This window comes from Rhodobacter sp. TJ_12 (assembly GCF_020023995.1).
Classification (GTDB): Bacteria; Pseudomonadota; Alphaproteobacteria; order Rhodobacterales; family Rhodobacteraceae; genus Rhodobacter.
The window spans coordinates 1-52,041 of record NZ_NRRD01000023.1 but is presented as its reverse complement, the minus strand read 5'-3'; the positions used below and the strand labels follow the sequence as shown (position 1 = coordinate 52,041).

Sequence of the window (52,041 nt, the reverse complement as noted above, 5' to 3'; positions counted from 1 at the left end):
TTCTGGCCCCGCCTCCGCCCGCGCCCCCCGTCCAAGCGCCTGTCGGCGGGTTTGCCGCCCGGATCGAGGCCAAAGGCGCGGTGGTGTTGGATGATCTGGTGTTCGACAGTGGCGCCGCCACACTGGGCACGGCGGAATCCGCCTCGCTGGAAGCGCTGGCCGATTACCTGTCGACCCGGCCCGAGACCCGGATCGCACTGGTCGGGCATACCGATAATGACGGATCGCTGGCGGGCAATATCGCCTTGTCGCAGCGGCGGGCTGCGGCGGTGCGGCAACGTCTGATCGCAGAATATGGTGTCGCCCCCGCGCAGCTAAGCGCCGAGGGCGCGGGCTGGCTCGCCCCGCGCACCGCCAACCTTACGCCCGAAGGCCGCGAACAAAATAGAAGGGTCGAAGCGGTGCTCGCTTCGACCCCAAGGTAACGGCATCCGACGGAAAAGACGCCGCACCAGAAAATCGCCCCCGGGCCCGATTACCAGTTGTCGGGCCCCTTGTCGTTGAAGGTCTGGGCCAGAAAATCGATGAAGGCACGCACCTTGGGCTGGGTGAACCGGCCCGGCGGATAAACCGCGTAAATCCCCAGCGTTTCCATCGGCAGATCGGGCATCGCTTCTTCCACCAGCCCCTGCGCCATCGCCTCGGCGTAAAGGAACGAGGGCAGATAGGCGATCCCCAACCCGGCAATTGCCGCATGCAAAAGCGACTGGCCATCGTTCACCGTCAGCCAGCCCGCCGAACGCACCTGCCGCCGCTCGCCCGAAGGCGCGGTCAGTTTCCAAACATTACCATTCGACTGGTTCGAATAATGCAAAAGCTTGTGTTCGTTCAGGTCGTCGATCTTGGTGGGGCGGCCGTATTTCTCAAAGTAACTCGGCGCGGCGATCATCCGCTTGGCGGTTTCGGTCAGCTTGCGGGCGCGCAGCGTGCTGTCTTCCAACTCGCCCACCCGGATCGCCATATCGAAGCCCTCGGAGATTAGCTCCACATAGCGGTTGTTCAGCACCATATTCACGGTGATCTCGGGAAATTCCTGCAAGAAATCCCCCAAAACGGGCGACAACAAATTCACCCCGAAATCAGTTGCCACCGAAATTCGCAACAGCCCAGAAGGCGCCACCTGCATCGAGGTCACCAGCGCATCCGCCTCCCCCGCATCGTTCAGCACGCGCCGCGCCCGGTCATAGTAAGCCAGCCCGATTTCCGTGGGCGAAACGCGCCGCGTGGTGCGGTTCAAAAGCCGGGCCCCCAGCCGTGCCTCCAGCGCCGAGACATGTTTGGAAACGGCGGATTTGGAAATGCCCATCTTCTTGGCGGCATCGGTGAAGCCACCTTGATCCACGACGGTGGCAAAGGCTTCCATTTCGGTCAGGCGGTCCATCGGATATCCATCGTCAATGTTTCGTGTTCTCAAAAGCTTTCGTCTCCAAATCGGGCGCAAATGGGACGGAGCAAGGACAATACCGGGGAAATTGCGCGGTTCGGTTAAGACGTGGAAACGATTGTTGCACGGGTGACTGCAGCATTAACCCCGCCCATGGCACGCGGGTTTTCGCCCCACCTGCCGCGATGACGCCGCGTTGGGCGTGACAGCGGCTGACCTGCGGGTAAGGTAGCCGGAAACGGGAGGACATCATGGGCCAGTATCCGCATCTGCTGACACCGCTTGATCTGGGGCATGTCACTTTGCCCAACCGTGTGCTGATGGGCTCGATGCACACCAACCTAGAGGAAACCGGCGATTGGAACCGGGTGGCAGAGTTCTACGCCGCCCGCGCGCGGGGCGGGGTTGGTTTGATGGTGACAGGGGGCATGGCACCGAACCGCGAAGGCGGGGTGTTTCCCGGTGCGGCGGGGCTGTTCACCCCCGAAGATCTCGCCAATCATCGGATGGTCACCGACCGGGTGCATGACGCAGGCGGGCGGATCGCCATGCAAATCCTGCATGCGGGGCGCTATGCCTATGGGCCGGAATGCGTTTCCGCCTCGGCCATCAAATCGCCCATCTCGCCCTTCCCGCCAAAAGAGTTGGATGCAGCCGGGATCGAAAAGCAGATCGCCGACATTGCCACTGCCGCCGCGCGCGCGCGTGAAGCGGGCTATGACGGGGTCGAGGTGATGGGGTCAGAGGGCTATTTCCTCAACCAGTTCCTTGTGCGCCATGTGAACCGCCGCAGCGATGACTGGGGTGGCTCTTATGAAAACAGGATGCGCCTGCCGGTCGAGGTGATGCGGCGCGTCCGCGCGGCGGTGGGCGATGATTTCATTGTCATCTTCCGTATCTCGCTGATCGATTTGATCCCCGATGGGTCCACTTGGGACGAGGTGGTGACGCTGGCCAAGGCGATCGAGGACGCAGGGGCAAGCCTTTTGAACACGGGCATCGGCTGGCATGAGGCACGCGTGCCCACCATCGCCACCTCGGTGCCGCGCGCCGCCTTTGCTTGGCTGACCGGTCGCTTGCGGCCCGAGGTGGGCATTCCGGTCATCACCTCCAACCGGATCAATACGCCCGAGGTGGCCGAGGGGATCTTGGCCCAAGGTCAGGCCGATATGGTCAGCCTTGCGCGGCCTTTCTTGGCCGATCCCGAGTTCGTCGCCAAAGCCGCCAGCGGGCGCGCAGCGGAAATCGCGCCCTGCATCGGCTGCAACCAAGCCTGTCTGGATCACACGTTCTCGGGCAAAATCTCCACCTGCCTTGTAAACCCGCGCGCCGCACATGAAACCGAACTGGTGCTGGCGCCAGCGCAAGAGCCTAAGCGCATCGCCGTGGTGGGCGCGGGCCCCGCGGGCATGGCCTGCGCAATCACCTTGGCCGAACGCGGCCATGCGGTGAAGCTTTTTGAAAAAGGGCGCGAGATCGGCGGGCAATTGTGCTTGGCGCGGGCCATTCCGGGCAAAGAAGAGTTTCACGGCCTGACCGACTGGTTCGCGACCATGCTGAAAAAGACCGGCGTCAGCCTAAGGCTGAACACCGAGGCCACCGTGCGCAACCTTGGCGAATTTGACGAGGTGGTGATTGCGACCGGCGTCAGCCCGCGCAGCCCCGGCATCACGGGCGAGGAATTGGCCGTCAGCTATGCCGATCTCTTGGCGGGCGCGGTCACGGCGGGGCCGCGCGTGGCTGTGGTTGGCGCGGGCGGCATTGGTTTTGATGTGGCCGAATATCTAACCGTGACCGAAAGCCCAACCCTGCATCCCGAAGACTGGGCCCGCGAATGGGGGGTGGGCGATCCGGCACACACCCCGGGCGGTTTGGCCAAACCCGCACCAAGCGCGCCCGCGCGGCAAGTGACGCTTTTGCAGCGCAAGCCTGAAAAGCCCGGTCGTCGCTTGGGCAAGACCACGGGGTGGATTCACCGTGCCGCGCTGCATGCCAAGGGCGTGAAGATGCTTAGCGGGGTGAATTACGAACGCATCACGCCCGAAGGTTTGCACATCACCTTTGGGGAAGCGCGCGAAAACCCGACCCTGATCGAAGCCGATACCGTGGTGCTGTGCGCCGGGCAGGAAAGCCGCCGCAGCCTTGCCGAGGCGCTTAAGGCGCAGGGGATCACCGCGCATGTGATCGGCGGCGCCGATGTGGCGGGCGAGCTGGATGCCAAACGGGCCATCGATCAAGGCACCCGGCTGGGCGCCACGCTCTAAGATCACAGCAGGTTTCGTGCCGAAAGCCCTTTCGTTTTCCGCATGGCTCGTTACCTTCGCGCCATGCTTTGGATCAATGACACTTTGGCGATTGCCGATTGGGAGCTTTCGGAAAGCTTCACCCGCGCCCAAGGGCCGGGGGGGCAGAATGTCAACAAGGTCTCCACGGCGGTCGAGTTGCGGTTCGAGGCCGCGCGCAGCCCGCATCTGAGCCCGGCGGTCAAGACCCGGCTCAAGCGCATCGCGGGCCGTAAATGGACAGCCGAGGGCGCAATTGTGATCCGGGCTGAAGAAACCCGCTCGCAGACCCGCAACCGCGAATTGGCGCGCGAGCGGCTGGTCGAAATGATCCGCGCCGCGCTGGTCGCGCCCAAGCGCCGGATCGCCACCAAGCCGACCAAGGGCAGCCAGCGCCGCCGCCTGGCCGCGAAATCGATCCGCGGCGAGGTCAAGGCCCTGCGCGGGAAAGTGGGCGACGATGACTGATTTGATGGCGCGGCGTGCAGCGCTTTTGGGCCCGAACGTGCCCACTTTTTATGACGACCCAGTGCATATCGTGCGCGGCGAAGGCGTCTGGCTTTATGATGCCGAAGGCCGCCGCTATCTCGATTGTTACAACAACGTCGCACATCTGGGGCATTGTCACCCCCGCGTGGTCGAGGCCATCGCGCGCCAATCGGCGCAGCTGAACACCCACAGCCGTTACCTGCATGAAGGCATCCTTGACTATGGGGAGCGGCTGATGGCCAAATTCGGCCACGGGCTGAGCCAGATGCTGATGACCTGCACCGGGTCAGAGGCGAATGACGTGGCCCTGCGCATGGCGCAGGCGGTGACGGGGAAAACCGGTTTGATCGCCACCGACAACACCTATCACGGTAACACCACGGCGGTGGCACATCTGTCCACCCGCCGCCCACCGATTGGCGGCTATCCTCCCCATATCCGCCGCGTGCCGGCACCCGACAGCCTAGCCCCCTTGGGGGGCAGTCCGGAAACGCAGGCCGCGGCCTTTGCGCAAAACGTGGCGCAGGCGATTGCAGAGCTTGACCAAGCGGGCCACGGCTTCGCCGGTCTGATGCTGTGCCCGATTTTTGCCAATGAAGGGATGCCGGGGCTGGAGCCGGGCTTTTTAGCCCCGACGGTGGAGGTTGTGCGCCGCGCGGGCGGCCTAATCTTGTGCGACGAGGTGCAACCCGGTTTTGGTCGATTGGGCAGCCATTGGTGGGGGCATGAACGGCTGGGCTTCGCGCCCGATCTGGTGACCTTGGGCAAGCCGATGGGCAATGGCCATCCGGTCGCCGCGGTGGTGGCCCGGCCCGATGTGATGGCCGCCTTCCGCAATGCCTTTGGCTATTTCAACACCTTCGCGGGCAATCCGGTCTCTTGTGCCGCGGCGCTGGCCGTGCTGGAGGTGATCGAAGAAGAGGGTCTGGTCACCAACGCCGAAGCGGTCGGGGCCTATGCGCTTGACCTGCTGCGCAGCTTGCACCACCCGCTGATTGCAGATGTGCGGGGCTTGGGGCTGTTCTTTGCCATAGAGTTTGCCCGCGACGGGGTGCCCGATGGCGCCTTTTGCGGCCGTGTGGTGGAAGCGGCCAAGGATCGCGGTATCTTGCTGGGCCGGGTCGGACGCGCCCAACACATCTTGAAGATGCGCCCGCCGCTGCCGTTTTCACGCGCCAATGCAGAGATGCTGGCCGAAACCCTGACACAGATCTTGCAGGAGATGCCCGCATGATGGACGACGCCCAAGCCTATGAACTGGCCAGCGCCGCGCAACGCGCATGGCTGTGTCAGGGCGCGCCGTTGCAACTTGTCTGGCGCTCCGAAAACATCGTCTTTGCCACGCTGCACGGGTCGGGCGCGAAGCTTGCCTTGCGCCTGCACCGGCCCGGCTATCAGGACCCGGCGGCGATTGCCTGCGAATTGGCATGGTGTGCACAACTGGCCGATGCCGGGGTGGCCGTGGTCGAACCTTTGCCTGCCGCTTCTGGTGCATGGATCGCGCAGGTGCAGGGCATGACGGCCTCGTGCCTGCGCTGGATCTCGGGCAAACCCTTTGGCGAGGCGGGCGTGCCGCTGGCGGATTCTGCCGTGCTTAAGCGCGCCGGGGAACTGGGCGCGCTTTTGGCCGATTTGCACAATGCATCCGATGCCGGGGCCTGCCCCGCGCCCTTTGCCCGCGCGTCTTGGGATCGCGAGGCGCTGATTGGCCCCGCACCGCGTCTGGGCCCGTTTTGGGAAAACCCCACACTTGCGCCCGAGGAATCTTTGCTGCTGCAGCAGGCCCGCGAAAAGGCGGCGTTGCTGTTGCCGCAGGCGACGGATTACGGGCCGATCCATGGCGATGTGCTACGCTCCAATGTGATGGTCGAAGCGGGCGCCCTGCGGCTGATCGACTTTGACGATTGCGGCCCGGGCTGGCGGCTTTACGACCTTGCCACCGCCTTGATCCAAAGCTGGGGCGATCCGGACCTGCCCGAACAGGCGCGGCGGCTGGTGCAAGGCTATCGGACCCGCCGTGCCCTGCCCGACGATCAACTGGCGCTGTTGCCGCTCTTTTTGGCCCTTCGCGGCTTCGCCTCGGCAGGCTGGGTGGTTTCACGCGCACCCCAAGACCTGCCACGCCAACGCGCCTATGCCCAACGCGCGCTGGATCTTGCCCAGCTTTTGCTGGCAGACACCCCCCCATGGGAGGACATCGGATGATGGACATGCCCCATTTCCTTGGCACGCTGATCGGCAAAAAACCCGACGCGCTACAGGTCGCGGCCTTGTGCCGCCGCACCAACCCCAAGGACGAAAAGACCGAGGTCTTGCTTGTTTCCTCGCTCGATACCGGGCGCTGGATCGTGCCGAAGGGCTGGCCGATGCGCGGCAAAACGCTGGCCGAGGCGGCCCTGCGCGAAGCTTGGGAAGAGGCGGGCGTGAAAGGCACCGTCAAGCCCGACCCGGTCGGCAGTTATGTCTACACCAAGCGCCGCAAGACCGGGCTTGATCAGCGCTGCAAGGTGCTGTGCTTTCTGGTCGAGGTCGAAACGCTGGAAGATAAATTCCCCGAAGCCGGGCGACGCAAGCGCCATTGGGTCACCCCGAAAGCCGCCGCCAAACGGGTGCAGGAAAAAGACCTGAAACTGCTTTTACGCACGCTTTCGTGAATGCATCGTTGAACCTTTGGTCCAAACAGGTTAGGGCCCCGGCCCGAATGTAACAGAATCCCAACGCCCCTGTGACGCAGGCGAATCGGGATCGTTCGGGGAACGCAGCCGTGACCAAACCTCCCGTCAATCAGTGGAAAACCCTCGACAAAGACCTCAAGCGGATTGGTCGGATCGAGGAAGCCGGGCAATTCGTGGCCAAGCCGCTTATCGCGCCGGGGCTGTCGATGGCGTTCATCGTGCTGACCGCGCTGGCCGCAGGCGTTTTGATGGGGGCACAGCCGGGCGCTTGGATCGTGATCGGGGCCGCCGCGATCGGCGCCTATATGGCGCTTAACATCGGCGCGAATGATGTGGCCAACAACATGGGCCCGGCGGTGGGGGCCAATGCGCTGACGCTGGGCGGCGCGCTTCTGATCGCCGCCATCTTTGAGACGTCGGGCGCGCTTTTGGCCGGGGGGGATGTGGTGAAAACCGTCTCGACCGGGATTTTGGCCCCCGATGCCGTGCCCGATGCGGCGCATTTCGTCTGGGCGATGATGTCGGCGCTTTTGGCCTCGGCCTTGTGGCTGCATCTGGCCACGTGGATGGGCGCGCCGGTCTCGACCACCCATTCCATCGTGGGCGGTGTCGTCGGCGCAGGCATTGCCGCTGCGGGCTGGAGCGCCGTGAACTGGGGCGCGATCAGCAAGATCGCAGCAAGCTGGGTCATTTCGCCGGTCTTGGGCGGGCTGATCGCCGCGGCCTTCTTGGCGCTGATCAAGGCCAAGGTGATCTATGTCGAAGACAAGATCGCCGCTGCCCGGCGCTGGGTGCCGATCCTGATTGGCGTGATGACGGGGGCTTTTGCCACCTATCTTGCGATCAAGGGGCTGAAACGTGTCATGCATGTCGAGCCAATGACAGCGCTGCTGATCGGCCTGTCGCTTGGGCTGGCGGCTTGGGCGGTCGCACGTCCGCTTGTGCGGCGCCAATCGCGCGACATGGAGAACCGCAAGAAATCGCTCAAGAAGCTGTTCACCCTGCCGCTTGTGGTTTCGGCGGCGCTTTTGTCCTTTGCCCATGGTGCGAATGACGTGGCCAATGCCGTCGGCCCGCTGGCCGCAATCGTGCATGCCGTCGAGGCGGGCGAACTGGCGGACAATGTCACCGTGCCGCTGTGGGTGATGGTGGTGGGCGCGCTTGGTATCTCGGTCGGGTTGATGCTGTTCGGACCGCGCCTGATCCAGCTTGTCGGATCTGAAATCACCAAGCTCAATGCGATGCGCGCCTTTTGCGTGGCGCTTTCCGCCGCGATTACGGTGATTGTCGCCTCGTGGCTGGGCCTACCGGTGTCGTCCACCCATATCGCCGTGGGCGGTGTCTTTGGCGTTGGGTTCTACCGCGAATGGCATTCCGAGCGCCGTATGCGGATGCTGGGGCTACAAAAAGGCAAACCGGTCCCGCCCGAGGAACGGTCGCGCCGCTTGTTGGTGCGCCGCGCGCATATGGCCACCGTCGCCGCCGCATGGGTGATTACGGTGCCCGCTTCCGCCCTTTTGTCTGGCCTGTTGTTCCTGATGCTGAACGCGCTGGCGGGTTAAACCAGCACCTCGCTGCGCTCCTGCGCACCCACCTCGAAAACCCGGCGGTAGCGTGAAATTTCGCCCGCCGGACCGGTGGCCTTTTCGGGGTTGTCTGACAGTTTCACCGTGGGCCGCCCATTGGCCGCCACCGCCTTGCACACAAGGCTAAACGGCGCGAGTGCATCTTGGGGCACCAGATCGCGGAAGTCATTGGTCAACAGCGTGCCCCAGCCAAAGCTGACCTTGACCCGCCCCTTGAAACGCGCCTGCAAATCCTCGATCTGTGCAACGTCCAACCCGTCGGAGAAGATCACCAGCTTCTGCGTCGGGTCTTCGCCGCGCGCCTTCCACCAGTTGATCGCGGTTTCCGCGCTTTCGAACGGGTTGCCGGAGTCGATGCGAATGCCGGTCCACGCCGCCAGCCAATCGGGGGCGCGATCAAGGAACCCTTTGGTGCCATAGGTGTCGGGCAAAATGATGCGCAGATTACCGTCATGCTCTTCATGCCAGTTTTCGAGCACCTTATAGGGCGCCTCGCGCAATTCGGCATCGCTATCGGCAAGCGCCGCCATCACCATTGGCAATTCATGAGCATTCGTGCCCACGGCCTCCAGATCGCGGCGCATCGCGATCAGGCAATTCGAGGTGCCGGTGAAGGCGCCCCCTTGCGAGGCTTCGCCCAAGCCCTCCACCATCGCTTGCACGCACCAATCTTGCCACAAGAACCCATGCCGCCGCCGGGTGCCAAAATCGGCGATCTTCAGGCCCTCGATCTGCTTGAGCCGTTCGATCTTTTCCCAAACCCGGGTCATGGCACGGGCGTAAAGCACCTGAAGTTCGAACCGCTTCATCGCACGCAGCACCGCGCGCGAGCGCAATTCCATCAAGATTGCCAATGCGGGAATTTCCCACATCATCACCTCGGGCCAATTGCCCTCAAAGGTCAGCTCATATTGGCCGTCGCGCTTTTCGAGATGGTAGGGCGGCAGTTGAAAGCCCTCGAACCACTCCATGAAATCAGGCCGGAACATCTGCCGCTTGCCATAGAAGGTATTGCCGCGCAGCCATGTGCTTTCGCCCCGTGTCAGGCGCAGCCCGCGCGCGTAATCAAGCTGTTCGCGCAGTTCGTCCTCGTCGATCAACTCGGCCAGCCGGATCGATTTGGTGCGGTTGATCAAGCTGAATGTCACCTGCGTATCGCGATTGTTGCGATAGACCGACTGGCACATCAGCAGCTTGTAGAAATCCGTATCCAGCAAAGACCGCACAATCGGGTCAATTTGCCAGCGGTGATTGTAAACGCGGGTGGCGATATCGACCATGACTTAGGCTTCCAAGGTGACGCCAGCGGCCCGCATCGCAACGCGCGCCGCATCCAGCGAACCGTTCAGATCAATCGCGCGGCAGGCACTTTCCAGCACCCGCACCTCAAAGCCAAGCTTCGCGGCATCCAGCGCCGACCACGCGACGCAATAATCCAGTGCCAAGCCCACAAAGCTTAGTCGTTCCACGCCCCGGTCACGCAAATAGCCTGCAAGCCCGGTTTGCGTTTCGTGATCGTTTTCGAAAAAGGCGGAATAGCTGTCAATTTGCGCGCGGAAACCTTTGCGCAAGATCAGATCGGCGCGTTCCACATCCAGACCGGGGTGGAAATCGGCCCCCTCAGACCCTTGCACGCAATGCACCGGCCATAGCGTCTGCTTGCCATAAGGCAGATCGATCTCTGAGAACGGCTCGGCCCCCTGATGATTGGCGGCAAAGGATGAGTGATTTTCCGGGTGCCAATCTTGCGTCAGCACCCGGACCGGGAATTGCCCCATCATCGCATTGACCTGCGGCAAGATTTCATCGCCGCCCGCCACCGCCAGCGCACCGCCGGGGCAAAAGTCGTTCTGGATGTCGATGACGATCAATGCGTCGCGCGGCTCGGCCATGCTGTCCCCCGTCCGGTTTCCAAGTGTCATGGGTAGGCCGCGGGGGCAGCAGGGTCAATCTTTGCGCAGCGGGCGCGGCGCCTTGGCGGGCAAAGCGCTGCGCAATTGGGCAGTTAGTGCGTGCAGCGCTGCGTCAGATGGTTGCACCCTTGGGTCACTTGGCTGGCCGACCCCGGAAAATCGAGCCGCGGCATATCAAAGCTCCAGCCCCCTGCAACGGCGGCAGAAGCGGTCATCGTGGCAGCCACAAGGCCAAGAATCAGGCGTTTCATGGCGAATCTCCTTTTCTGAACCACTTGGTTCACATCCCCTATATGAACAGGTCGGTTCACTTTTTCAAGAGAAAACGAACTGGATGGTTTAGATTATTCGGTTGTATCGTGAGGCAACCCCTGTATTTTTAGAACCGTTCTAAAAAGGATACTGCCATGCTGCCTGGATTGGCCCCTCGCCGCCGCTTCAAAGATCTGTCGGAACAAGAGATTCTTGCGCTCGCCATTTCGTCCGAGGAAGACGATGCGAGGATCTACCGCAGCTTCGCCGAGCGCCTGCGCGAAGACTATCCGGGCACCGCTGCGGTCTTTGACGGCATGGCCGAAGAAGAAGACGGGCACCGCCGCATGTTGATCGACCGGCACACAGCCCGCTTTGGCGAGGTGATTCCCCTGATCCGCCGCGAACATGTGGCAGGCTTTTACAATCGCAAACCCGTGTGGCTGTCGGCGAACCTGTCGCTTGCCGCGATCCGTGCAGAAGCCGAGGAAATGGAGCGCACGGCGGGCGCGTTCTACACCCGCGCCGCGCAGCAAACCACCGATGCCGATACCCGCAAGCTTCTGGGCGATCTGGCGGCAGCCGAAGTGGGCCATGAAAAGCACGCCGCCGCGCTGGTCGAAGAGAACCTCGACGACGACACCAAATCCGAAGAAGACAACGCCGCGCATCGCCAATTTGTGCTGACCTGGGTGCAACCTGGGCTTGCGGGGCTGATGGACGGGTCGGTCTCGACCCTTGCGCCGATCTTCGCCACCGCCTTTGCCACGCAAGACACCAAGACCACGCTTTTGGTCGGTTTGGCGGCGGCCGTGGGCGCGGGCATTTCCATGGGCTTTACCGAAGCCGCGCATGATGATGGCGTCATTTCGGGGCGCGGCAGCCCGCTTAAACGCGGCCTGGCCTCTGGCGTCATGACGACGGTTGGCGGTCTGGGCCACGCCCTGCCCTATCTTATCCCCGACTTCTGGACCGCCACGGTGATCGCCATGATCATCGTCTTCGTCGAACTGTGGGCGATCGCCTGGATCCAGAACAAATATATGGAAACGCCGATCTTGCGTGCCATTACGCAGGTGGTGATCGGCGGGGCCTTGGTCTTTGCCGCGGGCGCTTTGATCGGCGCAGGCTAGGGATGGTGCGCGCGCCCGGCGCATGCTAGCGCTGGCGCATGTGGGACATCTTTCTTAAGACGCTGCCCTTTTTTGGGCTGATCGGGCTTGGTTGGGCCGCCGGGCGGTTGCGCATGTTCCCACCCGAAGCCACAGCTTGGCTGACGAAATTCGTCTTTTACTTCGCGCTTTCCGCGATGCTGTTTCGCTTCACGGCGACCTTGCCGCTGGAGGAATTGTTCGATCCCGCTTTCTTTGCCGCCTATCTGACGGGGTCGTTCCTTGTCTGGCTGATCGGTTTTGCTGTGGCCAGGGCCCGTGCGCGCCCGCTGGCCGAAGCCGCGATGGAAGCCCACACCACCATGACCGGCAACACCGGCTTTCTGGGCGTACCGATGCTGGTGGTGCTTTTGGGGCCCAAGGCCGCCGGGCCGGTGCTGATGGTGCTGGCCGCCGATATGATCGTGTTTTCCACGCTTATCACCTTGATCGTCACTTATGCGCGCCATGGGCGCGTGGCCTTTGCCCCGCTGGCCCTGGGGCTGGCCAAGAACCCGATGATCGTTTCCATGGTGGCAGGGCTGGCTTGGGCGCTTTTGCACCTGCCAATGCCCGGCCCACTTGCTGAGTTCATGACGCTGTTGGGCGCGGCCGCCACGCCGGGGGCGCTTTTTGCCATTGGCGCCTCTTTGGCGGGGCGCAGGGCAGAAAAAGCTGGTCCCGCAGCTTGGCTTTCGGCAGCGAAACTCTTCCTGCACCCCGCCGCCGTCGCGGTTGCGGCGCTGCTGATCTTCCCGGTTGAACCGTTCGCGGCGGGCGTGATGATTGCGGCGGCCGCGCTGCCGGTCGCGGGCAATGTCTACATTTTGGCCGCGCATTTCGGCGTTGCCCCACAGCGCGTTTCCTCGGCGATTTTGTTTTCCACCGCCGTCAGCATTCTGACCATTCCCGCCGTCATCGCATGGGTGCACCAATGACCAAAGCTGTTGTGTTCGACATCGGCAAAGTGCTGATCGAATGGAACCCCGAACCCTTTTACGAAGCCCGCCTTGGGCCGCACCGTGCCGCAGCCTTTTTCGCCGAAAGCGGCATCCATGCGCAAAATGAGCAGATCGACCTTGGCGCGCCGTTTCGTGAAACCGTCGAAGCGCTGGCCAAGGCGCGCCCGGACTGGGCCGAGGCGATCATGCTGTGGCACGATGAATGGCTGACCATGGCCAGTCCCGGCATCCCCCACTCGGCCCGGCTTTTGGCCGCGCTGAAGGCCAAGGGTGTGCCGGTTTTCGCGCTTTCAAACTTTGGGCGCGAAACGTTTGAGATTGCCTGCGCCGCCTATCCCTATCTGCGCAGCTTTGATCGGTTGTTCGTGTCCGCTCATCATGGGCTAATCAAACCCGATCCGCGGTTTTATGAACTCTTGGAACGGGACACGGGCCTGTCAGGCGCCGATCTGCTGTTTGCCGATGACCGGCCCGAGAATATCGACGCCGCCGCCGCGCGCGGCTGGAAAACCCATCTTTTCGAACATCCCCAAGGCTGGGCCGACAGGCTGGTGGCCGAGGGGCTTTTGACGCAAGAGGATGCCCAATGACCCCCGCCATGATCGGCCCCGAGGCCGAAGCAAAACTGGACTGGATCGCACTGACCGATGCTTTGGCCACAGGCCATGCCCTGCCCCGCGCCGAGGTCGCCGACAGCTTTCTTTATCGCAATAAAGACACGCTGTTGACGCGCTCTGCCCTGATTGACGGGCTGGGCATGCTGGTCAAGGCGGCGACCATCGTGCCGGGCAATGCGCCTGATTTGGCCACGGTGAATGGTGGCGTGATGCTGATGAACGATGAAACCGGCCTGATGGATGCGGTGCTGGATTTCGGCCTTGTCACCAAATGGAAAACGGCGGGCGACAGCCTGTTGGCCGCGCGCAAACTGGCCCGACCCGAGGCGCGCAATATCCTGATTTGCGGGGCGGGCAATGTCGCGGCCTCGATGATCGCCGCCTATCGTTCGGCCTTTCCGCAGGCGAATTTCACGATCTGGAACCGCTCGCAGGCCAGCGCCGAGCGGTTGGCCGCGCGCATGGAAGCGGCAGTCGAAATGGACCTTGAAACCGCGCTTGGTCAGGCCGAGATCGTGGCGGGCACGACCATGGCCACCGAACCATGGCTGCGCGGCGACTGGTTGCAACCGGGCACGCATATCGATCTGATCGGTGCCTTCCGCCCCGATATGCGCGAGGCCGATGACGTGACGCTGCAGCGCGCGCGGATCTTTTGCGATGCGCGAGCGACGACGGTGCATCATATCGGCGAGTTCCGCGACCCCATCGCGCGCGGTGTGATGGCGGAAGGGGATATCGTCGCCGATTATTACGACCTTGGCACTGGCACCTTTGCCCGCCAAAGCGCCGAAGAGATTACCCTATGCAAAAATGGCGGCGGCGCCCATTTGGACCTGATGATCGCGCGCTACATTCTCGACGCGGTGCAGGGCTAAAAGAAAACGCCCGGGCTAATAGCCCGGGCGCTCCACAATGGGTTTGATGAAGGACGCAGCTCAGGCACGTTTCGCGACGGCAACGCCCAGTAGATCCAGCACCTTCGCCTCGATATCTTCGGCATTCATCTTGGCGGCGGCATACATATCCGCCGGGTTGGCATGGTCGATGAAGGTATCGGGCAGCACCATCGAGCGGAACTTGTAGCCCTTGTCGAACACCCCCTGCTCGCTCAGGAACTGCGCCACATGGGAGCCAAAGCCGCCCACCGCGCCTTCCTCGATGCAGATGATCGCCTCGTGCTCGGCCACAAGCTGCAAAATCAGATCGGTATCAAGGGGCTTGGCAAAGCGGGCGTCGGCCACGGTCGGCGCCATGCCGCGTGCCGCCAAAGCCTCGCGCGCCTTAAGCACTTCGGCCAACCGGGTGCCAAAAGACAAGATCGCCACCCGCGCCCCTTCGGCCACGATCCGGCCCTTGCCAATTTCCAGCGGCACACCTTGGGCGGGCATATCCACCCCCATCCCGTCACCGCGCGGATAACGGAAGGCAATCGGCCCTTCGTCATGCGCCGCCGCCGTGGCGACCATATGCACAAGCTCCGCCTCATCCGCCGCCGCCATCACCACCATGCCCGGCAGGTTCGCCATAAACGCAATGTCATAGCTGCCCGCATGGGTCGCGCCATCCGCGCCCACCAAGCCCGCCCGATCGATGGCGAAACGCACCGGAAGCCGCTGGATCGCCACATCATGCACAATCTGATCATAGCCGCGCTGCAAGAAGGTGGAATAAATCGCGCAAAACGGCTTCATGCCCCCCGCAGCCAAGCCCGCCGAAAAGGTCACGCCGTGCTGTTCGGCAATGCCAACATCAAAGCAGCGGCGCGGGAAGCGTTCGGCAAAAAGGTTCAGGCCCGTCCCCTCGGGCATCGCGGCGGTGACGGCCACGATCTTTTCATCTCGCGTCGCCTGATCGATCAGGCTTTCGGCAAAAACCTTGGTGTAATTGGGCGCATTAGAGGGCGCTTTATGCTGCGTGCCGGTTTGCACATCAAACCGCGCCGTCGCATGGCCGCGGTCCGCGCGGTTTTCGGCGGGCGCATAGCCCTTGCCCTTTTTCGTCACCGCATGGATCAGCACCGGCCCCTGTGCGCGGGTCTTCAGCGTGCGGAACAGATGCAACAGCGTATCCAGATCATGCCCATCGACCGGGCCAACATAGGAAAAGTTCAGCTCTTCGAAAAGCGTGCCGCCCACGGCCATGCCCTTGAGCATTTCCTTGGCGCGACGCGCGCCTTCTTGGAAGGGTTCGGGCAACAGGCTGACCGCGCCCTTGGCCACGGCCTTAAGATCCTGCATCGGCGCTTCGGAATAAAGCCGGGTCAGGTAAGACGACAGCGCCCCCACCGGCGGTGCGATCGACATTTCATTGTCATTCAGCACCACGAACATCCGCTTGCCCAGATGGCCCGCATGGTTGAGCGCCTCAAACGCCATGCCCCCGGTCAGCGCGCCATCCCCAATGATCGCAATCGCATCGCCGCATTCCGACCCCAGCTCACGCGCCATGGTGAAGCCCGTTGCCGCCGAAATCGAGGTGGAGCTATGCCCCGCCCCAAAGGCGTCATAGGGGCTCTCAGAGCGCTTGGTGAAACCCGACAGCCCGCCCTTGGTGCGCAGCGTGCGGATACGGTCGCGCCGCCCGGTCAGGATTTTATGCGGGTAGCATTGGTGGCCCACATCCCAGATGATCTTGTCGCGCGGGCAGTCAAAAACCGCATGCAGGGCCACGGTCAGTTCTACCACCCCAAGCCCAGCGCCCAGATGGCCCCCGGTTTCCGATACCGCCGAAATCGTCTCGGCGCGCAATTCCTCGGCCAGACGTTGCAGGTCACGATCAGAGAGAGCTTTCAGGTCAGAGGGCAGATGGACCTTATCGAGAACGGGGGTGATTGGCTTGTGGCTCATCGGGATATCACTTGTCGCGGGCGATCACGAAACGGGCGGCATCGCGCATGGGTTCTGCGGCGGGGCCATAAGGCTCCAGTGCCGCAACGGCTTCGGCAACCAATTCGGCCGCGCGGGCTTTTGCGCCCGCCAGACCGAGGTGGGACACGAAGGTGGCCTTGCCCGCATCGGCATCCTTGCCAAGGCGTTTGCCCGCCGCTTCCTCGCTGCCTTCCACGTCCAAGATGTCGTCGGCGATCTGAAAGGCAAGGCCCAGCGCCTTGGCATAGGCCGCAAACGGCGCCCGATCGGCCCCCGCCAAAATGGCCCCGGCTTGCGCGGCAAAGGAAATCAGCGCCCCGGTTTTGCCCGCTTGAAGCTTGATAATATCATCCAGCGAAAGCGGCGTCGCGGCGGTTTCGGCGGCGATATCGAGCGCTTGGCCATAGACCATACCCGCCGCGCCCGACCCCTCGGCCAAGGCCTTTACCAGCGCGATGCGATGTTCGGCATCGCCCAAGACAGGATCGGCGCAAAGCTCAAACGCCATGGTTTGCAGCGCATCCCCCACCAAAACGGCGGTGGCCTCATCCCATTTGCGGTGCACAGTAGGCTGACCGCGGCGCAGATCATCATCATCCATGCAGGGCATATCGTCATGGACAAGCGAATAGGCATGCAATGCCTCGATCGCAAGCGCGGCGGGCATCGCCTGTTCATCGCTCAGCCCATGAATACGGGCCGATTCCAGAACCAAGAACGCGCGCAGTCGCTTGCCGCCTTGCGCGGCATAGGCCATGGCATCACGCAATTCGCTTTGCGGAAAAGCGGCAATCGTCGCCTGCATCGCGGTTTCCACCGCGTCTTGCACTTCCTTCAGACGTTGATCGAACATCACAGACCTTCCACCGGTTGCGTGCCTTTGGGCACCCCGCCTTCGCCAAGGGTGATCTTTTCGACCCGTTCCTCGGCTTCTTTAAGCAGCTTTGCGCAGCGCTCTTTGAGCAATGCACCGCGTTCGGACAGTTGGATTGACTGATCCAAAGCCACTTCCCCGCGTTCTAGCTGATTGACCACCTGTTCAAGCGCGGCCATCGCCTGCTCGAACGTCATGTCTGCAATTTCGATTTCCGCCATCGGCCCCTCCAAGACCCCCACGAAGTGCCACGGCGCGGCGGCCAAATCCAGCCCCCGGACAGCAAAAAGGGGGCCGGAAACGCCCCCTTGGTCGATAAGTCGCAAAGAGAAAGGGCCGCGGGTTTTTCCCTGCGGCCCCCGAGATCTACGGAGATGGTCCGGTTAGGGTCTGGATCAGATCCTCCGTCCCAGCGATGGATGAAACCTTTGGGTCTGCCCTCAGGCCTCGGCCCCCATCACTGTCCCGACACCTCTCTCCACTATCACTCTAGACAATGGACCACCTCCTTTCAATGCGTTGCCGATATGCAAAGGGTGGCACAGATTTGGTGTATGACAAGTGAAATTACGCAACCTTTGGCGAGAGCCGCCAAATAATTGCGCGAAACGGCACCAGCGCAACGACTGCAAGCGTAATTTTTACGCACCAATCCGCCAGCGCAAGCGAGACCCAAAGCGGCACCGCCGGTCCCATCCCCAACAGCGGCAAAACCTCATTGGCCCAGCTCACATCATTGGCCGGCTCAAGGAACGCCAACTGCGCAGCAAAGGCCACGGTAAAGAAGACCACGGTATCCAAGCTGGAGCCGATCAGGGTCGAGACCAGCGGCGCTTTCCACCAGCCGCCGCGCGCGCGAAGCCGGTTAAAGATCGAAACATCGGTCAGCTGCGCGGTCAGGAAGGCCAGACCAGAGGCCAGCGCGACGCGGAAACTGACAAGCGGGCCGAATTCGCCCATGATCTGCGAGCCGATCAGCGAACAAATCACGCCCACGACGAAGCCGGACACCACGACCAGCCGCGCGGCGCGCGCGCCTTGCAGCCGGTTGGTCAGATCGGTGACCAGAAAGGCCAGCGGATAGGTAAAGGCCCCGAGCGTCAGCCATTGGCCGTAAAGATATTGCACGAGGATGTTAGAGGCCACGACAATGGCGGCCATGGCAAGAATGCCGGGCAGGTAGCGCATGTTGGATCACCGTTTTTACATGGTAGCGGGGACATGGTCCGCACCATGCGGACGGGGCGTCGCATACGCCCGCGCCCGGGTTCGGTCAAGCAAAACCTCAGGGATTAATGCTGTATTCCACAATCTCGCTGCGCATGAAGGCGCTGAAATTGTCATCCGCAACCATTGTCAGCCGGATCGCGCCGCTTCGGTCGCGCCAAACTGCAAGCCCTTCCAGATTGCCATGCCGCCCGGGCGGCGTTTGCAGCACCACCTGCCCCCCGGCAATCGTTTCTCCGGAAATTTCGAACACCCGCACCCGGGCGGCAAATCCCAAAAGCCCGCGCAGATCACGCTCCAGCAGATAAAAGCGCCCGTCAGGACCGAAATCGGCGCCAACGGGTTTCCACCCCCCCGCGCGCGAGATGGAAAACGGCTCCGTCCACTGGCCATTCCGCAAGCGCCAAACGGGAAGCGACGTCCCGGCCTTAGGAAGGTCTTCTGGCAAGGTGTAAAGCGCGCCATCAGGCGCAAGCGCAAGCGCCTCAAGCTCCTTGTTTTTTGTCAGCGTTGAAAAGGCCGGGCCACGCGGCAAGGTCAGCTCCGCCGCCATATCGCGCACAAAAGCCCCGATCCGTACATCGCGCTCAAACGAGACCAGAACGGTCCCGTCATCTCCCACCGCCAAGCCTTCGGAATCAGCAGCCTCCCCTCGCAAGGGGCGCCCGCGCGGGCCGTGCAAACGCGTCATGCCCGCGAACCGAATATCGGTGATCTGCTCGTTCGCATCGCGGATAAGTGTCCCGCGCCAAAGCGTTCCACGATCGGACAGCGCGACGAACTCTCGCCCCGACGCATCAAGCTCAAGCGCCGAAAACCCACCGAAATCGGGGGCGTCTTCCCTTAAAGGAAGGCCCTGGCTGAAACGGGCGGGGCTGCGATCCGCGCGCCCCATCGCCACTCCCAGCACCAAAAGCAGGGCAAGGCCTGCGATCAGGGCGCTGCGAGAACGGTGCGGCATTGGGCGGGCAGGTCCGACATGACATAGGTTTTGGCGCTTTTCTTCACCGGCTTGGGTTTGGCTGGTTTCTTCGGCTTGCCGGTCGGCTTTGGCGGGTTGAGCATATCGGTCACCCACCAGTTCAAGGTTTCATCGCAACCATCCCCGCCGTTGGACAACCGTGCCACCGTGGGCTTTTGCGTCTGGCACAGGCGCGACCCGGGCGGGCATTTGAGCCGGACATGAAAATGGTAGTTATGGCCATAAAACGGGCGGATCTTTTGCAGCCAGCGCTTATCCGCCCGAGTAGCTTGGTTGCACATGGCAATCTTGGCGGCTGCGGCGACAAAGATCCGATCCACCCGCGGGTCCAGGGCCGCCGCTTTCAACAGCGCGGCATGGGCGGGGGTCCAATTGCCATTGATGCGGGTCTGATCCGCCGTGCGGATCGAAATCGACGACAGGCTTTCGCGCTGCCCCCGGCTCAGCCGCAGCGATTGCGGCGGCAGCATCCAGATATCGACATCCAGCCCGATCTGATGGCTGGCATGCCCGCCGGTCATCGGCCCGCCACGCGGCTGGCTGATATCGCCGATATAAAGCCCTTTCCACCCGGGCAGCGTGGCCGCATAGGCCGAGAGATCTTGAATGAAAGATAGCGTTTCTGGCTGGCCCCAATGGCGGTTCCGGCTCAACCGCATCGCCTGCCACGTCGGCCCGGTTTCGGGCAATTGCATCAACCCCGACGCACAGCCCCGCGCGTAAGAGCCAATCGGCTCAGACGCGCCAAGTGCCGGCATGGATTTGGACCCGAAAAGCGTGCGCGCCAGCGGCTCGGCTTCAACAGAGGTCACAGCCAGCGCCAAGGCAGTCACGGCGGCAAACAGGCGGAAGGGTCTCATCGGGGCTCCTCTCAGCCAGTGCGGGCATCCCCCGCGCTTTTGACGAAGCCTAGCAGGATCACCCCCAATACGAAAAGCACGATGATCGGGGTGATCCCGGCCGATTGGCTGCCGGTGATGCCGGTGACCACGCCAATGGAAATCGGCGCGATGAACGCCGTGGCCTTGCCCGAAAAGGCGTAAAGGCCAAAACATTCGGTAATCTTTTCTGGATCGGACTGGCGCACCATCATCGTGCGACTGGCCGATTGCAGCGCGCCGCCGCCCGCGCCAATAAGCCCGCCCAGAACATAAAACGCGATATCGGGCAGGGTGCTATCGGCCGGGACGGGCACACCGAACACACTTTGGCGCGAGATGAACACGACACCAATCGTGACCAAGGTCAGCAAGATCAGATTGGCAAAAATCACCGCCTTCGGGCCAAAGCGATCATCAGCCTTGCCGCCGAGCCAGGCAAAGGTCGCGCCGGTGATCGTGCCCAAAATGCCAAAAAGCCCGATCTGCGTGATCGACCACTCCAACACCCCCGCCGCATAGATCCCGCCAAACGTATAAATACCGTTGAGCGCATCACGGTAAAACATCGACGAGGCCAGATAGGCGAACAGGCTGGGTGTTTTCGGCAGTTGCGCCAGCGTGGCGCGCAATTCGGGCCAAGCCTCCCGGGTGGCCTGTGCAATCGGCACGGCATCGGCGCGGCGCGTCTCGCGCACCCATAGAAAGAATGGGATCATGAAGACCGCATACCACGCTGCGGTTAGCGGGCCGACGATGCGCGTGTCTTCACGCGTTGCAACATCCAGCCCGAAAAGCGGCGTCAGCCCGACCATGGTTTTGCCGGTCTCTGGACTGGCTTGCATGAATACCAGCATCACGATCAGCGCCAGCATCCCGCCAATGTAGCCAAAGGCCCAGCCAGAGCCCGAGACCTTGCCGATGTTTTCGCGCCCGGCAAGGTCAGGCAGCATCGCATTGGTGAAGGCGGTGGCGAATTCCATGCCAATCATGCCGATCGCGAAAGACAGCATGATCAAGATAAGGCTGAAATCTCCGGGCATCGCGAACCACAGGCCCGCTGCCCCCAGCACATACATCAGCGAAAACAACCAAACGAACGGCAAGCGCCGCCCGGCCCTATCGGCTATCGCCCCCAAGAAGGGAGAGGCCAGCGCAATCACCAAGCCCGCGGCCCCCACGCCATAGCCCCAGACCGTTTGCGCGGTCGTGCCATCGCCCAACAACACCTTCATGAAAGGGGCAAAAATGAAGGTGATCAACAGCGTGTTATAAGGCTGGCTCGCCCAGTCGAAAAACCACCATCCCCAGATGCGCTTGCGGTCCGCGATCATTGTGCCCCCCTGACCCGATTGGCCAAGATCAAAGCCCGAAAGCGGCCAAAGGCGCAAGATTTACCTAATCCATGGAATTTAGCGCGGCATTTCGGGGGGCCAGGGGCGGTGCTGATCGGCCTCGACCCAAGCTTGCACCCAAGCGGGCAATTCTGGGCTTTCGCCCTTGTGTCCCATGTCTTCGACCACCTGCTGCGGCGGCACGATCCCGGCCTTGGAGGTAATGGCCCCGCGGATCAGAATGTGGTTGCAGCACTCTTCCCCGCGCCACATCGCCTGTTCCATGTAGAAAAACCGCGCATCCCAGCCAAGGCACCGGGTGCGCATCTCGAACCGCTGCATCATGGTGATACGCTTGCGGTAGCGCGTGGTATTTCCCGCCACCACGATCCCCCAGCGGTTGCGGATCATCGCCTTGGTCAGCCCGGTCTGCTCTGACAAAGCGATCCGGCCCAGATCAAACAACGTGATGATGCGCCCGTTATTGAGGTCTTTCCACGGGTCGATATCCCATGGCCAAGCCCGGTGCGTGGTGGTGATCTGGTCCAGAATGTCCATCCGCTTGCCGCGCGAACCGATGATGGCTTTCGCCATCCGAATGATCGGATACATGAACCCCTCCGTTCAGCTTACCCCCCCCTTGCCGCAGCGCAGCAGCCCGGTCAACAATCCCGTTACGGAAAATGCCGGCTTCACGGCGGTTGCAAGCCGGCCCCGGCTCGCTTACCTGTCAGCTAGTCTCGCGGAGGGTTCCGATGCTCACTTCTTTCTTGCCCTATGGCGTTCTGGTGGCGCTGTCTTTGGTGTTCCAGATCCTGTGGTTCATCATTCTGGCCCATGTCATCATGAGCTGGCTCATTGGCTTTAACGTGCTGAACATGCGCCAGCCGCTGGTGTACAAGGTCTGGGATCTGCTGTCGCGCGCGCTGGAGCCGTTTTACGGCCCGATCCGGCGCATCTTGCCGCCGATGCAGGGCATCGACCTGACACCGATGATCGTGATCATCGCCCTGATCTTCATCCAGCGGCTTTTGGGCATCTAAATGCCCGCCCAGCCGGAGACTGCGCCCGAGGCATTGCTTGCCTCGGTTTTCGGATTCCATGCCTTTCGTCCGGGGCAGGAGGAAATCGTGCGCGCAGTTCTGGCGGGGCGAAACACTTTGGCGATCATGCCCACGGGCGGCGGGAAGTCGCTTTGTTTTCAGCTTCCTGCGCTGTGCCTTGAGGGGCTGACAGTGGTGATTTCGCCGTTGATTGCGCTGATGCGCGATCAGGTTCGGTCCTTGCGCGAAGCCGGCGTGGCCGCTGGCGCGCTGACCTCGGGCAATACCGAAGCGGAAACCGAAGAGGTTTTTCAGGCCATCGATGACGGGCGGCTGAAGCTGCTTTATATCGCGCCCGAACGGCTCGCGGGCCTCGGCACGCAAAACTTGCTGCGCCGCGCCAACACCCAGTTGATTGCGGTGGACGAGGCGCATTGCGTGTCCCAATGGGGCCATGATTTCCGCCCTGATTATTTGCGCATTGGCGATCTCCGCCGCGCGCTGAATGTGCCCTTGGCCGCGTTTACCGCCACTGCGGACGAGGAAACCCGCGCCGAGATCGTCACCCGGCTGTTTGACGGGCAGGCGCCAGCCACATTTTTGCGCGGCTTTGATCGGCCCAATATCGCGCTTGCCTTTGAGCCCAAGGATCAACCGCGCAAACAAATCTTGGATTTCGCGGCGGCGCGGCGCGGACAATCGGGGATTGTCTATTGTGCCTCGCGCGCCAAGACCGAGCAGTTGGCGAAAGCGCTGCGCGAGGCGGGACACCCCGCCTGCCATTATCACGGCGGAATGGAAGCCGAGGATCGCCGCGCCGTCGAAACCCGTTTCCAGCGCGAGGACGGGCTGATTGTGGTCGCCACCGTCGCCTTTGGGATGGGGGTCGACAAGCCCGATATCCGCTGGGTCGCCCATGCCGACCTGCCCAAATCGATCGAGGGCTATTATCAGGAAATCGGTCGCGCGGGCCGCGATGGCGCACCCGCCGAAACGCTGACGCTTTATGGCCCTGATGACATCCGCTTTCGTCGCCAGCAAATTGACGAAGGCATGGCCCCGCCAGAGCGCAAAGCGGCGGATCATGGGCGGCTGAATGCACTTTTGGGGCTGGCCGAGGCCACGGGCTGCCGCCGTCAGCGGCTCCTTTCCTACTTCGGCGAAAGTTCTGAGCCTTGCGGCAATTGCGATCTGTGCGACACACCGCCCGAGCTTTTTGACGGCACCGAGGCGGTGCGCAAGGCGCTGTCTGCTGCGCTGCGCACCGAAGAAAGCTATGGCGCGGGTCATCTGATCGAGATTTTGCTTGGCCAGACCAATGACCGGATCACCGCGCGCGGTCATGACAGGCTACCGACTTTTGGCGTGGGCAAAGACCTGACCCGAACGCAATGGCAGGCGGTGTTTCGGCAAATGCAGGGACATGACCTCATTCGCCCTGATACCGCGCGTCATGGCGCGCTGGTGATGACCGAGCGCGCCCGCCCGATCTTGCGCGGCGAAGAAAGCATCACGTTGCGGCGCGATCTGGTGCGCAAGGCCCGCGCGAAACATGTGCCCAAGGCGCTGGTGTCGGATGAAGATGCGCCGCTTCTCTCCGCGCTGAAGGCCAAGCGGCGTGCCTTGGCCGAGACCGCTGGCTTGCCCGCGTATATGGTCTTTCCCGACCGCACCTTGATCGAAATGGCCGAGACCCGGCCGCAAACACTGGATCAATTCGCGCGGATCAGCGGCGTGGGGGCGAAAAAGCTCGAAAGCTATGGCGCGGCCTTTTTGGACGTGATCGCCGGGGCCGAGGCCGCCACGCCGGTGCATCCGGCGCGGCGCAAATTGGCCGGGCGCGAAGCGGGCACGCTTTATGATGCGTTAGAGGCCGCGCAGCGCGATCTGGCACGCGGCACCGACGGGCAGGATCGATTTTTGACCTGCCCCGCCACCACCTTGCGCAGGATCGCAGAGAAAAAACCCCGAAGCCGCGCCGAACTGGAACGGATCGGTGGCTTGGGGGAGGCAAAACTCGAACGCTTCGCCGAGACCTTTTTGGAAATCATCGCCGAAGCGCGCTGATCATTCCCCCAGTTCGGGCAGCACCGGTCGCGCCTCTTCGGGTTGATGTGTTTTGATCCGCTCGGTGATCGCGACCTTCTTGAGCGGCTTGGTCAGATAATGGTCGATCCCCGCGGCAAAGATTGAATCGCTGTCACCTTCCATCGCATGGGCCGTAAGCGCACAGATCGGCACATGCGCGCCGGTGCCGAATTCGGCCGTGCGGATCGCGCGGGCGGCCTCGCGCCCATCCATTTCGGGCATCGAAATATCCATAAAGATCAGATCGGGCGCGAAGTTTTTCCATTCTTCGACCGCCTCTCGGCCATTGCCGGCAAAGCGCAGATCGATGTCGAGATCCTTGACCATCTTGCCAAAGACAAGCTGGTTGGTGCGATTGTCCTCGGCGGCCAAGATCCGCATCTGCCGCTTAACCGGCGCGGGCGGCGGCGGCGGCGGTTCGGGCGTGGCCTCGGCTTCTGGCGGCGCAACCGAAATTTTTTGCAGCATCCGAAACAGATCCGAGCGCAGCACCGGTTTTTCAAGGCAGCCGAACAGATCGCAATCGGCCTCGGCCTGCGCCAATGCATCGCTGTCCGAGGTCAAAAGCAGGATCGGCGTGTGATGCCCCTTGGCGCGCAGCCGTTTGGACAGTTCGATCCCGTCAAGATCGGGCATGTGATGATCGGTCAGCACAACATCGAACTGCCCGCCATCATCGATCACGCTTAACGCTTCGGTGCCGGTGCGGCACAGCGTGACATCTAGACCATAGGTTTCAAGCTGGCGTTCCAAAATGACCCGGTTCACCAGCAGGTCATCCACCACCAATGCCGCGCGCAACGTGACCGCCGGCGTGGGCCGGTCCAACGGGTCGGCGGGCTCGGCACGCGGCAAGGTAACGATGAAGCCGAAACACGATCCTTCGCCCAGATTGCTGTCGACCCAGACAGAGCCGCCCATCAACAGAACCAACTGCCGGGTGATCGCAAGGCCAAGCCCAGTGCCTTCGAACCGTCGGTTCGAGGTGCTTTCGACCTGATTGAACTCGCCAAATACGTGATCGATGCTGTCGGGCGAAATGCCGATCCCGGTATCCTCGACCGTGACATGGAGTTCAAAACTGTCATCGTCCCGCTCAAAGCCGACGACACGGGCCAAAACATGACCTGTGTGGGTGAATTTCACTGCATTGCCGATCAGGTTGGTCAGAATCTGGCGCATCCGCCCCGGATCGGCAATGAACCGGGTGGGCAGGAACAGATCGTAATCGACCAGAAGCTTGAGCCCCTTATCTTTCGCCGTGGGCTGCAACAGCACCATGATTTCGTGCAGACACCGTTCCAGATCAAACTGCTCGGGGTAAAGGCGCAGCCGCTCTGCCTCGATTTTGGAATAATCCAAAACGTCATTGATGATCGTCAGCAGCGCTTCGCCCGAAGACCGGATCGTTTCGGCATAGAGCTGCTGTTCCTCGGTCAGATCGGTCTCGGCCATCAGCTCGGCCATGCCGACAACCCCATTCATCGGGGTGCGGATTTCGTGGCTCATATTGGCCAAGAAGGCAGATTTGGCGCGGTTCGCGGCTTCGGCCTTGTTGCGGGCCTCTTCCAATTCGCGTTCACGCTCGATGATATGGGTGATGTCTTGCGACAGACAGACAAGGTCGCCGTCTTCGCCCCAGCGGTCGATCATCTTGATATGGCGGCCCTCGCGGGTGCGCAGCACCATCGGCTCGATCTGCTCGCGCTTGATCCGGGCGATCATGTCATGGTGCCAATCCAGCGGGTCACGCCCATCCATATCGACCATCTGATGACTCGCCACGATCTTGAGCACCGAATCATAGGTGACCCCGGCGGTCACGGCGATTTCCCCATGGAAAAAAGACAGATAGGCCTTGTTCGCCACCACCAGACGCAAATCGCTGTCATAGACGGCAAAGCCGTCCTGAATCGTTTCAAGCGCATCCCACAGGCGACGCTGCGCGATCATCGCCACCGATTCCGCGCGCTCCAGGTCGCCGCGCACCCGGTGGTTTTCCCCTTTGAGAGAGGCCGCCTCGGTCAGCGCCACCTGAAGCCCGTGGCGTTGCTTGACGATCTGATCTGAAAGCGCCCGCGCATGTAGCGCAAGCTTTTGATTTGCGGCGAAAAGTTCCCGCTTTTTTTGCTCCAGCAGCCGCTCTGCGGCCAACCGCGCGCGACGCTCTTGCGCCAATTTTTCCGACAACGCGGCTTCCATGCCCGGCACCCGTCCAAATTCTTTATGCAGAAACTCGGCCATTTGCGTGAATTTGCGGTTAACACTGTTTCGCCACGCGCTTGGTCGTTGATCGAAATTCCTATGCATGAGACGCTCTTGGCGCACATCTTGGAGGGTCCAATGCATTTTCCCAAAGCTTTGCTCGCCTTGTCACTTTCGCTTCTGACGGCGCTGCCGGGCGCGGCACAGGACCGTCCTCTGACCCCGGCCAAGCGTCTGTCTATTGCCGAAGGAATGGACCTTGCCGGGCGCGACCTTGCACAAATTTTCAATACATCTTTGGAAGCCTGTCAGGCCGCTTGTCTCGCTGACCCGACCTGCGAGGCGATCACCTTCAACGCCCGCAACAATTCCTGTTTTCCCAAAGCCGACATCACCGGCATGTCGCCTTACCAAGGGGCCTATTCGGGCGTTGTGATCCCTGCAGCACGGGGCACCGAGGCGCGGGCGCGCGACCGCGCCGCCGACCTTGGCTTCTTGCGCGGTGGCACGCTTTCCGCGGCCAGCGATCTGGCCGATGCCATGGGGCGCCGGCACATGACGAATTTCGCCTCGGTCGAGGAATTGCAGCGCGCGCTGCAAGCCGCACGCGAAGGCGGCGACCGGGCGCGGATGCTGGCCCTGACCGGCGCGCTCTTGGTGCTCAACGATGCCGCCGATCTGTGGATCGATTATGCCACGATCGGACTGCGCATGAGCGAAACAAGCGCGGCTGCATCGCGTCAGGTGACAGCTGCGGTGAACGGGTATTTGCGCGCCCCCAATGCCGCCACACAGGCGCAGGCGCTTTTGGTCATGTCGCAAGCGCTGGAAAAGGCGCGCCGCACCAAGGAAATGTTGGCCGCGCTGCGGCTGGCCGTAACCCTTTCGAATCGCCAAGAGATCGCCGCCGCGCTGGATTCGGCCGAGGGAAAATATGGCTTTCGCATGGCCGAACATACGGTGGAGGCCGACAGCGCCAGCCCGCGCATCTGCGCCACCTTTTCAGAAAAGCTCGCCAAGCGCGGGGTGGATTACGCAAGCTTCGTGCAACTGCCCAAACCGGGGCTGACCGTCGAGGCGGAAAACAACCAGATCTGTGTCAGCGGCATGGATCATGGCGAGCGCTTGGCGCTGACGTTCCGCAAGGGCCTGCCCGATGCCGAGGGCACAACTTTGGGCAAGGATGTGACGATCACGGCCTATGTGCGCGACCGTTCCCCCGCGGTCAGCTTTCCGGGGCGCGCCTATATCTTGCCGCGCGGGGCCGATACCGGGGTGCCGGTGCAGACCGTCAATCTGGAACATCTTGATCTGAAAATCCTGCGTGTGTCTGACCGCAACCTGATCGCGGCCATGCGCGAGGGATTCTTTGCCCGCTCGCTTGACAGTTGGGGGCTGGATTACTTTGCCGGGCAGATGGCCGAAGAGGTTTGGCACGGCACCGCCGATGTGAAAATGCAGGTCAACCGCGACATGACCACCCGCCTGCCGGTGCAAGAGGTGACCGGGCCGCTGGGCGCGGGGGTTTATGTGCTGGTCGCGTCGGTGCCCGGCGCGGATGACTATGAAAATCCGCCCGCCGGACAATGGTTTGCCATTTCCGATCTGGGCCTTAGCACCTTTTCGGGCACCGATGGGCTAACTGTGGCGGTGCGCGGTCTTTCCGATGCGGCGGCGGTGGCCGGAGCCGATGTGGAGCTTGTGTCCAAAGGCAACAGCGTCATCGCCACGGCCCAAACCGATATCATGGGTCTTGCCCGTTTCGCACCGGAACTGACCACGGGCAAGGGCAATCTGGCGCCGGGTCTTGTCTCGGTCACGCGGGGCGAAGATCTGGCCTTCCTTTCACTTTCGGATGCCGAATTTGATCTGTCGGATCGCGGCGTCGAAGGACGGCCCGCCGCCCCGGCGATTGATGTATTTTTGACCACCGATCGCGGCGCCTATCGGGTGAGCGAAACGATTCATGCGACCGCGCTGGCACGCGATGCCACGGCCACCGCGCTGGCGGGCCTGCCGCTGACGGCAGTGCTGATGCGCCCCGATGGTGTCGAATACATTCGCGCCCTGACCGAAGATGTGGGCGATGGCGGGCACCTGGTGGCCCTGCCCCTTGGGGCGCAGGCCCCGCGCGGCACATGGCGTCTGGATCTTTTCGCCGATCCCAAAGCCGCGCCACTGGCCACGACGAAACTGCTGGTCGAAGACTTCCTGCCCGAACGGATCGATTTCACGCTGAGCCTGCCCGACGGCGTGCTGGCCGGCGGCGATCTTCCGAAGATCGGGCTGGATGCGCGCTATCTGTTCGGCGCGCCGGGCGCGGGGCTTGAGGTCGAAGGCGATCTGACAATGCGCGCCGCGACCGCCGTGCCCAGCTATGAAGCCTATCGCTTTGGCCGCCATGACGAGCCCAGCGAAACCACTTGGGGCGGTCTGGACAGCGCCGAAACCGATGCGCAGGGCCATGCCGATATTTGGGCCGAGATTCCGGATTACGGCTTTGAGCAAGGCCGCCCCTTGCAGGCAACCTTCACCCTGCGGGTGCGCGAGGGCTCTGGCCGCCCAGTAGAGCGGCGGATTTCGCGTCTTGTCATGCCGCCCGCGCCGGTGGTTGGGATCAGACCCTTGTTTGAGGGCGACACCGTGGCCGAAGGCGCGCAGGCGGGCTTTGAGGTTGTGGCGCTGAATGATCGGCTGACCCCAGTGGCGCAGCCCCTGCGCTGGACGCTCAACCGGGTTGAGACGCGGTATCAATGGTATGCGATAGACGGGTCATGGAATTGGGAACCGGTGACCCATCGCACCCGCGTGGCCGAGGGCAATGGCACCACCGGCACCGCTGCGCCGCTTGCGATCTCGGCCAAGGTGGACTGGGGCCAGTATGAGCTTGTGCTGGAAAACGGCGCCGGTGAGGTGGTGGCTAGCTACGGGTTCGATGCGGGCTGGTATGCGCCCGCCGATGTGCTGACCAGCCCCGACCGGTTGCAGCTTTCGCTGGACCAACCCACCTACAAAGCGGGCGATACGGCCAATTTGCGCGTGGTCGCGCCCGCCAATGGCATGGCGCTGGTGTCGGTGCTTTCGAACCGGGTGATCGCGCTTGAAGCCGTCGCGGTGACTGAGGGCGAGAATCAGATCACCTTGCCTGTGACCGAAGAGTGGGGCGCGGGCGCTTACGTCACCGCATCGGTCCTGCGACCCTTGGCCGATGACGCCCCCACCCGCGCGCCGAACCGGGCGCTGGGGCTGGCCTATGCCAAGGTCGATCCGGGTCAGCGGGCGCTTAAAGTGCAGTTTGACATGCCCGACACCTCTGAACCCCGCGCACCGATGCCGGTGACGCTGAAAGTCGCGGGGGTCGCACCGGGCGAAACCGTGCATGCCACGATTGCGGCGGTTGATCTGGGAATTTTGAACCTGACCGGTTTCAAGGTCCCCGATCCGCAGGCGCATTACTTTGGCCAGCGGCGGCTGGGCGTTGGTCTGCGCGACATTTACGGGCGGTTGATCGATGGCCGCGCGGGCGAGGCGGGCGTAATCCGGTCGGGCGGCGATGCTGCGCGCGAGATGTCGATGCAAGCGCCCCCCCCGACCGAGGAACTGGTGGCCTATGTCTCGGGCGCTTTGACGGCCGATGAAAACGGGATGATCCACACCAGCTTCGACATGCCTGCTTTTAACGGCACGGTGCGGCTGTCTGCGGTGGTCTGGTCGAAAACCGGGGTCGGCCAAGCCAGCCAAGATGTGCTGGTGCGCGATCCGGTCGTCGTCACCGCCTCGCTGCCGCGTTTCATGGCACCGGGCGATACATCACGGCTGTTGTTGGAAATCGTCCATGCCAGTGGGCCCTCGGGGCGGATGGGGCTGGATGTAAGCTCTGCCGGGATGCGCCTTGGCGCCGCGCCCTCGGGTGTCGATCTGGCCGATCTGGGCAAGACCGAAATCGAAGTGCCGCTCAGCGCGCCGATGGCCGAAGGTGTGCAGGAATTGCGCGTCGCGCTGGCCACACCCGATGGCAGGCTGCTGGAAAAGACGCTCAAGCTAGAGGTAAAAAGCCAAAGCCCCGAGGTGGCGCGGCAATCGCGGTTTGACCTCGCGGCGGGGGAAACTTTCACCTTTGACGCCAATGTTTTTGCCGGCTTCCTGCCCGGATCGGCACGCGCCACGCTGGCCTCTGGCCCGCTGGCGCGGTTTGAGGCCCCTGCGCTTTTGGCCGCGCTGGACCGTTACCCCTATGGCTGCACCGAACAGGTCACCTCCAAGGCGATGCCGCTGCTGTATCTTTCTTCGGTGGCTGAGGCGATGGAACTGGCCGCGCCCAAGGATCTGGACACCCGGATCGATATGGCCATTCGCAAGGTGCTGACCAATCAAGATGCCTCTGGCGCCTTTGGGCTATGGCACGCGAATGCGGGCGATGGCTGGCTGGATGCCTATGTCACCGACTTCCTGAGCCGGGCGCGCAAGGCGGGCTATACCGTCCCCGACAGCGCGTTTCGCAATGCGCTCGACAATCTGCGCAATCAGGTCAATTACGCGCCCGATTTCGATGCGGGCGCAAACGGGGGCGGGCGCGATCTGGCCTATCAACTGATGGTGCTGGCGCGCGAAGGGGCGGCGGCAGTCGGCGATCTGCGCTATTATGCCGATGTGAAGGGCGACGATTTCGCCACACCTTTGGCGGCGGCGCAATTGGGCGCGGCGCTGGCCTCTTATGGCGATCAGACCCGGGCCGATGCGATGTTTGCCCGCGCGGGCCGTATGATCCGCGATCAGGGCAATGAAAAGACCGGCTGGCGCGATGATTACGGCACGCAATTGCGCGACAGCGCGGCGGTGCTGGCGCTGGCCTCGGAAGCGGGCTCGCAGGCCGTGGATATGGACAGCGTTGGCATCTCTGTCATGCGTCGCTTGGGGCAAACGCCCCTGTCGACGCAGGAAGCGACTTGGACGCTTTTGGCAGCCCATGCGCTGATCGACCGACCCGGCACCGAAGGGCTGACCGTGGATGGCCAGCCTGCCGAGGGCCCCTTGGTCAAGGTGATCGATGCGCAAACGGCGGGCCGGTCCCTGGCCATTGCCAATACCGGCGCGCGGGCCACGACGCTGACGCTGACCACCGTGGGCGCGCCCGAAGTGCCCGAACCCGCAGGCGGTAATGGCTGGGCGATTTCGCGTAGCTATTACACGCTGGATGGCGAGGCAGTTGATCCCGGCCTTGTGGCGCAAGGCACGCGGCTTGTGACCGTGCTGGAAGTGCGCCCGCAAGGCTATCGCGAAGCGCGGCTGATGGTGGCGGACCCGCTGCCCGCCGGGTTTGAAATTGACAACCCGAACCTTTTGCGCGGGGGCGATGTGGCCGCGCTCGATTGGCTCGATCTGACGGGCAATCCGCGCATGACGGAATTCCGGCAAGACCAGTTCTTGGCCGCGATTGACTGGCGCTCGAAACAACCGTTTCGGCTGGCCTATATCGTGCGTGCCGTCAGCCCCGGCCGGTTCCTGCATCCTGCCGCCTCGGTCGAGGATATGTATCGCCCCGAAATGCGCGCGCATGGGGCGACCGGGATGGTGCGGATCGAGTGAGACGACCGCGCGTCAGGCCAAGGCTATTCTTTGCCGCTGCCCTTGGCCTAGCTTTGGTGGCGGGGGGGCGTGATGCCTTTGACGATTGGGTGGCGACCACCCCGCTGCCACCGCTTCGCGTCCCGGTCGGCACAGAGGTTCTGGCCCGCGATGGCAGCTTGCTGCGGGCCTTCGCCGTGGCCGATGGGCGCTGGCGGCTGGCCCCCGGACCCGTCGACCAAGCCTATTTAGACGCCCTGATCGCCTATGAAGATCGCCGGTTTCGCCACCATGCCGGGGTCGACCCTTGGGCGGTTTTGCGCGCCGCAGGCCAAGTCGTTTGGAATGGCCATGTCGTCTCGGGGGCCTCGACGCTGACGATGCAGGTGGCGCGGCTTTTGGAAGATGGGCCCACCGGCACGCTGGCAGGCAAAGCCCGGCAGGCGCGGTTGGCGCTGGCGCTTGAACGGAAGCTAAACAAGGATCAGATCCTTGATCTCTATCTGCGCCTTGCCCCTTATGGCGGCAATATTGAAGGGCTGCGGGCCGCTGCGCTGGCATGGTTTGGCAAAGAGCCGCGTCGGCTGACACCCGCACAGACCGCGCTATTGATCGCTTTGCCGCAATCGCCCGAAACGCGCCGCCCGGACCGGCACCCGCGCGCCGCCAAAGAGGCACGGGACCGGGTTCTGGACCGGCTCTCCCAAGCCGGGGTGCTGACGCCAGACAGCACATTTGCGGCACGGGCCGAACCGATCCCGGCGCAAAGGCGCGCCTTTCCGGCGCTTGCGCCGCATCTGACCGAACGCCTATCTGCCGCCGCCCCCAAGGGCACGCGGATCGAGACAAGCATCGATCCGCAACTGCAACGCGCGGCGGAAAAGCTGGCACGGCGCGCCGTGCGGGGGCAGGTTGGACAAGTGTCGGTGGCAATGGTGCTGGCCGATCACCAGACCGGCGAAATTTTGGCCGAGGTCGGCGGCGCCGCTTGGACCGACAGCGCGCGCGCCGGTTTTGTGGATCTGAGCCAAGCGCCCCGCTCGCCCGGCTCCACGCTCAAACCCTTTGTCTATGCGCTGGCCTTTGACGATGGTCTGGCCCATCCCGAGACCCTGATCGAAGATCGCCCCATCGCCTTTGGCCCGTGGCGCCCGCAAAACTTTGACCGGGAATTTCGCGGCACGGTCACCATGCGCCAAGCGCTGACGCTATCGCTCAATATCCCCGTGGTCAGCCTGACCGAGGCTTTGGGGCCGGAACGGTTGCCGGCCAGTTTGCGCCGCGCGGGCGCGCAACCAGCGCTGCCCAGCTCTGCGCCGCCCGGACTGGCGGTCAGCCTTGGCGGGTTGGGGATCAACCTGCAAGACCTTGTGCAGGCCTATGCCGCGCTGGCCCGGCTTGGTCAGCCGGTCGCGCTTTCGGCCGAGGCGGGCCGGGCGCATCCGCTGGAGGGGCGTTTGTTCGGCGCGGTGGCCGCGTGGCAGGTGGGCGAGATTTTATCACGCCTTGCGCCGCCCCCCGGCGGCACGCCGAACCGGATCGCCTATAAGACCGGCACCTCTTACGGGCACCGCGATGCGCTCGCCGTGGGGTTCGATGGGCACCATGTCGCGGGCGTCTGGATGGGGCGCGCGGATGGCACGCCGGTGCCCGGGGCCTTTGGCGGCGATCTGGCGGCGCCCGTGCTGTTTGAACTGTTTGATCGGCTGGGGCCCGAACGCGCCCAGCTGCCCCCGCCACCGCCTGCCACGCTATTGCTGCCGAATGCCCGGCTGCCGCAACCGTTGCAACGCTTTCGCCCGCGCGATGCCGCCTTTGCGGAAACGGTGATGGGCGCGCCCGAGGTGACGTTCCCCCCCGACGGGGCCGAGGTGGAAACCGCAGGCCAAGGGCTGGTGGTCAAGCTGCGCGGCGGCGAACCGCCGTTTACATGGCTGGCCAATGGGGCGCCGCTTTTGGTGGGCACGCGTGCGCGTGAAACGGTGCTCAACCTCTCCGGCCCCGGTTACGTCAGCCTGACGGTGCTGGATGCGCAGGGCCGTGCCGCGCATCGGCGGGTTGTGTTGCGGCCCTAAAGCCGCTCGATCGCCAGCGCGATCCCCTGCCCGCCCCCGATGCACATAGTAATTAAGGCCCGTCGCGCGCCGGTGCGCTGCAACCTGTGCAGTGCCTTGACGATTAGAATTGCCCCGGTCGCCCCTACCGGATGGCCTAGAGCGATCGCTCCGCCATCGGGGTTCACCCTGGCCGGATCAAGACCCAATTCCTGCGACACCGCCAAGGCCTGCGCCGCGAACGCCTCGTTGCTTTCGATCACGTCGAAAGCGTCAATCCCAAGGCCGGTTGTTTCGCACAGCCGCCGCACCGCCGGGATCGGCCCTAGCCCCATCACCTCGGGCCGCACACCGGCCACGGCGGACCCGATGATCCGCGCCAGCGGCTTGAGCCCGTGGGCCAGCGCCGCCTTTTCACGCGCCAAGACCAACGCCGCCGCCCCATCATTGATGCCGCTCGCATTGCCGGGGGTGACCGTCCCCTCTTTGAGAAAGGCCGGTTTCAGCGCTGCCAGCTTTTCAGCCGTGGTTGGCTTGGGGTGCTCATCCCGGTCGAACAGCACTGTGCCATTGCGCCCGGTCACCTCAATCGGGGCGATTTCGGCCATGAAATCCCCCGCTGCGATGGCCGCCGCCGCCCGGCGCTGGCTTTCAAGCGCAAAGGCATCCTGCGCTTCGCGCGAAATGCCGAAATCGCGGGCCACATTTTCCGCCGTGATCCCCATATGCCCGGTGCCAAAGGGACAGGTAAGCGCGCCGGTCATCATATCGAGCGCTTTGGTATCGCCCATTTTCTGACCAAAGCGCGCGGTTTGCAAAATATAGGGTGCGCGGCTCATCACCTCGGCCCCGCCGGCAAGGGCGAAATCCCCTTCTCCCAGCATCAGCGCTTGCGCCGCCGACACCACCGCCTGCACACCCGAGCCGCACAGCCGGTTGACGTTCATCGCCGGGGTTTCGACCGGCACGCCCACCTGCACCGCTGCGACGCGCGACAGATACATGTCGCGCGGTTCAGTGTTCAGGATATGACCGAAGACGACCTGATCGATCTGCTGTGCCGACACGGCGGCGCGATCCAGTGCGGCACGGGTCACATGCGTGGCCAGATCAATCGGTGCGAAACCCGAAAGACCGCCGCCAAAACTGCCAATGGCGGTGCGTGCCCCCGCTAGAATGACGATGCCAGTCATGTGAACCCTCCCGTGCCGTTACGCGAAGGTTACCCCTGCGCAAACGCCGGGAACAGCATCGAAGACCCGCGTGACGGAACGTCAGGCAACAAGACGCCAAATCAGGCACAACCGCGCCCGGCCAGAATTGCTGCCCTTGGGCGCGGTCATTTCCCAGCGCCCGATCAGTTCTGCCTTTGCACCATGTTTCATTGCGACACCCTTTGATCCGCGATGCCCTAGCATCGGCGCAAAGGGTTAACGAACCATGGGTTCCAACAGCACGGGCTCAAGCGGCTTGCGCCCTTCGGGGGTTAGAAGCCACGCTTCGCGCCCCTCGATCACCGCCGTGGAAAGGGGACCACCGTAACCGGCCGAACTGTCCAGATTGAGGCGGTTGCCGTAATGGGTGGGCTCATCCAGCGCGGTATGGCCATGCACGATCAACGCACCATGGTCGCGCGTATCGGTCAAGAAATCGCCCCTGATCCAGCACAGATCATCCTCGACTTGCTGTTGCAAGGGCACGCCCGGACGAATGCCCGCATGCACGAAAATCGCGTCGCCGCGCGTGTAGCTGGTGGGCAAGTTCGCCGCCCAAATGCGTTCCTCGGCGGGAACGGCAGCCAAAGCCTCGGTATGGATCTGATCGACAGGGCGGTTGCCGGGCTCGCGGATGCCATAACTTTCGAGCGTTTGGGGCCCACCAAGGCGCGGATGCAACCAAGTGAATTCGGCGCGCAACCGCGGGTCGCGTGCCCATGGGTCGGCAAGGAACAGCGTAAACATCCGGTCGTGATTGCCCTTGATCACCACAAGCCGGTCATCTTGGCCTTGCGTCTTGCAAAGATGCGCGATCACCTGCGCCGATTTCGGGCCGCGGTCGCACAAATCGCCCAGCACCACCACAGGGCTGTCGGCGGCGCCATTTTCGGCGCGGTCTTTCTCGATCATCTCAAAAGCGCGCAGCATCAGGTCATATTGGCCGTGGATGTCGCCAATTGCGTAGGTCTGCATAGTCTCTCCAATGGAAAAGGCCCCCCGCGGTCGCGGAGGGCCTCGATTACCTTACGTTACCTAGCTCAACCGATGTTGAATTCCAACGGTTTCACCTGCTGGAACAGGCCGGTCGCTTCCAGATCGGCAACCGCTGCTTCGCCCAGCGTCTCATCCAGGTAAGCAATGGCAATGGCTTCGCCACCCGCCGCCGAGCGGCCAAGGGTAAAGTTGGCAACGTTCGCGCCATGCTTGCCCAGCATCGTGCCCAGCGTGCCGATGATGCCCGGCACGTCCTTGTTGGTGGTGTAAAGCATATGTCGGCCCACCTCGGCGTCGATGGTGATGCCCTTGATCTGGATGAAGCGCGGCTTGCCATCCGAGAAGCAGGTGCCCGCGATGGAGCGCTCGCGCTTTTCGGTGACCACGGTCACTTTGATATAGCCGTCGAACACGCCCGATTTGTCTTGCGTTGTGGTTGAGATTTTGATGCCGCGTTCTTTCGCGATCACCGGGGCCGAGACCATGTTCACATCGGGGTTCGCACGGCTCATGATGCCCGCGATCACCGCGCAATCAAGCGCCTTGAGGTTCATGCCCGAGGCGGACCCGTCATAGGTGATGTTGATCGCCTTGACCGGCTCATCGGTCATCTGACCGATGAAGGCGCCCAGATATTCGGCCAATTTGACCCACGGGCCCATGACCTTGGCTTCTTCGGCGGTCATCGACGGCATGTTGAGCGCGTTTTCAACAGCCCCATCCAGCAGGTAGTTCGACATCTGCTCGGCCACTTGCAGCGCGACGTTTTCTTGGGCTTCCGAGGTGGAGGCGCCAAGGTGCGGGGTGCACACGACGTTGGGCAGGTTGAAAAGCGGATTGTCGGTGGCCGGTTCGACCGAGAACACGTCAAAGGCAGCGCCCGCGACATGGCCCGATTTCAGCATTTCGGCCAGCGCCTCTTCATCGACCAGACCGCCACGGGCGCAGTTGATGATGCGCACACCCGGCTTGGTTTTGGCAAGGTTTTCGCGGCTCAGGATGTTGCGGGTGCTGTCGGTCAGCGGCACGTGCAACGTGATGAAATCGGCGCGCTTGAGAAGGTCTTCCAGTTCGACCTTTTCGACGCCCATCTTCTGCGCCTTTTCCTCGCCAAGGAAGGGGTCATAGGCGACGACTTTCATTTTCAGCCCCTTGGCGCGGTCGCACACGATCCCGCCAATGTTGCCCGCGCCGATCACACCGAGCGTCTTGCCGGTCAGTTCGACACCCATGAATTTCGACTTTTCCCATTTGCCCGCATGGGTCGATTCGGAGGCTTCGGGAATTTGGCGCGCGACGGCGAACATCATCGCAATCGCATGTTCGGCGGTGGTGATCATGTTGCCGAAGGGCGTGTTCATCACAATGATGCCCTTTTTCGACGCGGCTTCTTTATCGACGTTGTCGACACCGATCCCAGCGCGGCCGATCACCTTGAGGTTGGTGGCTTTTTCAAGCAGTGCAGCCGTCGCCTTGGTGGCCGAACGGATCGCCAGACCATCGTAATTGCCGATGATCTCGGCCAGTTTTTCTTTGTCTTTGCCAAGTTTCGGCTGGAAGTCGACCTCGATGCCGCGATCACGGAAGATTTGCACGGCAGCTTCAGAGAGGGCGTCGGAGATGAGAACCTTGGGGGCCATGTCTAGGGCTCCTGAATATTCGGAAAATTTAGGAAGGATGGGCGCCGTATGCGCCCATCGCGTTCACAGATCAGGCGTAAAATCAGGCTTGCGCCGCGATTTCCGCTTCAAAAGCGTAAGCAAGCCACGGCATCAGCGCTTCGACATCGGCGGTTTCCACCGTCGAGCCACACCAGATGCGCAAGCCTGCGGGGGCATCGCGATAGGCCCCCATGTCCAGCGCAACGCCTTCGTTTTCCAGCCGCTTGGCCACGGCTTTCGCAAAGGCGGCACCGTCTTTGATGCGGTCATCGGTGAACTTAACGCAAACGCTGGTGGTCGAAGCCGTCGCCGGGTCATTGGCAAGGTTCGCGATCCAGTCATTTGCGGCGCAGAAATCCCACACCACTTTGGCATTGGCAGCGGCACGGTCGACAAGGCCTTTCAGCCCGCCCACGGTTTGCGCCCATTTCAGCGACACAAGGTAATCTTCAACGCAAAGCATCGAGGGGGTATTGATCGTCTCCCCTTTGAAAATGCCTTCGATCAGCTTGCCGCCTTTGGTCATGCGGAAGATTTTCGGCAGCGGCCACGCGGGGGTGTAGCTTTCAAGCCGTTCCACAGCGCGCGGGGACAGGATCAGCACACCATGACCACCTTCACCGCCCAGGACTTTTTGCCACGAGAAGGTGGTGACATCGAGCTTATCCCACGGCAAATCCATCGCGAAAGCGGCCGAGGTGGCGTCACAGATGGTCAGGCCTTCGCGGTCCGCCGGGATAGCATCGCCATTAGGCACACGCACGCCCGAGGTGGTGCCGTTCCACGTGAACACAACGTCTGTATTAAAATCGACGGTGGCAAAATCGACGATATCGCCGTAGCCAGCTTCTTTCACTTCGGCATCGATTTTGAGCTGTTTCACCACATCGGTGACCCAGCCGGAGCCAAAGCTTTCCCAAGCGCACATGGTCGCTTTGCGGGCGCCCAGAAGCGACCAGAGCGCCATTTCAACAGCGCCGGTGTCCGAGGCGGGGACGATACCGATGCGGTAATCCGCCGGCACGCCCAGAATTTCACGGGTCAGGTCAATCGCCTCTTTCAGCTTGGCTTTACCAACCGCGGCGCGGTGCGACCGGCCCAACGGCGCATCAGCAAGCATGTCGAGGGAGTAACCAGGGATCTTCGTGCAGGGGCCCGAAGAAAAACGCGGATTCGCCGGCCGCGTCGCCGGAGCAGTCATAGAACTAGCCATATAAGCTATCCTTCCAGATAAGCGCCCCTCGTTGGGGAGGGGTGTCCCGCCGTTGCTGGTATAGGTTTCGCTGCACTGGCACAATACGCAAAATGACGCTAAAGCGTCGCATCTGACCCGAATTGCGACACAACTTTCCACTATCGGAAACAGCCCGGATATCGCCCATGTTCATTGCCACCCTGCTTTCTGACCCCAAAGCCGCCAATCTGAACGCCGTTACGGCCGATTCGCTGCGCAATGCATGGGGGGGCGGCGAGATGCGCTGGCTGGCCCCCGGTATCGCGGCCGAATTCGAACTGGAGTCGGTGCCCGACAATCGCTGGCAGGTCTGGCAAGACCTTCAAGGGCTGGGGATCGACCTTGTCGTGCAACCTGCCGCCGGGCGGCGCAAACAGATGCTGCTGGCCGATATGGACAGCACGATGATCCAGCAAGAATGCATTGATGAACTGGCCGATGTGGCGGGTGTCGGCGCGCAGGTAAGCGAAATCACCGCCCGCGCAATGAATGGCGAATTGGACTTCGAAGGCGCGCTGACCGAGCGGCTGGGGCTTTTGACCGGCCTGCCCGAAAGCGTGATCGCCCGGGTGATAGCCGAACGCATCACCTTCATGCCGGGCGCGCACGATCTTTTGCGCACGATGAAGGCAAATGGGGCCTATTGCGCGCTGGTCTCAGGCGGGTTCACAGCCTTTACGGCCCATGTCGCCGAAACTTTGGGCTTCGATGAGCATCGCGCCAATGTGCTGGGGGTGGAAAACGGCACGCTGACCGGCATCCCGGTCACACCGATTTTGGGGCGCGAGGCCAAGGTGCAGGCCTTCCATGACATCACCGCCCGGCTGGGTCTTGCGCCCGAACAGGTGATGGCGGTGGGCGATGGTGCGAACGATTTGGGTATGCTGACCCTCGCGGGGGCCGGTGTGGCGCTTCATGCCAAACCCTCGGTCGCAAGCCAATGCGATATTCGGATCAACCACGGCGATCTGTCGGCGCTGCTTTACATCCAAGGCTATGATGTTTCGGATTTCGCCTGACGCGCGACCCCACGCTGCCAGACGCGGGCAAGCCGCCAATCCTCGTTGAAATGCACCAGATCGGCGGGCAGACCGGGCGATAGCCGCCCGGCCTTGGCCCCGATCACCTGCGCGGGGCGCGCGGTCATCATCGCCAGGGCCTGCGCGGGCGACAGGCCAAGCCTGTCGATGCAAAACCGCAAGGCTTGCGGCAAGCTGAGATCGGCCCCCGCCAAGGTGCCGTTTTCGGTGCGCAGCGCGCCATCGGCCCGCAAGATGCGCTGCCCCGCCAGATCGAAAGCCGTCAGATCAGTGCCCGCCACCGCCATCGCATCGGTGACAAGGAACATCCGCTCCCCGGCCAATTGCAGGGCCAGCTTGGCGGTTTGCGGCGCCACATGAATACCATCGGCGATCAGCCCTGTTGCCAAAGGCAGACTGAGCGCCGCGCCAACCAAACCGGGCTCACGCGAGCCAAGCTGGCTCATCGCGTTGAACAGATGCGTCACACCTTGCGCGCCTGCCTGCTTTGCGGCTTCGGCCTCGGCAAAGCTGCAATCGGCATGGCCCAAAAACACCACCACACCCGCCTCGGTCAGACGGGCAATCTGGTCGGGCGTGACCGAGGCAGGGGCCACCGTCAGCATGAGCGCGGGCAAGCCCGCCCGCGCCTCGCACAAGGTTTCAAGATCGTCTTGATCCATTGGCCGGATATGTTCGGCCGGATGGCAACCGGGGCGTTTTAGGTCCAGATGCGGGCCTTCGAGATGCAGCCCCAAGAAGCCCGACACCCGGCCCACCGCCGCCACGCCCGCCGCCAACACCCGTCGCGTCTGCGCCGCCGAGGTGGTGATAAGCGTTGGCAGAACCCCTGTCGCGCCCAAGGCAGCATGGGCCGCGCAAATCGTGGCAATTTCTTCGAGCGGCTCCGCGCCTGCGCCTAGCATCACCCCGCCACCGCCGTTCACTTGCAAATCGATCAGCCCCGGGGCCAGAACCCCACCCTTCAGCACGATCTGTTGCCCCTCGGGCCGCTGTGCCTCGGGCACGATGGCTTCGATTTGGCCCGCGCGAGTGACAAGGGCCTGACCTTCATGGAACGCTGCGCCGTCAAAAAGCCGCGCGCCAGCAAAGATCACTCTGCCCATGTCGCCGCATCCATCGCCATCGCCAGCGCGCCGTCAACCGCCGTGCCCAAAGGCGCAGCGCGCGGCCAATCCGGTAGCGCCAGTGTCGCCCCCAAGCCCCCTTGCCACACCACGGGCAACGGCGGGTCCTTCTGCAAAAGGCCAATCGCGCGGCGCAATTCCGCCTGCGTCTCGGCCATGATCTCTTGCGTCAGCGGATCGTCCAGCGCGTCCGCCATAAAATGCACAAGCCGCGCGTGATCCCCGGGCGTTTTCGTCAAGGAAAAATCGACAAGCCCCGGCCCGCCGCCCAGCTTGGCCAAGACCGTTTCGGCCAAGGGGGTCCGTGGCACATAGCCATCCACCATCCGCGTGATCCGGTTCAGCATCAACCGCCCCATCCACGCGCCCGAAGCCTCGTCGCCCAAGCGAAAGCCCCAGCCGCCAATCGCCTTAACCTCTCCGTTCAATTGCCGCGCAAAAACGGAGCCGGTGCCAATTGCCGCAACAATCCCGTCACCTTTGCCCAACGCGCCCCGCAAGGAGGTGGCGATATCCTGCACAACCCGGGCCCGAAACGGCAAAGCGGTGGCCAGCCGATCGCCCGCGCCCGACAGGTTTGCGCCAGCGAGCCCCAAAACCGCGCGTAAATCTTCGGTCGGATGCGACCCAAGAACCTCGCGTACAATCGCTTCGAGATTGCCAAGCGATGCCGCAAAATCGGAGGCGATATTGGCGGGCCCACCTTCGGCCCGCGCCAGCACCTGACCCGCAGCATCGGCCAGAACCGCGCGGCAGCCGCTGCCGCCCCCATCCACACCAAGATAGATCATTTCGCCTCCGTTTGCCCTGCGCCGAACGATGCCGCGCCGGACGAGGGCGGGCAAGGCAAAACGCGGCGCGATCGCGCGCAGAAGCCGATCAAGGCTTGCGATCATAGGAACCGGATTGGTAGGACAATTCCGTGAACGGGGGACCATATGCGACGCGGAACAGCTCTGGCCTTGGCGATGACGCTTGCGGCAACGGTGCTGTCCGGCTGCATGGCCGACCTGCCGGTTGCGAAGTCGAAATCCCCGCAACATCGGGTCACTGTCTTGGGTGGGAAGCTGACGCTTGCCGCCCCCACGGGCTACTGCATCGATCCCAAATCGCAGCGCGACGCGCCCGAGGCCGCCTTTGTGCTTTGGGGCAATTGCGCCGCGATCGCGCGGGACCCGCAAGCGACGCAGCCGCGCCACCGCGCCTTGCTCAGCGCCGCCGTCGGACCGATGCCAAAAGTGCCGACACAAGTCGCGCTGGAAGGATATGAGCGGTTCTTCCGATCCGAAGCAGGGCGCGCGGGGATGGCGCGTTCGGGCCGCGCCGAAGATTTGAAGATTTTGCGCGTGCAACAGTCTGAGAAGCTTCTGTTTCTAAAGATTGCGGATCGTTCGGTCGACACATCCGGCCCGGTCGATGGCACCTATTGGCGCGCGATCACCGGTATCTCGGGCCATGTCGCGGCGCTTTCGGTGATGCCACTGCGCGGAAGTGGGCTTGACGATGCCACCCAGCGCAAGTTGCTACAATCTCTAGAGGCAAGCATCCGCGCCGCGAACTAGCCACACCATTTCCCCAAAGGCGATTGCCGTTAAAAGCACGAAAAGGGGATTTGAGACTTCATTTTCGCCCCCTGTCGTGCCAGAAAATCCCGCAGGCGCGATTGTTTTTGAAATGGTAACGCGGTTGGCGCAACCTGACGCCGTTGGGGAACCATGGTGAAAATGAGCGGCAAATCCAATTCCTTCTTTGATCGTCTGGTGCAGGGCCGAATGCTGTCGCGCTGGGCGCGTGCCGCGCGGCTGGCGCCCGCACTGGAACCGGGCGCCCTGCGGCAGTTGCGTTCTGATGCACGCGCGCTGCGCCGCGAAATCGACCGGGTGCTTTTTACCGCCGAGGGGCGGCTTTCGATGCCGCTGGGAAGCGGCGACGGGATTGAGCGGCCATTGGGATGTGACTGGGCCTGGCGCCCCGATCTGTGGCGCGGGCCTGTGTTTCCGCAAGGTGTGGCGGGGGCGCAATCGCGCACCATGATGGGGCGCGAGGTCACCCTGTTTCACGATTGCAAAGTAAGCGAATTGACCCTGCGCCAACTGCGCAATACCGGCGCGCTGGATCTGGCGCCTTTCGGGCTGCGCATGGATGTGTTCCGCTTTGACGGCTCGTTCCTGTCGCTGGTGCTGGATCTGCCCGAGGCGGGGGTGAGCGGGTTGCGGCGCAATCACCTGATCCGGCTGTCGCTGGGGGTAGAGCTGGAAAAACCGCTGGAGATCTTTTGCAGGCTCAATATCAAACACGGCCCGAACACCGACCAATTGGTGCGCGAACTACCGCTGAGCATGGGCACGGACTTTGTAGAATTCGACTTGGCCTATACGAAGATGAACGAAAAACGGGTCGAAAAGGCTTGGGTCGATATCATCTTTGAAGGGCCACAGATGAACCAGATCGTGCTGCGCGATCTAACATTCGCGCGCCATCCGCGCGCCGAGATTTGAGGGGGCGATATGCTCGAACTATCGCGGGTGCGCGCGGGGCATTGGGAAGGGATCTGGGCCGGGGCCGAGGCCCCCGATCTGCAAGTGGTGCATCTGGAAAAAGACCTCCCCGATCTGAGCGTCGCGCAGACCGAACCGGGCAAATGGGCGCTGCGCCTGCCGATCCCGGCAGAGCTTTTGTCTGACGGGGTGCAGACCTTTTTGATCCGCAAAGACGGTGAAACGCTGACGCATTTCACCCTCGTTACGGGCGAGCCACTGGAAGAAGACCTGCGCGCCGAAATCGACCTTTTGCGCGCCGAACTGGACATGCTGAAACGCGCGTTTCGGCGCCATTGCGTCGAGACCGGGGCTTAAGCGGTTAGACCTTCGCCATCATGGCCGGTGATGCGCAGCCGCATCAGCGTGCCTTCGGGCATATCGCGATCAAAGCGCACCTCGGTGAAATATTCGGTGCGCCCCAGCCGCGGTCCTTCGGTCAGCACCTGACGTTCGGCGCCCCGCTCCGCCTCAAGGTGGCGCAACAGCGCCGCCTGCCCTTTTTCCCGCAGCCGCGCCGCGCGGGCCTTGACGGTGGGGCCGGCGACCTTAGGCATGCGTGCCGCAGGCGTGCCCTTGCGCGTGGAATAGGGAAAGACATGCAGGAAGGTCAGCCCGCAATCATCGACCAGACGTAGCGAGTTTTCGAACATCTCTTCGGTTTCGGTCGGAAAGCCTGCGATGATATCCGCCCCGAAAACGATGCCCGGGCGCAGCTTGCGCGCCTCTTCGCAAAAGGCAATCGCATCGTCGCGCAGATGGCGGCGCTTCATCCGCTTAAGAATCAGATCATCGCCATGTTGCAAGCTAAGGTGCAGATGCGGCATCAGGCGCGGCTCGGTCGCGATGGCGAGCATCAGGTTTTCATCCGCCTCGATACTGTCGATCGAAGAGATCCGCAGCCGCGCCAGGTCGGGCACCAGCTTGAGGATACGCATCACCAGATCGCCCAGGCGCGGCGCGCCGGGTAGGTCCGCCCCCCATGAGGTCAGGTCCACGCCGGTCAGCACCACCTCGTGAAAGCCTTTGCCAACCAGACGTTTGATCTGTTCCACCACCACGCCCGCCGGGACCGAGCGCGAATTGCCCCGGCCATAGGGGATGATACAGAAGGTGCAGCGGTGGTCGCAGCCGTTTTGCACCTGCACATAGGCGCGGTGACGGCCAAAACCGTCGATCAAATGACCCGCTGTTTCCTTGACCGACAGAATGTCATCGACCATCACCCGCTCGGTTTCGCCAATGAACTCCGCGCCTTTAGGGGCAAGGGCGGCCCAAGTCTCGGCCTGCATCTTTTCATGGTTGCCGATGACCCGCGTGACCTCTGCCATGGCTGCAAAGGTTTCGGGCTCGGTCTGTGCGGCACAACCCGTCACGATGATCGGCGCTTGCGGATTTTCGCGCGCAAGCTTACGAATCTCTTGCTTGGCCTTGCGCACCGCTTCGGCCGTGACGGCGCAGGTATTGACCACCACGGCCCCTTCGAGCCCTGCGCCAGCGGCAAGTTCTTTCATTGCCTCCGTCTCATAGGCATTGAGACGGCAGCCCAGCGTGGCAAAGACCGGCGGTTTCATAGGGCCGCCAGAAATGCGGGGGACAAAAGCCCCTCGAACACCGTTGCGGTGGGGCCGGTCATCCAGACGCCATCGTCACGCCAATCGATTTCGAGCCGACCACCATCGACATCCACGATGACATGCCGCCCAGTAAGCCCCCTAAGATGCGCGGCCACGGCGGTGGCACAGGTGCCCGAGCCGCAAGCCAACGTGACCCCCGCGCCGCGTTCCCACACCCGCATGCGCAGATGATCCGGCGCCACAAGCGCGGCAAATTCGACATTGGTGCGTTCCGGGAACAGGGGATGGTGCTCGACCTTCTGGCCCAGCGCGACCACATCCACCGCCTCGGCGTCGGGCACGAAGAAAATGCAATGCGGATTGCCCATGCCCACGGCGACAGGGTCACCGGGCAAGGGCAGCGCCATCGGATCGGCAGTAACGGGAATCGCTGCCGCATCAAGAATCGGATCGCCCATATTCACCGAAACCAGCCCATCGGCCCGGCGACAGGCGGCAAGCTGGCCGCGCTCAGTGAAAAGCGTGACCGACTCTTTGCCCAGATCGTGCATCACAAGGTCCGACACACAGCGCGTAGCATTGCCGCAGGCCCCGGCCTTCGAACCGTCGGAATTCCAAAATTCCAGCGTGAAATCGGCCCCTTCGGCAGCCAAGATCACCGCAAGCTGGTCAAAGCCAACCCCCCGGTGCCGATCCCCAAGCGCCCGTGCCAGCGCAGGCGTGACAGGGTTTTCGCCGCTTCGGGCGTCAATAATCACGAAATCGTTGCCAAGACCGTGCATCTTGAGAAAGCGTAGACCGGCGGGGGAGAGGGGCGCATGTTCCATCCGCGCGCCATACACCCGCGCCCGGCTTTTTTCCAGTGTCGCAATTTTTTCGCGCTTTGACCCTTGACCCCCCCGGCACACCCCTTTAGAGACCCGCTCCAGTGATGGGCCGTTAGCTCAGTTGGTAGAGCAGCTGACTTTTAATCAGCGGGTCACAGGTTCGAATCCTGTACGGCTCACCATCACTTTCCCAACATCGAAAAAAGCACATCCCCTGCGGGGGCTGGACTTTTTCATGCGCCACCCCATCTGAACGGTTCCCGAGGATGGAGGCCCTATGTCGACCCGCTATCGCAAGACCGAAGAGGCGCTGGCGCGCCTGACCCCCGAACAGTTTCATGTCACGCAAGAAAGCGGGACCGAACGCCCCTTTACCGGGGAATATTGGGACGCGACCGCGCCGGGGCTTTATGTCGATATCGTTTCGGGCGAGCCGCTCTTTTCGTCGCGCGATAAATTCGAAAGCGGCTGCGGCTGGCCGTCGTTCACACAGCCCGTCGCGGCGGCGCATGTGACCGAGCATCGCGATTTCAGCCATGGCATGAACCGGGTCGAGGTCCGTTCTGCCCATGGCGACAGCCACCTTGGCCATGTGTTCCCCGATGGCCCGCGTGACCGAGGCGGCCTGCGCTATTGCATCAATTCTGCCAGCCTGCGCTTCATCCCGAAAGACCAGATGGAAGCCGAAGGCTATGGAGACTATCTGAAATTGCTGGAGGACTAAATGGAAACGGCGATTCTGGCGGGTGGCTGCTTTTGGGGTATGCAGGATTTGATCCGCAAACTGCCCGGCGTTGCGAAGACCCGCGTGGGCTATTCGGGCGGCGATGTGGCGAATGCCACCTATCGCAATCACGGCACCCATGCCGAAGCGATCGAGATCGTCTTTGACCCTGAGGTAATCAGCTATCGGCGGCTGTTGGAATTTTTCTTCCAAATCCACGACCCGAGCACGCCAAACCGGCAAGGCAATGATCGTGGCCCGTCCTACCGTTCAGCGATCTATTATTTGAACGCGGACCAACACCAGACCGCGCTCGATACGATTGCCGATGTCGATGCTTCGGGCCTGTGGCCCGGCAAGGTGGTGACCGAGGTGGCGCCAGCAGGCCCGTTTTGGGAAGCCGAGCCAGAGCATCAGGATTATCTGGAGCGGATCCCGCATGGCTATACCTGCCACCGGATCCGCCCCGAATGGGTTCTGCCAAAGCGTCAGGAATAAGACCGCACCAGCGCGCCCGACAAAAGCACCCAGCCATTCGCCACCACGAAGAAGGCAAGCTTGAAAGGCAGCGCCACAACGGCGGGCGGCACCATCATCATGCCCATCGACATCAGGATCGCCGAAACCACAAGGTCGATGATCAGGAAGGGCAAAAAGACCAGAAAGCCGATCTCAAAGGCGCGGGTGATCTCTGACAGCATGAAAGAGGGCACCAACATCGACAGCGGCGCAGAGCGAATCTCGCCTTCATAGGCGACACCATCGCGTAGCGCGGAAAGCTGATCGAAGGTGCCCGGGTCAATCCGCCCAGCCATGAAGATTCGGAACGGCTCTACCCCCCGCTCGAAAGCGGTCAGCATATCGATACTGCCCGCGATCAACGGCTCGATCCCGGCTTGGTAGCTGGCCATGAAGGTCGGCTCCATGATGTACCAGGTCAGAAACAGCGCAAGGCTGACGATCAGCATGTTGGGCGGCGATTGCTGCAACCCCATCGCCTGGCGCAAGATCGACAGAACCGTGACGATAAAGGGAAAGCAAGTGACCATGATCGCGATGCCGGGCGCGAGGCTCAGCAGCGTGATCCCGGCAATCAGCAGCAACGAAGAACTGGTCAGCGAACCGTCGCCCCCCAGATCCAGCGTGATTTCCTGCGCCGCCGCTGGCGCGGTTGAGAGCAGGAAAACACCGATGATTAACCTTAATAATCTGTAGGGACGGGCCATGATTACAGCCCGTTTTGCAGATCGACGACTTCGGTGAGCCGCACAGCCAATTGGCCGTTCGAATCGCCCTCCATCTCGGTCAACTCGCCGCGCGCGATCAACTTGTCGCCCACGTAAAGCTCCACCGGGTCTTCCACCCGGCGATCCAGCGGTAGGATCGAATCACGCTTCATACGCAGCAGATCGCGCACCAGCGGCCGCGCCTTGCCAACGGAAATGGTGATCTCGATCGGCACTTGCGAAAACGGATTCGCGGTTTGGGGCATGTCATCCATGAGCTGCCTCCTCCTGGTCTTGGTTGGCGCTGAAATAGGTATCGATCGCCTTACCGATTGCGCCGATCACCCCATCAAGGTCGATCCGCGTCTCGGTTTCGGCGAATTTGAGGTACACCTGCCCCTCGCCCAGCGAGGGTTCGGGCTGGAACACCAGCGGCAGGCTGGACCGGTTGGCCATCACATCTTCGATCATCGGCAAGCTGGCCGGGTGGGCCACCACCGCGATTGGCACCGAGGTGGCCTGCTCCGACAGCGGGTCGAGTTGTTCGACCACCATCTGCGCCAGCGTCTGGCGCGCCATCGCGGGCAACATCTTGGCGACGATATCGACCAAGAGAGGGCGCAGCGCGCCGAGAACCTGCTGGCGTGCCTCGTGATAGGTGAAGGACAATTCCTGCAGGTTCTGTGCAAGCTCCGAGCGCAGTTTCACGCCCTCGGCCTCTTGCGCGGCAATCGCATCGTCCCAACCGGCGGTATAGCCCTTTTCGAAGGCCGCGAGCCGTTCCTCTTCGAAGGCGCGCGGATCAATTTCGATCTGCGGCTCCGGCGGGGTCGGGTCGACCTCGAAGGATTCAAGCTGGATGCCGCGCCGCGTCATGCGCGTTCCTCCGTCTCGTTCATCCAGGCCCGCAGGATCTCAACCGATTCGGCCTGACGTTCCTCGATCAGTTTCTTCAGACGTGCGACCGGATCGGTATTGCTGTCATCTTCGCCAAAGCTGCCCATGCCCATCGTCATCGGCATGTCGCCCAGGTCGAAGTCGGACACCACGGCCATATCGCCCATCGGCATGTCATCCTCGGTAATCTCCCCCGTCAGCGCAGGCGTCCCGTCAGAGCTGGGCACACCTTCGGCCCCGATCAGACCCGACATTTCCTCGCGCTCCATGGCGGCAGCCGCTGCGGCGCGCTGCGCCAAGATCGGGCGCATCACAAAGAGCCCAAGCACCAGCGCCACAATGGCGGCCACGGCGATCTTGATCAGTTGCATCAGATCCAGCGAGGACGAAGCAAACATGCTCGCATTCGCGGTCGTGCCCATATCGGTCAGCGGCTCAAAGGCCATCGAGCGGATGGTGATCACATCGCCACGCGATTCGTCGAAGCCCACGGCCGAGGACACCAGTTCTTTAAGCGCCTCAAGCTCTTCGTCGCTGCGCGGCACGGTGGTCGCCACGCCATTGGCATCGGTGCCCTCGACCCCGTCCACCAGCACGGCCACGGTCAGCCGCTTGATGTCGCCCGGCGTACGCAGCACTTCTCGCGTGGTTTCAGAGACTTCGTAATTCGTGCGCTCACGCGATTCGGTGGACTGGCTTTGCGATTTGCCACCATTGCCCGCATCGCCATCGGGCAAGTTGGAGGCCACAGTTACCGCACCCGGCTTGGTATCGTCCGATTTGTCCGAACGGGCCTCAACATCGGTGGAAATCGGCACCCGGCTGCCCGGATCGATCAGCCGTTCGGTGATCGCTTCGCGCTCGGTCACGGTTTGGACCGACACTTCGACCACGGCATTGCCATAGCCCACGCGCGCCTCTAGCAGCCGCTCGACATTTTTGCGCAATTCCTCGGCGCGGTCGCCCGCTGCCTGCCCGGTGATTTCATCACCCGTTGCAATCAGCCCCGACACGCTGTCGATGATCGACACATCATCGGGCGACATCCCTTGAACTGCGGAAGAAACAAGGAACTTCAAAGCTTTGGCGTGGGTGGGCGAAAGCCCACCCGAGGCGGTTACCACAGTGACAGAGGCGCTGGCACGGGTTTCGCGGCGGAAAGATTGTGGCGCGGGGGCGGCAATATGCACCCGCGCTTGGCGGATCATCGGGTTGGAAACGATGGTGCGGGCCAGTTCGCCCTCTTTCGCGCGCCAATAGGCAGCGTCGAACATTTGCGAGGTGGTGCCGAAGCCCGAAAGCGAATCAAGCAATTCGTAACCTGCGCCCCCGGTGGCGGGCAGCCCCTCGCCCGCGAGCGACATGCGCAGTTCATCGCGTCGGGTCGATTCAACATAAATCGAATCGCCGCGCACTTCGTAATGAACCCCGCGCGCCTCCAGTGCTGTTACCACTTCGCCCGCACGCGGACCTTCCAGCCCCGCATAAAGCAAAGCCATGTCCGGCTTCGCCGCGAAACTGGAAAGCGCCATGATGGCGGCAAACATAAGAACCGTCGCACCAATCACGACCGCACGCTTGAGCGTGTCCAATCCCTGCCAAAGGGCCAAGAGCTGTTGCAAGACGCACCTCCATCGAGCGGGCTTTCTGCCCCGTCGTCGAGAGCATCTTTCTCCGATCGCCCTTAACAATCGGTTAGTGGGTGCCGGTCTATATGGAGGAAGAACGAAGAAATCGGGAACCGCCATGGCCGAGCCAGAAGCTGAAGGCGAAGAAGCGCCAAAGAAGAAATCGAAACTGCCGTTGATCATCGGGCTGGTGCTGATGCTCCTGCTTGGTGGGGGCGCTTTTTACGCGCTTTATTCCGGCATGATCTTGGCACCGCCCCCCGCCGAGGGGGCAGATGCCCATGAAGAAGTGCTTGAACCGGACCCGCTGCCGGAGATTGCCTTCATCCCCCTTGATCCGATGGTGATCTCGCTCCCCGAGGGCCAAGCCAAGCACCTGCGTTTCACCGCGCAACTAGAGGTGCCACTGGTCTACCAACAGGAAGTGGAGCTGGTGAAACCCCGTGTGCTTGATGTGCTGAACGGCTTTTTGCGCGCGGTCTCGGTCAAGGATCTGGAAAACCCTGCTGCAATGATGCGGCTACGCGCGCAAATGCTGCGCCGCGTGCAGGTGGTCGTCGGGCAAAACAAGGTCAATGACCTGCTCGTGATCGAATTCGTGATGAACTAGGAGAAGGCAGATGCTGCAGTATACCGCCGATATTCTGATGGGTCTGGGCGCGCTGGGTGCAACCGTCTACTGCATGGTTCTGGCCCGCCGCCTGAAACGCTTTAACCAGCTGGAAAACGGGATGGGCGGCGCGATTGCCGTGCTGTCGGCGCAAGTCGATGACATGACTAAGGCGCTGAACCGGGCGCAGGCGACCTCGGCCAGCTCGGCTGAGCAATTGCGCGTGGTCACCGAACGGGCCGAACAGGCGACGCAGCGGCTCGAACTGTTGCTGTCGTCGATGCATGACAGCCCGGCGCCCGCCCCCAAACC

The 52,041-nt window shown here is 62.6% G+C and carries 48 protein-coding genes and 1 tRNA gene; 24 read left to right on the top strand and 25 right to left on the bottom strand.

Features of this window, described 5'->3' with window-relative positions; all coding sequences use genetic code 11:
• On the top strand, positions 1–425 hold a 425-nt coding region (locus CKO11_RS14700; RefSeq protein ID WP_223640372.1), incomplete at its 5' end, for an OmpA family protein.
• Positions 426–475: 50 nt separating this feature from the next.
• Here CKO11_RS14700 and CKO11_RS14695 read toward each other — a convergent pair.
• Positions 476–1,381 carry a LysR family transcriptional regulator gene (locus CKO11_RS14695; protein WP_223640370.1) on the bottom strand — a complete coding sequence of 302 codons (906 nt, stop codon included), beginning with the start codon at positions 1,379–1,381 and terminating at the stop codon, positions 476–478.
• A gap of 254 nt (positions 1,382–1,635) precedes the next feature.
• Here CKO11_RS14695 and CKO11_RS14690 point away from each other — a divergent pair, with 254 nt between their 5' ends.
• From CKO11_RS14690 to CKO11_RS14665, 6 genes are all read left to right on the top strand, one after another.
• The gene (locus CKO11_RS14690; protein WP_223640368.1) at positions 1,636–3,648 is read left to right on the top strand and encodes an FAD-dependent oxidoreductase; all 2,013 of its coding nucleotides are present in this window, start codon (positions 1,636–1,638) and stop codon (positions 3,646–3,648) included.
• A gap of 63 nt (positions 3,649–3,711) precedes the next feature.
• Positions 3,712–4,134 (top strand): alternative ribosome rescue aminoacyl-tRNA hydrolase ArfB, encoded by a 423-nt coding sequence (arfB, locus tag CKO11_RS14685; RefSeq protein WP_223640378.1) that lies wholly within the window; start codon positions 3,712–3,714, stop codon positions 4,132–4,134.
• Entirely contained in the window at positions 4,127–5,389 is a 1,263-nt protein-coding gene (locus CKO11_RS14680; RefSeq protein ID WP_223640366.1) for an aspartate aminotransferase family protein, read from the top strand. Before arfB ends, CKO11_RS14680 begins: the two co-directional genes overlap by 8 nt.
• Positions 5,386–6,360: a phosphotransferase enzyme family protein gene (locus tag CKO11_RS14675; RefSeq protein WP_223640362.1), complete on the top strand. Its 975-nt coding sequence runs from the start codon at positions 5,386–5,388 to the stop codon at positions 6,358–6,360. Before CKO11_RS14680 ends, CKO11_RS14675 begins: the two co-directional genes overlap by 4 nt.
• Positions 6,357–6,809 (top strand): NUDIX hydrolase, encoded by a 453-nt coding sequence (locus CKO11_RS14670; protein ID WP_223640360.1) that lies wholly within the window; start codon positions 6,357–6,359, stop codon positions 6,807–6,809. Before CKO11_RS14675 ends, CKO11_RS14670 begins: the two co-directional genes overlap by 4 nt.
• Before the next feature lie 110 nt (positions 6,810–6,919).
• On the top strand, positions 6,920–8,392 hold the full coding sequence (locus tag CKO11_RS14665) for an inorganic phosphate transporter (RefSeq protein ID WP_223640357.1): 1,473 nt from the start codon (positions 6,920–6,922) through the stop codon (positions 8,390–8,392).
• On the opposite strand, the gene pncB is transcribed toward CKO11_RS14665, so the two are convergent.
• From pncB to CKO11_RS14650, 3 genes are all read right to left on the bottom strand, one after another.
• The gene (gene pncB, locus CKO11_RS14660; protein ID WP_223640355.1) at positions 8,389–9,696 is read right to left on the bottom strand and encodes a nicotinate phosphoribosyltransferase; all 1,308 of its coding nucleotides are present in this window, start codon (positions 9,694–9,696) and stop codon (positions 8,389–8,391) included. The two genes, CKO11_RS14665 and pncB, sit on opposite strands and share 4 nt — an antisense overlap.
• Positions 9,697–9,699: 3 nt before the next feature.
• Positions 9,700–10,308 (bottom strand): bifunctional nicotinamidase/pyrazinamidase, encoded by a 609-nt coding sequence (gene pncA / locus CKO11_RS14655; protein ID WP_223640352.1) that lies wholly within the window; start codon positions 10,306–10,308, stop codon positions 9,700–9,702.
• Between the two features lie 113 nt (positions 10,309–10,421).
• A complete protein-coding gene (locus CKO11_RS14650; RefSeq protein WP_223640349.1) occupies positions 10,422–10,580 on the bottom strand; it encodes a hypothetical protein in 159 nt (52 codons plus the stop codon).
• Between the two features lie 156 nt (positions 10,581–10,736).
• On the opposite strand from CKO11_RS14650, the gene mbfA reads away from it, so the two are divergent.
• Genes mbfA through CKO11_RS14630 form a run of 4 tightly spaced genes read left to right on the top strand, consistent with a single transcriptional unit; the run spans position 10,737 to position 14,189 of the window.
• Positions 10,737–11,714: an iron exporter MbfA gene (gene mbfA, locus CKO11_RS14645; RefSeq protein WP_223640346.1), complete on the top strand. Its 978-nt coding sequence runs from the start codon at positions 10,737–10,739 to the stop codon at positions 11,712–11,714.
• 38 nt (positions 11,715–11,752) lie between these two features.
• On the top strand, positions 11,753–12,670 hold the full coding sequence (locus tag CKO11_RS14640; RefSeq protein ID WP_223640343.1) for an AEC family transporter: 918 nt from the start codon (positions 11,753–11,755) through the stop codon (positions 12,668–12,670).
• A complete protein-coding gene (locus tag CKO11_RS14635) occupies positions 12,667–13,284 on the top strand; it encodes an HAD family hydrolase (RefSeq protein WP_223640340.1) in 618 nt (205 codons plus the stop codon). The genes CKO11_RS14640 and CKO11_RS14635 overlap by 4 nt, the downstream gene beginning before the upstream one ends.
• Positions 13,281–14,189, top strand: a complete 909-nt coding sequence (locus CKO11_RS14630; RefSeq protein ID WP_223640337.1) for an ornithine cyclodeaminase family protein — start codon at positions 13,281–13,283, stop codon at positions 14,187–14,189. The genes CKO11_RS14635 and CKO11_RS14630 overlap by 4 nt, the downstream gene beginning before the upstream one ends.
• 60 nt (positions 14,190–14,249) lie before the next feature.
• Here CKO11_RS14630 and dxs read toward each other — a convergent pair whose 3' ends face one another.
• From dxs to CKO11_RS14590, 8 genes are all read right to left on the bottom strand, one after another.
• Positions 14,250–16,160, bottom strand: a complete 1,911-nt coding sequence (gene dxs / locus CKO11_RS14625; protein WP_223640334.1) for a 1-deoxy-D-xylulose-5-phosphate synthase — start codon at positions 16,158–16,160, stop codon at positions 14,250–14,252.
• A 7-nt stretch (positions 16,161–16,167) separates the two neighbouring features.
• Positions 16,168–17,034, bottom strand: a complete 867-nt coding sequence (locus CKO11_RS14620; protein ID WP_411742020.1) for a polyprenyl synthetase family protein — start codon at positions 17,032–17,034, stop codon at positions 16,168–16,170.
• Positions 17,034–17,276 carry an exodeoxyribonuclease VII small subunit gene (locus CKO11_RS14615; protein WP_223640332.1) on the bottom strand — a complete coding sequence of 81 codons (243 nt, stop codon included), beginning with the start codon at positions 17,274–17,276 and terminating at the stop codon, positions 17,034–17,036. The genes CKO11_RS14620 and CKO11_RS14615 overlap by 1 nt, the downstream gene beginning before the upstream one ends.
• 346 nt (positions 17,277–17,622) lie before the next feature.
• Positions 17,623–18,243, bottom strand: coding sequence for a queuosine precursor transporter (locus CKO11_RS14610; protein ID WP_223640329.1), 621 nt, complete (start codon positions 18,241–18,243; stop codon positions 17,623–17,625).
• Between the two features lie 97 nt (positions 18,244–18,340).
• Positions 18,341–19,243, bottom strand: coding sequence for an esterase-like activity of phytase family protein (locus CKO11_RS14605; RefSeq protein WP_223640326.1), 903 nt, complete (start codon positions 19,241–19,243; stop codon positions 18,341–18,343).
• Entirely contained in the window at positions 19,216–20,124 is a 909-nt protein-coding gene (gene mepA, locus CKO11_RS14600; protein ID WP_223640323.1) for a penicillin-insensitive murein endopeptidase, read from the bottom strand. The genes CKO11_RS14605 and mepA overlap by 28 nt, the downstream gene beginning before the upstream one ends.
• A gap of 11 nt (positions 20,125–20,135) precedes the next feature.
• Entirely contained in the window at positions 20,136–21,476 is a 1,341-nt protein-coding gene (locus CKO11_RS14595) for an MFS transporter (RefSeq protein ID WP_223640320.1), read from the bottom strand.
• A 78-nt stretch (positions 21,477–21,554) separates the two neighbouring features.
• Positions 21,555–22,088, bottom strand: coding sequence for an acyl-CoA thioesterase (locus CKO11_RS14590; protein ID WP_223640317.1), 534 nt, complete (start codon positions 22,086–22,088; stop codon positions 21,555–21,557).
• Between the two features lie 143 nt (positions 22,089–22,231).
• Between CKO11_RS14590 and CKO11_RS14585 the strand changes: the two genes are divergently transcribed.
• Both CKO11_RS14585 and recQ read left to right on the top strand, forming a co-directional pair.
• Positions 22,232–22,519 (top strand): YggT family protein, encoded by a 288-nt coding sequence (locus CKO11_RS14585; RefSeq protein ID WP_223640314.1) that lies wholly within the window; start codon positions 22,232–22,234, stop codon positions 22,517–22,519.
• A complete protein-coding gene (gene recQ, locus CKO11_RS14580; protein WP_223640311.1) occupies positions 22,520–24,586 on the top strand; it encodes a DNA helicase RecQ in 2,067 nt (688 codons plus the stop codon).
• On the opposite strand, the gene CKO11_RS14575 is transcribed toward recQ, so the two are convergent.
• The gene (locus CKO11_RS14575; protein ID WP_223640308.1) at positions 24,587–26,851 is read right to left on the bottom strand and encodes a response regulator; all 2,265 of its coding nucleotides are present in this window, start codon (positions 26,849–26,851) and stop codon (positions 24,587–24,589) included.
• Between the two features lie 99 nt (positions 26,852–26,950).
• Between CKO11_RS14575 and CKO11_RS14570 the strand changes: the two genes are divergently transcribed.
• On the top strand, positions 26,951–32,398 hold the full coding sequence (locus CKO11_RS14570) for an alpha-2-macroglobulin family protein (protein ID WP_223640305.1): 5,448 nt from the start codon (positions 26,951–26,953) through the stop codon (positions 32,396–32,398).
• Entirely contained in the window at positions 32,395–34,452 is a 2,058-nt protein-coding gene (gene pbpC / locus CKO11_RS14565) for a penicillin-binding protein 1C (RefSeq protein WP_223640302.1), read from the top strand. The genes CKO11_RS14570 and pbpC overlap by 4 nt, the downstream gene beginning before the upstream one ends.
• On the opposite strand, the gene bktB is transcribed toward pbpC, so the two are convergent.
• The 4 genes from bktB to CKO11_RS14545 form a co-directional block, all read right to left on the bottom strand.
• A complete protein-coding gene (gene bktB / locus CKO11_RS14560) occupies positions 34,449–35,624 on the bottom strand; it encodes a beta-ketothiolase BktB (RefSeq protein ID WP_223640299.1) in 1,176 nt (391 codons plus the stop codon). The two genes, pbpC and bktB, sit on opposite strands and share 4 nt — an antisense overlap.
• Before the next feature lie 237 nt (positions 35,625–35,861).
• Positions 35,862–36,620, bottom strand: coding sequence for a metallophosphoesterase (locus CKO11_RS14555; RefSeq protein ID WP_223640297.1), 759 nt, complete (start codon positions 36,618–36,620; stop codon positions 35,862–35,864).
• Between the two features lie 65 nt (positions 36,621–36,685).
• Positions 36,686–38,281 carry a phosphoglycerate dehydrogenase gene (gene serA / locus CKO11_RS14550; protein ID WP_223640294.1) on the bottom strand — a complete coding sequence of 532 codons (1,596 nt, stop codon included), beginning with the start codon at positions 38,279–38,281 and terminating at the stop codon, positions 36,686–36,688.
• Positions 38,282–38,363: 82 nt separating this feature from the next.
• Positions 38,364–39,515 carry a phosphoserine transaminase gene (locus tag CKO11_RS14545; RefSeq protein ID WP_411742019.1) on the bottom strand — a complete coding sequence of 384 codons (1,152 nt, stop codon included), beginning with the start codon at positions 39,513–39,515 and terminating at the stop codon, positions 38,364–38,366.
• A 167-nt stretch (positions 39,516–39,682) separates the two neighbouring features.
• On the opposite strand from CKO11_RS14545, the gene serB reads away from it, so the two are divergent.
• Entirely contained in the window at positions 39,683–40,555 is an 873-nt protein-coding gene (gene serB / locus CKO11_RS14540; protein ID WP_223640288.1) for a phosphoserine phosphatase SerB, read from the top strand.
• On the opposite strand, the gene nagA is transcribed toward serB, so the two are convergent.
• Both nagA and CKO11_RS14530 read right to left on the bottom strand, forming a co-directional pair.
• Entirely contained in the window at positions 40,531–41,682 is a 1,152-nt protein-coding gene (gene nagA, locus CKO11_RS14535; RefSeq protein WP_223640285.1) for an N-acetylglucosamine-6-phosphate deacetylase, read from the bottom strand. The two genes, serB and nagA, sit on opposite strands and share 25 nt — an antisense overlap.
• Positions 41,670–42,494 carry a BadF/BadG/BcrA/BcrD ATPase family protein gene (locus CKO11_RS14530; RefSeq protein ID WP_223640282.1) on the bottom strand — a complete coding sequence of 275 codons (825 nt, stop codon included), beginning with the start codon at positions 42,492–42,494 and terminating at the stop codon, positions 41,670–41,672. The genes nagA and CKO11_RS14530 overlap by 13 nt, the downstream gene beginning before the upstream one ends.
• Before the next feature lie 147 nt (positions 42,495–42,641).
• On the opposite strand from CKO11_RS14530, the gene CKO11_RS14525 reads away from it, so the two are divergent.
• From CKO11_RS14525 to CKO11_RS14515, 3 genes are all read left to right on the top strand, one after another.
• Entirely contained in the window at positions 42,642–43,265 is a 624-nt protein-coding gene (locus tag CKO11_RS14525) for a hypothetical protein (protein ID WP_223640279.1), read from the top strand.
• 162 nt (positions 43,266–43,427) lie between these two features.
• Positions 43,428–44,201, top strand: coding sequence for a DUF6478 family protein (locus CKO11_RS14520; protein ID WP_223640276.1), 774 nt, complete (start codon positions 43,428–43,430; stop codon positions 44,199–44,201).
• Positions 44,202–44,210: 9 nt separating this feature from the next.
• A complete protein-coding gene (locus CKO11_RS14515; RefSeq protein WP_223640273.1) occupies positions 44,211–44,558 on the top strand; it encodes a hypothetical protein in 348 nt (115 codons plus the stop codon).
• Here CKO11_RS14515 and mtaB read toward each other — a convergent pair.
• Both mtaB and dapF read right to left on the bottom strand, forming a co-directional pair.
• Entirely contained in the window at positions 44,555–45,814 is a 1,260-nt protein-coding gene (mtaB, locus tag CKO11_RS14510) for a tRNA (N(6)-L-threonylcarbamoyladenosine(37)-C(2))-methylthiotransferase MtaB (RefSeq protein WP_223640270.1), read from the bottom strand. The genes CKO11_RS14515 and mtaB overlap by 4 nt on opposite strands.
• On the bottom strand, positions 45,811–46,644 hold the full coding sequence (dapF, locus tag CKO11_RS14505; RefSeq protein ID WP_223640267.1) for a diaminopimelate epimerase: 834 nt from the start codon (positions 46,642–46,644) through the stop codon (positions 45,811–45,813). The genes mtaB and dapF overlap by 4 nt, the downstream gene beginning before the upstream one ends.
• A gap of 106 nt (positions 46,645–46,750) precedes the next feature.
• Between dapF and CKO11_RS14500 the strand changes: the two genes are divergently transcribed.
• From CKO11_RS14500 to msrA, 3 genes are all read left to right on the top strand, one after another.
• Positions 46,751–46,826, top strand: a tRNA-Lys gene (locus tag CKO11_RS14500).
• 95 nt (positions 46,827–46,921) lie between these two features.
• Complete coding sequence (msrB, locus tag CKO11_RS14495) at positions 46,922–47,368, top strand: peptide-methionine (R)-S-oxide reductase MsrB (protein WP_223640264.1); 447 nt, start codon at positions 46,922–46,924, stop codon at positions 47,366–47,368.
• Positions 47,369–47,866 (top strand): peptide-methionine (S)-S-oxide reductase MsrA, encoded by a 498-nt coding sequence (gene msrA / locus CKO11_RS14490; RefSeq protein WP_223640261.1) that lies wholly within the window; start codon positions 47,369–47,371, stop codon positions 47,864–47,866.
• On the opposite strand, the gene fliP is transcribed toward msrA, so the two are convergent.
• The 4 genes from fliP to fliF are packed head-to-tail and all read right to left on the bottom strand — an operon-like array spanning position 47,857 to position 51,113.
• Complete coding sequence (gene fliP, locus CKO11_RS14485) at positions 47,857–48,594, bottom strand: flagellar type III secretion system pore protein FliP (RefSeq protein ID WP_223640258.1); 738 nt, start codon at positions 48,592–48,594, stop codon at positions 47,857–47,859. The two genes, msrA and fliP, sit on opposite strands and share 10 nt — an antisense overlap.
• Positions 48,595–48,596: 2 nt before the next feature.
• On the bottom strand, positions 48,597–48,869 hold the full coding sequence (locus CKO11_RS14480; protein WP_076484429.1) for a FliM/FliN family flagellar motor switch protein: 273 nt from the start codon (positions 48,867–48,869) through the stop codon (positions 48,597–48,599).
• The gene (locus CKO11_RS14475; protein ID WP_223640256.1) at positions 48,862–49,470 is read right to left on the bottom strand and encodes a flagellar biosynthesis protein; all 609 of its coding nucleotides are present in this window, start codon (positions 49,468–49,470) and stop codon (positions 48,862–48,864) included. The genes CKO11_RS14480 and CKO11_RS14475 overlap by 8 nt, the downstream gene beginning before the upstream one ends.
• Entirely contained in the window at positions 49,467–51,113 is a 1,647-nt protein-coding gene (gene fliF / locus CKO11_RS14470) for a flagellar basal-body MS-ring/collar protein FliF (protein WP_223640254.1), read from the bottom strand. Before fliF ends, CKO11_RS14475 begins: the two co-directional genes overlap by 4 nt.
• A gap of 124 nt (positions 51,114–51,237) precedes the next feature.
• Between fliF and fliL the strand changes: the two genes are divergently transcribed.
• Positions 51,238–51,729: a flagellar basal body-associated protein FliL gene (fliL, locus tag CKO11_RS14465; protein WP_223640252.1), complete on the top strand. Its 492-nt coding sequence runs from the start codon at positions 51,238–51,240 to the stop codon at positions 51,727–51,729.
• Positions 51,730–51,742: 13 nt separating this feature from the next.
• On the top strand, positions 51,743–52,041 hold a 299-nt coding region (locus CKO11_RS14460; RefSeq protein ID WP_223640250.1), incomplete at its 3' end, for a hypothetical protein.

Bases quoted from the DNA above. Each gene is read 5' to 3' on its own strand.
- CKO11_RS14695 (WP_223640370.1), bottom strand. From the start codon at position 1,381: ATGGACCGCCTGACCGAAATGGAAGCCTTTGCCACCGTCGTGGATCAA.
- fliP (WP_223640258.1), bottom strand. From the start codon at position 48,594: ATGGCCCGTCCCTACAGATTATTAAGGTTAATCATCGGTGTTTTCCTG.
- CKO11_RS14605 (WP_223640326.1), bottom strand. From the start codon at position 19,243: ATGCCGCACCGTTCTCGCAGCGCCCTGATCGCAGGCCTTGCCCTGCTT.
- recQ (WP_223640311.1), top strand. From the start codon at position 22,520: ATGCCCGCCCAGCCGGAGACTGCGCCCGAGGCATTGCTTGCCTCGGTT.
- pncB (WP_223640355.1), bottom strand. From the start codon at position 9,696: ATGGTCGATATCGCCACCCGCGTTTACAATCACCGCTGGCAAATTGAC.
- CKO11_RS14680 (WP_223640366.1), top strand. From the start codon at position 4,127: ATGACTGATTTGATGGCGCGGCGTGCAGCGCTTTTGGGCCCGAACGTG.
- arfB (WP_223640378.1), top strand. From the start codon at position 3,712: ATGCTTTGGATCAATGACACTTTGGCGATTGCCGATTGGGAGCTTTCG.
- CKO11_RS14675 (WP_223640362.1), top strand. From the start codon at position 5,386: ATGATGGACGACGCCCAAGCCTATGAACTGGCCAGCGCCGCGCAACGC.
- msrA (WP_223640261.1), top strand. From the start codon at position 47,369: ATGGAAACGGCGATTCTGGCGGGTGGCTGCTTTTGGGGTATGCAGGAT.
- mbfA (WP_223640346.1), top strand. From the start codon at position 10,737: ATGCTGCCTGGATTGGCCCCTCGCCGCCGCTTCAAAGATCTGTCGGAA.
- serB (WP_223640288.1), top strand. From the start codon at position 39,683: ATGTTCATTGCCACCCTGCTTTCTGACCCCAAAGCCGCCAATCTGAAC.
- pncA (WP_223640352.1), bottom strand. From the start codon at position 10,308: ATGGCCGAGCCGCGCGACGCATTGATCGTCATCGACATCCAGAACGAC.
- CKO11_RS14480 (WP_076484429.1), bottom strand. From the start codon at position 48,869: ATGGATGACATGCCCCAAACCGCGAATCCGTTTTCGCAAGTGCCGATC.
- msrB (WP_223640264.1), top strand. From the start codon at position 46,922: ATGTCGACCCGCTATCGCAAGACCGAAGAGGCGCTGGCGCGCCTGACC.
- CKO11_RS14590 (WP_223640317.1), bottom strand. From the start codon at position 22,088: ATGTATCCGATCATTCGGATGGCGAAAGCCATCATCGGTTCGCGCGGC.
- serA (WP_223640294.1), bottom strand. From the start codon at position 38,281: ATGGCCCCCAAGGTTCTCATCTCCGACGCCCTCTCTGAAGCTGCCGTG.
- CKO11_RS14525 (WP_223640279.1), top strand. From the start codon at position 42,642: ATGCGACGCGGAACAGCTCTGGCCTTGGCGATGACGCTTGCGGCAACG.
- dxs (WP_223640334.1), bottom strand. From the start codon at position 16,160: ATGAGCCACAAGCCAATCACCCCCGTTCTCGATAAGGTCCATCTGCCC.
- nagA (WP_223640285.1), bottom strand. From the start codon at position 41,682: ATGGGCAGAGTGATCTTTGCTGGCGCGCGGCTTTTTGACGGCGCAGCG.
- fliL (WP_223640252.1), top strand. From the start codon at position 51,238: ATGGCCGAGCCAGAAGCTGAAGGCGAAGAAGCGCCAAAGAAGAAATCG.
- dapF (WP_223640267.1), bottom strand. From the start codon at position 46,644: ATGGAACATGCGCCCCTCTCCCCCGCCGGTCTACGCTTTCTCAAGATG.
- CKO11_RS14690 (WP_223640368.1), top strand. From the start codon at position 1,636: ATGGGCCAGTATCCGCATCTGCTGACACCGCTTGATCTGGGGCATGTC.
- CKO11_RS14515 (WP_223640273.1), top strand. From the start codon at position 44,211: ATGCTCGAACTATCGCGGGTGCGCGCGGGGCATTGGGAAGGGATCTGG.
- CKO11_RS14530 (WP_223640282.1), bottom strand. From the start codon at position 42,494: ATGATCTATCTTGGTGTGGATGGGGGCGGCAGCGGCTGCCGCGCGGTT.
- CKO11_RS14555 (WP_223640297.1), bottom strand. From the start codon at position 36,620: ATGCAGACCTACGCAATTGGCGACATCCACGGCCAATATGACCTGATG.
- CKO11_RS14615 (WP_223640332.1), bottom strand. From the start codon at position 17,276: ATGGCGGAAATCGAAATTGCAGACATGACGTTCGAGCAGGCGATGGCC.
- mepA (WP_223640323.1), bottom strand. From the start codon at position 20,124: ATGAGACCCTTCCGCCTGTTTGCCGCCGTGACTGCCTTGGCGCTGGCT.
- CKO11_RS14570 (WP_223640305.1), top strand. From the start codon at position 26,951: ATGCATTTTCCCAAAGCTTTGCTCGCCTTGTCACTTTCGCTTCTGACG.
- CKO11_RS14635 (WP_223640340.1), top strand. From the start codon at position 12,667: ATGACCAAAGCTGTTGTGTTCGACATCGGCAAAGTGCTGATCGAATGG.
- CKO11_RS14610 (WP_223640329.1), bottom strand. From the start codon at position 18,243: ATGCGCTACCTGCCCGGCATTCTTGCCATGGCCGCCATTGTCGTGGCC.
- CKO11_RS14620 (WP_411742020.1), bottom strand. From the start codon at position 17,034: ATGTTCGATCAACGTCTGAAGGAAGTGCAAGACGCGGTGGAAACCGCG.
- CKO11_RS14585 (WP_223640314.1), top strand. From the start codon at position 22,232: ATGCTCACTTCTTTCTTGCCCTATGGCGTTCTGGTGGCGCTGTCTTTG.
- CKO11_RS14475 (WP_223640256.1), bottom strand. From the start codon at position 49,470: ATGACGCGGCGCGGCATCCAGCTTGAATCCTTCGAGGTCGACCCGACC.
- CKO11_RS14640 (WP_223640343.1), top strand. From the start codon at position 11,753: ATGTGGGACATCTTTCTTAAGACGCTGCCCTTTTTTGGGCTGATCGGG.
- CKO11_RS14670 (WP_223640360.1), top strand. From the start codon at position 6,357: ATGATGGACATGCCCCATTTCCTTGGCACGCTGATCGGCAAAAAACCC.
- CKO11_RS14520 (WP_223640276.1), top strand. From the start codon at position 43,428: ATGAGCGGCAAATCCAATTCCTTCTTTGATCGTCTGGTGCAGGGCCGA.
- mtaB (WP_223640270.1), bottom strand. From the start codon at position 45,814: ATGAAACCGCCGGTCTTTGCCACGCTGGGCTGCCGTCTCAATGCCTAT.
- bktB (WP_223640299.1), bottom strand. From the start codon at position 35,624: ATGACTGGCATCGTCATTCTAGCGGGGGCACGCACCGCCATTGGCAGT.
- CKO11_RS14630 (WP_223640337.1), top strand. From the start codon at position 13,281: ATGACCCCCGCCATGATCGGCCCCGAGGCCGAAGCAAAACTGGACTGG.
- CKO11_RS14595 (WP_223640320.1), bottom strand. From the start codon at position 21,476: ATGATCGCGGACCGCAAGCGCATCTGGGGATGGTGGTTTTTCGACTGG.
- CKO11_RS14575 (WP_223640308.1), bottom strand. From the start codon at position 26,851: ATGGCCGAGTTTCTGCATAAAGAATTTGGACGGGTGCCGGGCATGGAA.
- CKO11_RS14650 (WP_223640349.1), bottom strand. From the start codon at position 10,580: ATGAAACGCCTGATTCTTGGCCTTGTGGCTGCCACGATGACCGCTTCT.
- CKO11_RS14545 (WP_411742019.1), bottom strand. From the start codon at position 39,515: ATGGCTAGTTCTATGACTGCTCCGGCGACGCGGCCGGCGAATCCGCGT.